This window comes from Pseudomonas sp. zfem001, from assembly GCF_032621725.1.
GTDB classification, from domain to species: domain Bacteria; phylum Pseudomonadota; class Gammaproteobacteria; order Pseudomonadales; family Pseudomonadaceae; genus Aquipseudomonas; species Aquipseudomonas sediminis.
The window spans coordinates 1-54322 of the sequence record NZ_JAVYJI010000006.1; the positions used below are offsets into that span (position 1 = coordinate 1).

59 protein-coding genes (1 of these 59 cut by a window edge) are annotated in these 54322 nt (G+C 61.8%); 22 read left to right on the forward strand and 37 right to left on the reverse strand.

Annotated elements, in window-relative coordinates:
• Nucleotides 1-257: 257 nt before the first annotated feature.
• Entirely contained in the window at nt 258-1595 is a 1338-nt protein-coding gene (locus RTH74_RS18490) for an imelysin family protein (protein WP_316915606.1), read from the reverse strand.
• Between the two features lie 190 nt (nt 1596-1785).
• Between RTH74_RS18490 and RTH74_RS18495 the strand changes: the two genes are divergently transcribed.
• Nucleotides 1786-2358 carry a LemA family protein gene (locus tag RTH74_RS18495; protein ID WP_316915607.1) on the forward strand — a complete coding sequence of 191 codons (573 nt, stop codon included), beginning with the start codon at nt 1786-1788 and terminating at the stop codon, nt 2356-2358.
• A gap of 10 nt (nt 2359-2368) precedes the next feature.
• Nucleotides 2369-3274 carry a GIDE domain-containing protein gene (locus tag RTH74_RS18500; protein ID WP_316915608.1) on the forward strand — a complete coding sequence of 302 codons (906 nt, stop codon included), beginning with the start codon at nt 2369-2371 and terminating at the stop codon, nt 3272-3274.
• A 63-nt stretch (nt 3275-3337) separates the two neighbouring features.
• On the opposite strand, the gene RTH74_RS18505 is transcribed toward RTH74_RS18500, so the two are convergent.
• Nucleotides 3338-5392, reverse strand: coding sequence for an EAL domain-containing protein (locus RTH74_RS18505; RefSeq protein WP_316915609.1), 2055 nt, complete (start codon nt 5390-5392; stop codon nt 3338-3340).
• 303 nt (nt 5393-5695) lie between these two features.
• Between RTH74_RS18505 and RTH74_RS18510 the strand changes: the two genes are divergently transcribed.
• On the forward strand, nt 5696-6991 hold the full coding sequence (locus tag RTH74_RS18510; RefSeq protein WP_316915610.1) for an ammonium transporter: 1296 nt from the start codon (nt 5696-5698) through the stop codon (nt 6989-6991).
• Between the two features lie 2 nt (nt 6992-6993).
• Nucleotides 6994-7638, forward strand: a complete 645-nt coding sequence (locus RTH74_RS18515) for a hypothetical protein (protein WP_316915611.1) — start codon at nt 6994-6996, stop codon at nt 7636-7638.
• Nucleotides 7639-7704: 66 nt separating this feature from the next.
• Here the strand turns inward: RTH74_RS18515 and RTH74_RS18520 are convergent, their stop codons facing one another.
• From RTH74_RS18520 to RTH74_RS18555, 8 genes are all read right to left on the reverse strand, one after another.
• The gene (locus tag RTH74_RS18520) at nt 7705-8286 is read right to left on the reverse strand and encodes a superoxide dismutase (protein ID WP_003462535.1); all 582 of its coding nucleotides are present in this window, start codon (nt 8284-8286) and stop codon (nt 7705-7707) included.
• 243 nt (nt 8287-8529) lie between these two features.
• The gene (locus tag RTH74_RS18525) at nt 8530-9861 is read right to left on the reverse strand and encodes a DUF58 domain-containing protein (protein ID WP_316915612.1); all 1332 of its coding nucleotides are present in this window, start codon (nt 9859-9861) and stop codon (nt 8530-8532) included.
• On the reverse strand, nt 9858-10892 hold the full coding sequence (locus RTH74_RS18530; protein WP_125880593.1) for an AAA family ATPase: 1035 nt from the start codon (nt 10890-10892) through the stop codon (nt 9858-9860). Before RTH74_RS18530 ends, RTH74_RS18525 begins: the two co-directional genes overlap by 4 nt.
• Nucleotides 10889-12070, reverse strand: coding sequence for a DUF4350 domain-containing protein (locus RTH74_RS18535; protein WP_099525724.1), 1182 nt, complete (start codon nt 12068-12070; stop codon nt 10889-10891). The genes RTH74_RS18530 and RTH74_RS18535 overlap by 4 nt, the downstream gene beginning before the upstream one ends.
• The gene (locus RTH74_RS18540) at nt 12067-13653 is read right to left on the reverse strand and encodes a DUF4129 domain-containing protein (RefSeq protein WP_316915613.1); all 1587 of its coding nucleotides are present in this window, start codon (nt 13651-13653) and stop codon (nt 12067-12069) included. Before RTH74_RS18540 ends, RTH74_RS18535 begins: the two co-directional genes overlap by 4 nt.
• Nucleotides 13640-14620: a stage II sporulation protein M gene (locus RTH74_RS18545; protein WP_316915614.1), complete on the reverse strand. Its 981-nt coding sequence runs from the start codon at nt 14618-14620 to the stop codon at nt 13640-13642. Before RTH74_RS18545 ends, RTH74_RS18540 begins: the two co-directional genes overlap by 14 nt.
• Entirely contained in the window at nt 14617-15342 is a 726-nt protein-coding gene (locus tag RTH74_RS18550; RefSeq protein ID WP_316915615.1) for an RDD family protein, read from the reverse strand. The genes RTH74_RS18545 and RTH74_RS18550 overlap by 4 nt, the downstream gene beginning before the upstream one ends.
• A gap of 90 nt (nt 15343-15432) precedes the next feature.
• Nucleotides 15433-16191 (reverse strand): hypothetical protein, encoded by a 759-nt coding sequence (locus tag RTH74_RS18555; protein WP_316915616.1) that lies wholly within the window; start codon nt 16189-16191, stop codon nt 15433-15435.
• A gap of 181 nt (nt 16192-16372) precedes the next feature.
• On the opposite strand from RTH74_RS18555, the gene sbcB reads away from it, so the two are divergent.
• On the forward strand, nt 16373-17821 hold the full coding sequence (gene sbcB, locus RTH74_RS18560; RefSeq protein WP_316915617.1) for an exodeoxyribonuclease I: 1449 nt from the start codon (nt 16373-16375) through the stop codon (nt 17819-17821).
• 197 nt (nt 17822-18018) lie between these two features.
• On the opposite strand, the gene mvaT is transcribed toward sbcB, so the two are convergent.
• Complete coding sequence (mvaT, locus tag RTH74_RS18565) at nt 18019-18393, reverse strand: histone-like nucleoid-structuring protein MvaT (protein WP_099525718.1); 375 nt, start codon at nt 18391-18393, stop codon at nt 18019-18021.
• A 296-nt stretch (nt 18394-18689) separates the two neighbouring features.
• Between mvaT and purU the strand changes: the two genes are divergently transcribed.
• The 3 genes from purU to RTH74_RS18580 are packed head-to-tail and all read left to right on the forward strand — an operon-like array spanning nt 18690 to nt 20203.
• The gene (gene purU, locus RTH74_RS18570) at nt 18690-19541 is read left to right on the forward strand and encodes a formyltetrahydrofolate deformylase (RefSeq protein ID WP_099525717.1); all 852 of its coding nucleotides are present in this window, start codon (nt 18690-18692) and stop codon (nt 19539-19541) included.
• A gap of 45 nt (nt 19542-19586) precedes the next feature.
• Nucleotides 19587-20012: a CBS domain-containing protein gene (locus RTH74_RS18575; RefSeq protein WP_099525716.1), complete on the forward strand. Its 426-nt coding sequence runs from the start codon at nt 19587-19589 to the stop codon at nt 20010-20012.
• An 11-nt stretch (nt 20013-20023) separates the two neighbouring features.
• Nucleotides 20024-20203: a hypothetical protein gene (locus tag RTH74_RS18580; RefSeq protein ID WP_106734443.1), complete on the forward strand. Its 180-nt coding sequence runs from the start codon at nt 20024-20026 to the stop codon at nt 20201-20203.
• A 42-nt stretch (nt 20204-20245) separates the two neighbouring features.
• On the opposite strand, the gene RTH74_RS18585 is transcribed toward RTH74_RS18580, so the two are convergent.
• Nucleotides 20246-22123 (reverse strand): methyl-accepting chemotaxis protein, encoded by a 1878-nt coding sequence (locus RTH74_RS18585; RefSeq protein ID WP_316915618.1) that lies wholly within the window; start codon nt 22121-22123, stop codon nt 20246-20248.
• A 155-nt stretch (nt 22124-22278) separates the two neighbouring features.
• Here RTH74_RS18585 and RTH74_RS18590 point away from each other — a divergent pair, with 155 nt between their 5' ends.
• Complete coding sequence (locus tag RTH74_RS18590) at nt 22279-23763, forward strand: helicase HerA-like domain-containing protein (protein WP_316915619.1); 1485 nt, start codon at nt 22279-22281, stop codon at nt 23761-23763.
• A gap of 48 nt (nt 23764-23811) precedes the next feature.
• Here RTH74_RS18590 and RTH74_RS18595 read toward each other — a convergent pair whose 3' ends face one another.
• A complete protein-coding gene (locus tag RTH74_RS18595; protein ID WP_099525712.1) occupies nt 23812-24030 on the reverse strand; it encodes a hypothetical protein in 219 nt (72 codons plus the stop codon).
• Nucleotides 24031-24274: 244 nt separating this feature from the next.
• On the reverse strand, nt 24275-25150 hold the full coding sequence (locus RTH74_RS18600) for an aldose 1-epimerase (RefSeq protein WP_316915620.1): 876 nt from the start codon (nt 25148-25150) through the stop codon (nt 24275-24277).
• 107 nt (nt 25151-25257) lie between these two features.
• Between RTH74_RS18600 and RTH74_RS18605 the strand changes: the two genes are divergently transcribed.
• Nucleotides 25258-26013 carry a FadR/GntR family transcriptional regulator gene (locus tag RTH74_RS18605; protein WP_099525710.1) on the forward strand — a complete coding sequence of 252 codons (756 nt, stop codon included), beginning with the start codon at nt 25258-25260 and terminating at the stop codon, nt 26011-26013.
• Between the two features lie 80 nt (nt 26014-26093).
• Here RTH74_RS18605 and RTH74_RS18610 read toward each other — a convergent pair whose 3' ends face one another.
• The 9 genes from RTH74_RS18610 to RTH74_RS18650 all read right to left on the reverse strand — a co-directional run bounded on the left by RTH74_RS18610 (nt 26094) and on the right by RTH74_RS18650 (nt 34982).
• Nucleotides 26094-26999 carry a DMT family transporter gene (locus RTH74_RS18610; RefSeq protein ID WP_316915621.1) on the reverse strand — a complete coding sequence of 302 codons (906 nt, stop codon included), beginning with the start codon at nt 26997-26999 and terminating at the stop codon, nt 26094-26096.
• A gap of 92 nt (nt 27000-27091) precedes the next feature.
• Nucleotides 27092-28372 carry a TRAP transporter large permease gene (locus tag RTH74_RS18615; RefSeq protein ID WP_316915622.1) on the reverse strand — a complete coding sequence of 427 codons (1281 nt, stop codon included), beginning with the start codon at nt 28370-28372 and terminating at the stop codon, nt 27092-27094.
• The gene (locus RTH74_RS18620) at nt 28373-28900 is read right to left on the reverse strand and encodes a TRAP transporter small permease (RefSeq protein ID WP_099525707.1); all 528 of its coding nucleotides are present in this window, start codon (nt 28898-28900) and stop codon (nt 28373-28375) included.
• Nucleotides 28901-28959: 59 nt separating this feature from the next.
• On the reverse strand, nt 28960-29934 hold the full coding sequence (locus RTH74_RS18625) for a TRAP transporter substrate-binding protein (RefSeq protein ID WP_316915623.1): 975 nt from the start codon (nt 29932-29934) through the stop codon (nt 28960-28962).
• 384 nt (nt 29935-30318) lie between these two features.
• Nucleotides 30319-31317 carry an NAD(P)-dependent oxidoreductase gene (locus RTH74_RS18630; RefSeq protein ID WP_316915624.1) on the reverse strand — a complete coding sequence of 333 codons (999 nt, stop codon included), beginning with the start codon at nt 31315-31317 and terminating at the stop codon, nt 30319-30321.
• Nucleotides 31314-32144, reverse strand: a complete 831-nt coding sequence (locus RTH74_RS18635) for an amidohydrolase family protein (protein WP_316915625.1) — start codon at nt 32142-32144, stop codon at nt 31314-31316. Before RTH74_RS18635 ends, RTH74_RS18630 begins: the two co-directional genes overlap by 4 nt.
• A gap of 60 nt (nt 32145-32204) precedes the next feature.
• Nucleotides 32205-33176 (reverse strand): TRAP transporter substrate-binding protein, encoded by a 972-nt coding sequence (locus RTH74_RS18640; RefSeq protein WP_316915626.1) that lies wholly within the window; start codon nt 33174-33176, stop codon nt 32205-32207.
• 41 nt (nt 33177-33217) lie between these two features.
• A complete protein-coding gene (locus RTH74_RS18645) occupies nt 33218-34099 on the reverse strand; it encodes a glucurono-1,5-lactonase (RefSeq protein WP_316915627.1) in 882 nt (293 codons plus the stop codon).
• Nucleotides 34100-34154: 55 nt separating this feature from the next.
• Nucleotides 34155-34982 carry an NAD(P)-dependent oxidoreductase gene (locus RTH74_RS18650; RefSeq protein WP_316915628.1) on the reverse strand — a complete coding sequence of 276 codons (828 nt, stop codon included), beginning with the start codon at nt 34980-34982 and terminating at the stop codon, nt 34155-34157.
• A 372-nt stretch (nt 34983-35354) separates the two neighbouring features.
• Here RTH74_RS18650 and RTH74_RS18655 point away from each other — a divergent pair, with 372 nt between their 5' ends.
• A complete protein-coding gene (locus RTH74_RS18655; protein ID WP_316915629.1) occupies nt 35355-36380 on the forward strand; it encodes a LacI family DNA-binding transcriptional regulator in 1026 nt (341 codons plus the stop codon).
• On the opposite strand, the gene RTH74_RS18660 is transcribed toward RTH74_RS18655, so the two are convergent.
• Genes RTH74_RS18660 through RTH74_RS18670 form a run of 3 tightly spaced genes read right to left on the reverse strand, consistent with a single transcriptional unit; the run spans nt 36381 to nt 39970 of the window.
• The gene (locus RTH74_RS18660) at nt 36381-37484 is read right to left on the reverse strand and encodes a DUF1513 domain-containing protein (RefSeq protein ID WP_316915630.1); all 1104 of its coding nucleotides are present in this window, start codon (nt 37482-37484) and stop codon (nt 36381-36383) included. It lies immediately after the preceding gene.
• A gap of 2 nt (nt 37485-37486) precedes the next feature.
• On the reverse strand, nt 37487-38548 hold the full coding sequence (locus RTH74_RS18665; RefSeq protein WP_316915631.1) for an imelysin family protein: 1062 nt from the start codon (nt 38546-38548) through the stop codon (nt 37487-37489).
• Nucleotides 38549-38557: 9 nt separating this feature from the next.
• Nucleotides 38558-39970 carry a di-heme oxidoredictase family protein gene (locus RTH74_RS18670; RefSeq protein ID WP_316915632.1) on the reverse strand — a complete coding sequence of 471 codons (1413 nt, stop codon included), beginning with the start codon at nt 39968-39970 and terminating at the stop codon, nt 38558-38560.
• Nucleotides 39971-40226: 256 nt separating this feature from the next.
• Between RTH74_RS18670 and RTH74_RS18675 the strand changes: the two genes are divergently transcribed.
• Nucleotides 40227-40937, forward strand: a complete 711-nt coding sequence (locus tag RTH74_RS18675) for an AzlC family ABC transporter permease (RefSeq protein ID WP_316915633.1) — start codon at nt 40227-40229, stop codon at nt 40935-40937.
• The gene (locus tag RTH74_RS18680) at nt 40937-41266 is read left to right on the forward strand and encodes an AzlD domain-containing protein (protein ID WP_003462471.1); all 330 of its coding nucleotides are present in this window, start codon (nt 40937-40939) and stop codon (nt 41264-41266) included. The genes RTH74_RS18675 and RTH74_RS18680 overlap by 1 nt, the downstream gene beginning before the upstream one ends.
• A 120-nt stretch (nt 41267-41386) precedes the next feature.
• Here RTH74_RS18680 and RTH74_RS18685 read toward each other — a convergent pair whose 3' ends face one another.
• From RTH74_RS18685 to RTH74_RS18720, 8 genes are all read right to left on the reverse strand, one after another.
• Nucleotides 41387-41974 (reverse strand): putative glycolipid-binding domain-containing protein, encoded by a 588-nt coding sequence (locus RTH74_RS18685; RefSeq protein ID WP_316915634.1) that lies wholly within the window; start codon nt 41972-41974, stop codon nt 41387-41389.
• 163 nt (nt 41975-42137) lie between these two features.
• Entirely contained in the window at nt 42138-42479 is a 342-nt protein-coding gene (locus RTH74_RS18690) for a HopJ type III effector protein (RefSeq protein ID WP_316915635.1), read from the reverse strand.
• Nucleotides 42476-42769, reverse strand: a complete 294-nt coding sequence (locus RTH74_RS18695) for a DUF1244 domain-containing protein (protein ID WP_099525693.1) — start codon at nt 42767-42769, stop codon at nt 42476-42478. The genes RTH74_RS18690 and RTH74_RS18695 overlap by 4 nt, the downstream gene beginning before the upstream one ends.
• Nucleotides 42770-42843: 74 nt before the next feature.
• Nucleotides 42844-43215, reverse strand: a complete 372-nt coding sequence (gene folX, locus RTH74_RS18700; protein WP_003462464.1) for a dihydroneopterin triphosphate 2'-epimerase — start codon at nt 43213-43215, stop codon at nt 42844-42846.
• Nucleotides 43215-43775 (reverse strand): GTP cyclohydrolase I FolE, encoded by a 561-nt coding sequence (gene folE / locus RTH74_RS18705; protein WP_003462453.1) that lies wholly within the window; start codon nt 43773-43775, stop codon nt 43215-43217. The genes folX and folE overlap by 1 nt, the downstream gene beginning before the upstream one ends.
• A gap of 22 nt (nt 43776-43797) precedes the next feature.
• Nucleotides 43798-44508, reverse strand: a complete 711-nt coding sequence (gene folM, locus RTH74_RS18710) for a dihydromonapterin reductase (protein WP_316915636.1) — start codon at nt 44506-44508, stop codon at nt 43798-43800.
• Between the two features lie 319 nt (nt 44509-44827).
• A complete protein-coding gene (locus RTH74_RS18715; RefSeq protein ID WP_316915637.1) occupies nt 44828-45394 on the reverse strand; it encodes an antibiotic biosynthesis monooxygenase in 567 nt (188 codons plus the stop codon).
• Nucleotides 45395-45507: 113 nt separating this feature from the next.
• Complete coding sequence (locus RTH74_RS18720; protein WP_316915638.1) at nt 45508-45945, reverse strand: DUF393 domain-containing protein; 438 nt, start codon at nt 45943-45945, stop codon at nt 45508-45510.
• An 89-nt stretch (nt 45946-46034) separates the two neighbouring features.
• Here RTH74_RS18720 and RTH74_RS18725 point away from each other — a divergent pair, with 89 nt between their 5' ends.
• Nucleotides 46035-46988 (forward strand): MerR family transcriptional regulator, encoded by a 954-nt coding sequence (locus RTH74_RS18725; RefSeq protein ID WP_316915639.1) that lies wholly within the window; start codon nt 46035-46037, stop codon nt 46986-46988.
• Between the two features lie 21 nt (nt 46989-47009).
• Here RTH74_RS18725 and RTH74_RS18730 read toward each other — a convergent pair whose 3' ends face one another.
• Nucleotides 47010-47618 (reverse strand): hypothetical protein, encoded by a 609-nt coding sequence (locus tag RTH74_RS18730; protein ID WP_099525690.1) that lies wholly within the window; start codon nt 47616-47618, stop codon nt 47010-47012.
• Between the two features lie 66 nt (nt 47619-47684).
• Entirely contained in the window at nt 47685-48131 is a 447-nt protein-coding gene (locus tag RTH74_RS18735; protein WP_099525689.1) for a PAS domain-containing protein, read from the reverse strand.
• A 102-nt stretch (nt 48132-48233) separates the two neighbouring features.
• On the opposite strand from RTH74_RS18735, the gene RTH74_RS18740 reads away from it, so the two are divergent.
• The 8 genes from RTH74_RS18740 (at nt 48234) to RTH74_RS18775 (ending at nt 53645) form a co-directional block, all read left to right on the forward strand.
• Nucleotides 48234-48683 (forward strand): flavodoxin, encoded by a 450-nt coding sequence (locus tag RTH74_RS18740; RefSeq protein ID WP_316915640.1) that lies wholly within the window; start codon nt 48234-48236, stop codon nt 48681-48683.
• 189 nt (nt 48684-48872) lie between these two features.
• A complete protein-coding gene (locus tag RTH74_RS18745) occupies nt 48873-49649 on the forward strand; it encodes a class II aldolase/adducin family protein (protein WP_371916964.1) in 777 nt (258 codons plus the stop codon).
• On the forward strand, nt 49646-50539 hold the full coding sequence (locus RTH74_RS18750; RefSeq protein WP_316915641.1) for an alpha/beta hydrolase: 894 nt from the start codon (nt 49646-49648) through the stop codon (nt 50537-50539). Before RTH74_RS18745 ends, RTH74_RS18750 begins: the two co-directional genes overlap by 4 nt.
• A complete protein-coding gene (locus RTH74_RS18755; protein ID WP_316915642.1) occupies nt 50532-51062 on the forward strand; it encodes a DUF1569 domain-containing protein in 531 nt (176 codons plus the stop codon). The genes RTH74_RS18750 and RTH74_RS18755 overlap by 8 nt, the downstream gene beginning before the upstream one ends.
• A 106-nt stretch (nt 51063-51168) precedes the next feature.
• Nucleotides 51169-51444, forward strand: a complete 276-nt coding sequence (locus RTH74_RS18760) for a hypothetical protein (RefSeq protein ID WP_099525684.1) — start codon at nt 51169-51171, stop codon at nt 51442-51444.
• Nucleotides 51445-51556: 112 nt separating this feature from the next.
• A complete protein-coding gene (locus RTH74_RS18765; protein WP_106734469.1) occupies nt 51557-52468 on the forward strand; it encodes an SDR family oxidoreductase in 912 nt (303 codons plus the stop codon).
• 199 nt (nt 52469-52667) lie between these two features.
• Nucleotides 52668-53252, forward strand: coding sequence for a DJ-1/PfpI family protein (locus tag RTH74_RS18770; protein WP_316915871.1), 585 nt, complete (start codon nt 52668-52670; stop codon nt 53250-53252).
• A 90-nt stretch (nt 53253-53342) separates the two neighbouring features.
• Nucleotides 53343-53645 carry a ribbon-helix-helix domain-containing protein gene (locus RTH74_RS18775; protein WP_017675012.1) on the forward strand — a complete coding sequence of 101 codons (303 nt, stop codon included), beginning with the start codon at nt 53343-53345 and terminating at the stop codon, nt 53643-53645.
• Nucleotides 53646-53880: 235 nt separating this feature from the next.
• Here the strand turns inward: RTH74_RS18775 and RTH74_RS18780 are convergent, their stop codons facing one another.
• Nucleotides 53881-54322 carry the 3' end of an ATP-binding protein gene (locus tag RTH74_RS18780; protein ID WP_316915643.1) on the reverse strand. The gene runs 1046 nt beyond the window's last position, so the window shows 442 of its 1488 coding nt (coding positions 1047-1488); the start codon falls outside the window, past its right edge; it ends in the stop codon at nt 53881-53883.

The following is a 54322-nucleotide window of genomic DNA, read 5'->3' on the forward strand; positions in this document are numbered from 1 at the left end:
CTTACCATCCTCAATGCGATGCTCCGTGATCAGGCTCATTTCAGGCCTCAAGTGGCTTGACGCTGAACACGGTTGCTCGCCCGTAAGGGGCGAAACCCTTCAGATCAGACGACGCGCTAACGGATAGTGCCAGCACCGGCAGCTAACACGTAATTGCCAGTACGGTGTCAATCCGTACCCTCACCAAACTATGCGAAGAGCCAAAAAAAGCCGGCGCTCCTTACGGAGGCGCCGGCTTTTTAAGCCCGCAATGTCGATCAGAATTCGTGATCGGCGGTGTCCGGGTTAAGGTCGCTGATGCCCAGCTTGCCCGCGGCCTGCTCGATGGCGCCGGTCTGCTTGACCAGTGCGGCGATGGCGTCACGTACCAGTTGCTGACCTTCGGCGTTGCCTTCCGCGATCAACTGATCGAAGTGCACGTTGTTCTTCTCGGCACTGTCGACCAGCGCCTGCAGCTTGGCTTCGGTTTCCTGCAGGTCGGCCTTGAGCGTGGCGTCGGCCTCGGCGTCAGCCTTGGCCACCAGCTCGGACAGGCTCGGGCCGGTCAGGGTGCTGCCGTCGACCTTCTTGTACTCGCCCAGGTAAACGTTGCGAATGCCTTTGCCGTTGTAGAAGTGCGAGTTGTGGGTGTTGTCGCTGAAGCAGTCATGCTCGTCTTCGGTGGAGTTGGCCTCCAGCGCGACCTTCATGCGCTCGCCGGCCAGTTCGCCGAGCGACAGGCTGCCCATGCCGAACAGCATCTTGCGCAGACCGTTGTCTGCCGAATCGGCGACCAGTTCGCTACGATAGTTGCCTTCTACGCCGTCCTTCCACTGCTCGACCATGTCGTTCAGGTCGCTGACCAGCAGGTCGGTGGCGGCCTTGAGGAAGTCGCGGCGGCGTTCGTTGTGGCCACCGGTGGCGCCTTCGCCAACCAGATAGTCGGTATAGGGACGCTCGCCGGCGCCTGGCTCGGTGCCATTGAGGTCCTGGCCCCAGAGCAGGAATTCGATGGCGTGGTAGCCGGTGGCGACGTTGGCCTCGGAGCCACCCAGTTCGTTCAGGCTGGCCAGCAGCTCGCCGTTGATTTCGCTGACGTCGATCTTGTCTTCACCGACCTGGATTTCGGTGTTGGCGATGATATTGGCTTGTGCGCCAGGGTTGCCCAGGGCGTGCTGGTAATCCTCGGCCACGTAGTCGATCAGGCCTTCGTCCAGCGGCCAGGCGTTGAGCTGACCTTCCCATTCGTCGACCACCGGGTTACCGAAACGGAACACTTCGGTCTGCATGTACGGCACGCGTGCGGCCAACCAGGCTTCGCGCGCAGCTTTCAGAGTCGCTTCGCTTGGGTCGGCGAGCAGGGCGTCTACCGCGTTCTGCAGGGCCTTGCCGGTGCTCGCTGCGTCGCTGAACACGGCCAGGGCGAGATCGGCGTAATGATTGACCACGGCCTTCGCCGCTGCTTCGTCGACCTTCGCCGCAGTGGCTGGCGCTGCGCTCTCGGTGGCGGCGGCAGGCGCTGCAGCCTGGGGGGCGGGGGCTTTGTCTTCGCCACAGCCAGCGAGGGAAATGGCGATGGCCAGCAGGCTGGCGGAGGCCAGAGGCATACGAATCATGGCGGGGTCCTTTGCATGTACGAAATGTGGACGGTACTCAGTAGTACCTGAAAAACTGCGACATAATGCAAATGTTTCGCATTATGTGTAAAGGCCATTATTTGTCGTTGTGCGGGATATCGCTATCGAGCCACCTCGTTGCCGTTAGAATGCCAGCACCCGATTCGCAGTTCTGCATGGAGAAAACTGCATGAGCCTGACCGCTGTGATCATCATCGTTGTCCTCGTCCTGCTCGGCGCCTACGCGGTGTCGTTGTACAACGGGCTGGTACGCCTCAAGCATGGCGTGAGCAAGGCTTGGTCGAACATCGATGTGCTGCTCAAGCAACGGCATGACGAACTGCCCAAGCTGGTGGAAACCTGCAAGCAGTACATGCAGTACGAAGGCTCGACCCTGGAGCGGGTGATTGCAGCGCGTAGCGCCGTTGCCAGTGCTCGCGAACAACATGATGTCGGCGCTCTGGGCAAGGCCGAGAGTGGTTTGCGCGCGGGCCTCGGCCAGCTATTCGCGCTTGCCGAGAACTATCCCGAGCTGAAGGCCAACGACAGCTTCCAGCACCTGCAGCAGCGCATCAGCGGCCTGGAAAATGGTATCGCCGACCGCCGCGAGCTGTACAACGAGGCGGCCAACCTCAACAACGTGCGCATTGAGCAGTTTCCCGATGTACTCATCGCGCGCATGTTCAACTTCCAGGCTGCCGAGTTGCTGGTGTTCAGTGAGGCGGAGAAAGCCGATGTGGACATGAAATCATTGTTCAACTGAGAACCTGCCGATGATGCAGGTCGATCCCTTCGGCTTCTTCTTCACCCTCACGTTCACCCTTGGCGCCTGCCTGGGCGGCGCCTGGTGGTGCCTGCGGGGTTGGTCGCAGGCGCGCCATCTGCTCGACACGCCGACCTCGAAGATTCGCTCGGCGGCGCAGGGTTACGTCGAACTCTATGGGGTGCTCGAAGCGTTGCCGGACATGCAGTTGCGCGGGCCGCTGACTGGCAAGCCCTGCCTGTGGTGGCGCTTTCGCATCGAGGAATATCGTTCCAGCGGCAAGAAGCGCAGCTGGCGGGTAATCGAGAGTGGCGCCAGCGATGCCTGGTTACGCCTGGTCGATGGCACCGGCGAATGCCTGATCGACCCACGTGGTGCCGAGATTCATGCGGCGGTGCGTGACGTCTGGGAGGGCAACCTGCGGCACCCGCTGGGCCCGGCCAAGAGCGGATTGTTCGGTTTTCTCACCAGCGGTCAGCGTTATCGCTACTGCGAGGAACGCTTTCACGTTGGCCAGCCGCTGTATGCCATCGGCGATTTTCGCACCCGTGGCGCTGCGCAGCAGGGATTCGACAGGCAGGCCGCTCAGGGCGAAGTGATCCGTGAGTGGAAGGGCGATTACGTCGGCCTGCTGCGGCGTTTCGACAGCGACGGCAACGGCGAGCTCGACGAGCAGGAATGGAATCGCGTGCGACTGGCGGCGCAGCTGGAGGCAGAGGATCGCCATCGGCAACAGGCATCCGAGCCGGCGCGGCATCACATGGCCAAGCCTGGCGAACGGCAGCCGTTCATCCTCTCCAATAGCGGTGAGGACGAACTGGCTCGCAGATTCTATTGGCAAGCCGCCGGTGGCGCCGTGATGTGCCTAGCCGGTGCGTTGGCCACGGCCTGGTTGTTGGGTGTGCAGAACTGGTAAGCCGGGGTGGCGGGCTAGAACAAAAACGCCGCGACGAATCGCGGCGTTTTTTGTGGCTGACGTTTAGAGCGTCGCGGCTGAGCTCAGGCGTCGTGACTGCTTGAGGAACAGCGTCAAATCGCGCGCTAGCAGCGGCTTGCTGTACAGGTAGCCCTGACCTTCATGGCAACCCTGGGCGATGATGTAGGCCTCCTGCTCGGCGGTTTCCACGCCTTCGGCGATGACTTGCATGCCGAGGCTCTTGCCCAGCTGAATGATGGCGCGAACGATGGTGGCGTCGTCTTCGTCTTCGAGCAGATCCTGCACGAAGCTCTTGTCGATCTTGATCTTGTCCAGCGGCAGGCTCTTCAGATAGCTCAGCGAGGAGTAGCCGGTACCGAAGTCGTCGATGGCGATCAGCGCGCCGGAGCGGCGCAGGCTGAGCAGGTGCTGGGCGGCAGTACTGATGTCTTCCATCAGGCCGGTCTCGGTGACTTCCAGCTCCAGGCTTTTGGGCGGCAGACGGTAGACCTGCATCAGATTGTTGACCACGCGCGGCAGCTCGGCGTGGTGCAACTGCACGGTGGACAGATTGATGGCCATGCGCAGATCGCTGAAGCCCTGGTCATGCCATTCGCGCAGTTGGCGGCAGGTCTGGTCGAGAATCCATTCGCCAATGGGAATGATGGTGCCGTTCTGTTCGGCCAGTGGGATGAACAGGTCCGGTGCGACGAAGCCATGCTGCGGGTGCTGCCAGCGCAGCAGTGCTTCGACGCCGACCACACGGTGGTCGCGGTAGTCTATCTGGGGCTGGTAGACCAGGTGCAACTGGTTCTGCGCCAGAGCATCGCGCAGATCCTTTTCCAGCTCACGACGACGACGCATCTCGCTGTCGACGCTGGCGATGTAGAACTGGTAGCGATTGCGCGAACGGCTCTTGGCCAGGGTCATGGTCTGTTCGGCTTTCTGCAGCAGCTTCTCGGTACTGTCGCCGTCTTCCGGGAACAGGGTGATGCCGATGGTGGCGCGCAGGCGCACTTCGTGCTGATCGAGGAGGAAGGGCAGCTCCAGGTCGTCGAGTACGCTCTGCGCCAGCTCGGCAGCTTCGTAGGGTTGTTCTATATCGGCTTGAACCAGGGCGAACTGGTCGCCGCCCAGGCGAGCCAGGGCACCGAGGCGGCCGCTATGGCTGCGCAGGCGGTCGGACAATGCGAGCAGCAACTGGTCGCCGCTCTGGTAACTGAATTGTTCGTTGATGCCCTTGAAATCATCCAGGCCGACGCAGAGTACGGCTACGCGGCGCTGCAGGCGGCCGGCGTCTTCGAGAATCTGGTCGAGTTGCTGTTGCAGTTGCTGGCGATTGGGCAGACCGGTGAGGAAGTCGTATTGAGCCATGCGCAGCAGGCTGTTCTCGGCTTCACGGCGCAGGTGGGTATTGCGTTCGATGGAGGAGAGCAACTGGTTGGCGGTGTTGATCCACAAGCCCAGCTCGTTCTTCTCGTTGCCCTTGAGCATGGGCAGCTTGTGTTCGCTAGGGCGGTCGGGATTGATGTTGGTGAGGTGCTCGATGATTTTCGACAGCGGTTTTGTCAGCAGCCAGTGATAAACCAGATAGAGCACCAGGCCCATCGCCATGGCGCGCAGCACACCTGAGATGAAGATGATCACCGAGTTGGTGACGAAACTTTCACCGTAAGGCGCCGTATCGAGGGTGATGTTGAGGTCACCGTAATACTCGCTGTAGGGGCCACGGCCGACCAGTTTGGTGGCGAACTGCTGCTCCTGCCCGAGGATCGGGTCGGTCAGCCAGCGAGTCGGCATCTGTGCCAGATCACGAGTGCGCTCGGCGAGCATGGGTTCGTTGGGGTGGCCAATGGAGGCGTGACGCACCGATTCGTGCTGGAACAGCCCCTCGATCACCTGCATACCCATCTCGCGGTCCAGGCTGTATACCGCTTGAGTGGAGGGGTCACGGAACATGCCGAGGATGCGATGGGCATCGTTGGCCACCGCCTGACGTGTCTTGTAGGCGTCGAAGACAATCTGCGCACAACTCAATACCACCCCGACTACGAGTGCTGATAACAGCACCACGCGGAGCAACTTGAGTGACAAGCTGTTCTTCAATTCCAGCTTCAAAGGCAATTCCTTATGTCGATGCTTACAGCGTCAGTCAGACGAGAGTATTGGCAATCTAGGCCTGGCCGTCAAAGGGCCATCATGCCTGGTGGCACTATTTATTCACAAGGAACGCTCTTGGTGCGCATCGCGGCCTCTAGGTCGGCTCCTTGCTCTGTGTCGGTGCGATCGTTACGGACTTGAGTACCCTTGGTCGTATTGATCCCCTGTTGCTGTTACGCCTTGTTTTGCGCCGTTCGTCGCTTGTTTCGCGGCTGGCACAAGAGTTGCGGAGGTCGGGCATCGACCAGGAGGGGACTCGTGATGAAAACGCTCATGCTGTTGCTCGTCGCTGTCAGCTTTGCCCCACAGGCTCATGCCGCCAGCGAGGAGGCCGTCAATACGGCCTGGCTGGTGTTGGCCAGCGTGCTGGTGTTCTTCATGCAGGCGGGCTTCGCCTTGTTGGAGAGCGGTATGTCGCGGGCCAAGAATGCAGTCAACGTGATGATGAAGAACTACATGGACTGCTGCGTGGGTGGCATCGTGTTCTGGTTGTTCGGCTTCGGTTTGATGTTTGGCGCCAATGTCACCGGCTGGTTCGGCATGAGTCATTTCGCACCGAATGACGGCGAGCCCTGGGACTACACCTTCCTGCTGTTCCAGATGATGTTCGCCGCCACCGCTGCGACCATCGCCAGTGGTGCCATGGCCGAGCGCACGCGGTATGGCGCCTATTTGATCGGGGCGGTGCTGATCAGCGGTGTGATCTACCCGATATTCGGCAGCTGGGTGTGGGGTGGTTTGTACGGCGGCCAGGGCTGGCTGGCCAAGCTCGGCTTCATCGATTTTGCCGGCTCGACCGTGGTGCACAGCATCGGTGCCTGGTGTGCTCTGGCTGGGATTCTGGTACTGGGCCCGCGCCTCGGGCGTTTCTCACCTGATGGCAGGGCGCGTTTGATTCCCGGGCACAACCTCGGGCTGGTGGCATTGGGCGGTTTCATCCTCTGGGTAGGCTGGTTCGGCTTCAACGCCGGCAGCAACCTGGAGGTCAGCAGCAGTCTCGGGTTGATCGCCCTGAATACGCATCTGGCAGCGGTCGCTGGCGCGCTCGGCGCTCTGTTGGCGCAGCGCAGCACGGCCAGCCCGGTACTGTTGACCACTACGGTGAATGGCTCGATTGGCGGGCTGGTCGGTATCACCGCCGGCTGCGCCAGCATGGCACCGGATTTCGCTTTGCTCAGTGGTCTGATCGCCGGGTTTGTCGTGGTCTACGGCATGCGTTTGCTCGATCGCCTGCAGCTCGACGATGTGGTCGGTGCGATTCCAGTCCACGGGTTCGCCGGCATCTGGGGCACCCTGGCGGCAGGTCTGTTCTATCAGGGCGACCTGTTCAACTGGGAGCGTGTCGCGGTGCAGGCATTGGGCGCTGCGGCTGCCTTTCTCTGGGCCTTTCCGGTTGCCCTGGTGTTCTACTTCCTTTTGGCCAAAACCATGGGGCTGCGGGTTTCGACCCAGCATGAGCAGCGTGGGCTGGATTTTGCCGAGCATGCCGAGGTCGGTTATCCGGAGTTCAACCTGACGCAGACCTTCGACAGCGAGCAATGGTCGAGGAGGGGCTGAGTATGAGATTGAGCCTGCGCCGTCGCGCGATCTACACCGGCCTGGCCGGACACTTCTCGGATGAAGAGGTCTGGCCATTGCTGGCGCTGTGGGAGAACAAGTACGCGGAGCAGCCGCCGTTCGCTCTCAATGAGTTCCTCGCCGAGGTGGTGCTACGCACCGAGCGCAAGCTCGAACGCGCGCGCCTGTATCGTGAGTTGGTCGGCGCCCTGACAGGGCCACCCTCGCAACTGTTGCCTGACCCGGAGGAACAACTGGCCGCCTGGCGCCAGGGACGCAATGAAGCCGTAAGGCAAGTGGCGACGCCGGATAGCGCCGCGCAAGCGACTTTTCTGGCCCTTAACCAGGCGCTGCTGGAGCAACTCGATGGCACGCAGCAGGCGGCGCTAAGGCGCTTTGCCGCCGGCAACCTGTCCGGTATGGGCGTGAGCTCCGAGCTGTCGACGCGTTTGCGTATCTGGTTGGAACAGGGTGGTGGCGACGGCATCGCCAATCTGGGGCTGGAGCAGCTGCGCAAGCTGTTGAACCTGCTCTATATCGGGCTTTGCGAGTTTCTCGGGCCGGTACGTGCCGATCGCGTACTGAGTCAGGCGGTCAACCGCGTGGAGGGGCAGGGGGTGGAGTTCTCACCACGTCGACTGCTCTAGATAGCCAGTGTCAGAAACGAAAAACCCGGCCATCAAGGCCGGGTTTTCGCATTACGGGGCTGAGATTCAGGCCGCGTAGTTCTGGGCGACGAAGTCCCAGTTCACCAGGTTCCAGAACGCCTCGACGTACTTCGGACGCAGGTTGCGGTAGTCGATGTAGTAGGCGTGTTCCCAGACGTCGCAGGTCAGCAGCGGGGTGTCGCCGCTGGTCAGCGGGCAGCCAGCGCCGATGGTGCTGGCCAGGGCCAGGGAGCCGTCAGCTTTCTTCACCAGCCAGCCCCAGCCGGAACCGAAGGTGCCGATGGAAACCTTGCTGAACTCTTCCTTGAACTTGTCGAAGGAACCGAAGGCAGCGTTGATGGCGTCAGCCAGTGCGCCGGTCGGCTGGCCACCGCCGTTCGGCGACAGGCAGTTCCAGTAGAAGGTGTGGTTCCACACCTGAGCGGCGTTGTTGAAGATGCCGCCCGAGGAGGTCTTGACGATTTCTTCCAGGCTCTTGCCTTCGAACTCGGTGCCCGGCACCAGGTTGTTCAGGTTCACGACGTAGGTGTTGTGGTGCTTGTCGTGGTGGAACTCGAGGGTCTCGGCGGAAATGTGCGGCTCGAGGGCATTCTTTTCGTAAGGCAGCGGCGGCAATTCAAAAGCCATGGTCTATCTCCTACTCAGGTCGTGTGCGGTATGCGCAAGGCCGATCACGGGCGGCCTATAGGCGGCGTCGAGTTTGTACTCTTTGCGCCGCAGACTCGGGATCATAGCACCCAGCCACGGCCATAACCACGCAACATCTGTGTGGGAAAGCCGGTGCCAGGGCCTCTGCAGCATTGGGTTCGACAGCCAGGGACGCCAGCAGTTGCCTCTTTCTGCGCGGTGGTGCCGAAACACCAACAGACCTTAAAGCGCGCCGGCTTTTTTCCAGGCCAGATAGCTGCTCACCAGTTCCGGGCCGAGTTCGCCTGGGCGGGCATCGAGCACCGGTACGTCGTGGGCGGCCAGGCGCTCGTGCAGGTCGGCGCGGGCGTTGAGGTAGTCCAGCGTGCCGCAGTAGGCCAGGGCCTGATCGAATTGCTCTACGGGCGTCTGGCGCAGGCGATCCAGCGCTTCCTCACGCAGGCTGGTGATCAGCACGCGATGCTGGCGTGACAGGCGACGCACGGCGGCGAGCAGGTCCTGATCGTCTTCATCGCGCAGGTTGGTCACCAGTACCACCAGCGAGCGACGCCGCTGACGCGCCAGCAGCAGATCGGCGGCGGCGCTGAAGTCGGCAGGTTGCTGGCTGGTGTCGAGGTCGTAAACGGCATTGAGCAGCACGTTCAGCTGAGCCGGGCCTTTGACCGGCGCCAGGTAACGCGACTGGTTGCCGGCGAAGGTCGCCAGGCCGACGGCATCGCCCTGGCGCAGGGCGACGTAGCTGAGCAGCAGGCAGGCGTTGAGCGCATGGTCGAAGTGCGACAGTTCGTCGTCCTCGCTGCGCATACGGCGGCCGCAATCGAGTAGGAAGACGATCTGCTGGTCGCGCTCGTCCTGATACTCGCGAGCGATGGGTGTGCGCTTGCGAGCAGTGGCCTTCCAGTCGATCTGGCGCAAGGTGTCGCCGTCACGAAATTCGCGTAGCTGGTGAAATTCCAGACCCAGACCGCGACGCGGGCGTTGGCGCACGCCCAACTGACTCAGCCAGTCATCCACGGCCTTGAGCTGCGCGCCGTAGAGGCGGGCGAAGTCCGGGTAAACGCGACTCTCGTCAGCCAGCGGCAGCAGACGCTTGGCTTGCCACAGACGTAGTGGGCTGGGCAGTTTCAGTTCGCACTGGGCAAAGTGGAAATGCCCGCGGATCAGCGGTTTCAGGCGATAGCTGGCCTGGGTTTGCTGGCCCGGGTGCAGGGTGATGCGTTGCGGCAGGAAGTCGAAGGCCATGCCTTCCGGTACATGGTCGAAGACCTCGATTTCCTGGGTTTGGGCAAAGTCATGGTGAACGATCAGTTGCACCTCGCTCCAGCGCCCGAGCGGCAGATTACCCGGCAACACGCGCTCCAGGCGCGGTGATGGCTGACGACGCAGCCACAGGGCGTCGACAGCGGCGATCAGCAGCAACGCCAGCAACAGCCCCCAGGCCACTGGCATCAGGCTATCTGCCAGGCGAATGCCGAGCAGGGGCAAGGCACCGAGCAATACGGCGGCGGCGAACAGGCCGCCGAGCAGCCCGAGGAGCAGGCGCGAAGGTTTCATAGGCGCGGTGCCGGCACCTGATCGAGCAACTGTTGCAGAACCTGATCCACCGACAGGCCTTCGATATCCAGCTCTGGCGCCAGACGTACGCGATGACGCAGCACGGCCAGCGCGCAGCTCTTGATGTCATCCGGCAGGACGAAGTCGCCGCCGCGCAGCAGCGCGCGCGCCCGGGCGCCGCGTACCAGGGCGATCGACGCACGCGGCCCGGCGCCCATGGCCAGGCCTGGCCAACTGCGGGTGGCGCGGGCCAGGCGCACGGCGTAATCGAGCACCTGATCATCCAGGGCCAAATCGCTGGCGATCTTTTGCAGCGCCAGCACGTCCTTGGCTTGTAGCAGGGTGCGCAGCGGGCTGACTTCGAGCATGTCGGCCTTGGCCGAGCGGGTCACCTGGCGCACCATGTTCAGCTCTTCGTCCTGCTGCGGATAATCCATACGCAGTTTGAGCATGAAGCGGTCCAGCTCGGCTTCCGGCAGCGGGTAGGTGCCTTCCTGCTCGATCGGGTTCATGGTCGCCAGCACCATGAACGGCAGCTGCACGGGCAGGGCGCGACCTTCCAGGGTTACCTGGCGTTCCTGCATCACTTCCAGCAGGGCGGCCTGGGTCTTGGCTGGTGCGCGGTTGATTTCGTCGGCCAGCAGCAGGTTGGTGAACACCGGGCCCTTGCGCAGCTTGAACTGCTCGCTCTGCATGTCGTACACGGCATGGCCAGTGACATCGCTGGGCATCAGGTCCGGGGTGAACTGGATGCGCGCGAACTCGCCGCCGAAGCAGCGCGCCAGGGCGCGTACCAGCAGGGTCTTGCCCAGCCCCGGCACACCTTCGACCAGCACATGGCCACCGGCGATGAGCGCGGTGAGCACATCGTCGATCACCGCGCTCTGGCCGATCACGGCCTTGCGCAGCTCGGCGCGCAGGGCCTGGGCCAACTGGCTGGCACGCTGGCGCTGTTGCGCTTGCGGGTTGCTTGGCGCGGCGGTCGGGGTTTCCTGCACCGGCAGGTTGTCGTTCTCGGGGATCTCGCTCATAGGGCATTCCTGAGGGTTTGCAGGTGGGCGACCTGGCGGGTGAAGTCACTGGCGGACAGGCGCTGCGGCGGCAATGGGCGCATGGCCTGGCTGATGTTCTTGGCGGGCAGGCGGGTCAGGCGACCGAGCACTTGCCATTGTTCGGCGACGGCGAGTTTCTCGAAACCGGGGTGGCGGCGGCGCGCGCGGCGATTGATGTCCTGCTGCAGGCCTTTGAGCAGGCTGTGCTGACCACTGCGACGGAGGAGGAAGTCGGCACTGCCGCGCAGGTGTTCTTCGAGCTGGCGACGGGCTCTGCTGGCCGGTGCCTGCAGTGGGCCATGGCGCACGCCGACGTGCCACAGGGTGGCGATGATCAACAGCGCCAGCACCAGCAGCGCCAACGGGAAATGGCGCAGCAGCAGGCGGGCCAGGCCGTCACTGTCGGCGTGATAGAGCAGGGTCACGGCGCTGTCCTGGCTCAGGTACCAGAGCAGCCAGGCGTGGTCGTATTCGTTGATGTTGCGGTTCTGCCAGATCCACGGATCGCTCAGTACGGTGATCAGGCCATCGCCGTGGTAAAGCTGCAGCAAGTGCGTGGCAGAGTCGCTGTTGGCCCAGGCGTGCGCCCGGTTCTGCGCGTCGTACAGATGAAAGTCGGTGTCGAAGGCGATGTAGGCCGGGGCCTGTTCGTTCTCCAGGTAGAGCTTGGTGAGCTGCGGGTAGGCCTCGTGCTCTTCGTTGTCCGGCTCGGGCTCACTGGCATCTTCGTCATCCAGGTCGTCACTCATGTATTGCTGGATGCCGAGCAGATCGAGTAGCAGGTCGCCGCTCTTGCCTTCCTCTTCGTCCCACAGGCGTTCGGCGATGAACAGCAGGTGACCGCCATTGGCCGTCCATTGCAGCACGCGCTCGACCTGGCGTGGCGTCATGTTGCCGCGGTCGGCCAGTAGCATCAGGGTCTGACCTTCGCTGGGCAGGCCGTCCAGCACGTCCAGGCCTTCGGCGCGGCGAGCGGCGATGCCCTGTTTGCGCAGGAAGTGCTCGGCCGCCAGGTAAGGGCTGCTGGCAACCTCGGGAGAAGGGCCGTGTTCGACCACGTCCTCATAAGGTTCGAGCTTGCCCAGCACATAACTGGCGAGCAGTCCCAGGCCCAGCAGCAGGGCCATGGCGAGGATGAAACCGGCGCGCCGACTCATGCTGCACGCTCCTGACCGAAGAGGCTACGCCAGCCCTGGCACAGGCCCTGGCGCAATGACTCGTCAGGCAGGCGATGACCATAGGCCAGGACCTGCCAATGCAGGGTGAGCTGGTGACTGTAGTCTTCCAGATTCTGCTGCCCAAGACCTGCGACCAGATGCAGCACTTCGCCTTCGGTGTGCGACTGTTTCAGGGGCAGGCGGTGCTCGTGCAAAAGCCGGCTGAGCAAGGCGCGGTAGAGCAAACCGAGTGCTGCACGCGGCTCTTCGGCCCAGAGCCGTTCGGCTTCGCTGGCGACGTCATCGGGCAGTGTCTCCGGCGCCAGTTCCAGACCGAACAGCTGTTGCGGCGCGACCTGCCGGCGTCGTGTCGGCAGGCCGATATGTTCGCCAAAGGCCTGCAGCCACTCGCGGTAGCGCCACAGAACGAAGGTCAGCAGCGCGGCCAGCGCCGTCCACAGCAGCACTTCGAAGATCTGCGCGACGACATCCAGGCTTTTCCACCATTCGCCGAGTTTGAGCAGGTTCTTGAGCATATCGAGGAAGGCTTCGACGTCTTCCGGTTTGGGCTCCTCAGCGGGCTTTTCTTCGCCCAGGCGCCAGCGCGTGACGGTTTCGCGGTGCTGGAAGGGCGGTTCGTCGAGCAGCGCTTCGATGCTTTCACGCGCGGCCTGGCTGCTCAGCGGCTGCTGGAGCAGGCGTGGTGCCTCGGGGCCTTGCGGGTCGGCCTGCTCAACGTCTTCGCTGACGATTGGTTGCGTGTCGGCCCAAGCGTCGCCTGGCAGCTGCGTCAGCAATACGGCGCAACCGAGCAACAGGGCGTAGGCGCTGCCGGTCAGGCGTTGGCGCAGGCGGCGGAAGGTCAGCTCGATATCCCAGGCTTCCAGGGCGGTGCGGCGGTTGAGGTAGAGCGTGAAGCCGCAGGCGACGTAGACCGGCTCCCAGATGATCAGCAGTAGCACGTAAAGCAGGTTGGACAGGTGCTCCAGCCACAGCCATTGGCCACTGCTGGCGGCGATCATGCTTTCCCAGGTCCAGTTCAGCTCCACCTGTTGTGGCAGCATCAGATAGAACAGGGCGACCAGGCCCATCCACAGAGCGACTTCCAGGTGCATGCCCACCAGCGTCAGCCAGGTAGCGGCGGCACTGTCGCGCTGGCCGAGCACTACCAGGCGCTGGCTGCGCGCCTGCCCGGCCAGGCCCTCCAATTGCAACACGGGTAGATCGAAGCTGCGTGTCGGGCTCAGTCGGCGCCAGGTCAGGCTGGCCAGCAATTGTGGCCGCAGTAGTTTCGGTAGGGCCCGCAAGGCCTGTTTCAACGAGGGCGTGTTGCCGAACAGGGCTTGCGAAAGGATGTACAGCGGCAGCCGTTCATAGGCGGGTTTGAGCCACCAGAACAGGAAGATGGCCCAGCCTGGATACTGCCAGAGCAAGGCGCAGAGCAGGGCGAAAAGGGGCAGTGTGACCAGTGCCCAACCGGCCATCAGCAAACCAGCATGACGGCGGGCAAGCAGCACGCCGAGGTCAATGGCTTCCCAGGCGCTGCGCGGGCGGATGGCGACGCTGGCTTCAGTCAGGCGCATGCTGCCTCCGCCCGGCCAGCAACAGATAACTCAGCACCAGCGCCCAGAGCCCCGCGCCGACGGCGTACTTGATATTCGGGCTGGCGAAGGTGGTGGATGACCAGAACGCCTCGATGAAGGCGGCCAGCAGCAGGAACAGAATCACCCCGGCCACAAGCTGTATCGCCTTGCCAGCTGCCTGGCGCAAGGCCTCGCCACGGGGCAGGCGGCCGGGGGCGAGCAGCGCCCAGCCGAGCTTGAAACCGGCTGCGCCAGCCAGGGCGATGGCGGTCAGCTCGAAGGCACCATGGCCGATGACGAAGGACCAGAACGGCTCGCCGTAGCCGATGCGCGTCAGATGGCCGGCCACTGCGCCTATCATCAGGCCGTTGAACAGCAGGAAGAACAGGCTGCCGAGGCCCAGCAGCAGACCGCTGGCGAAGGTCTGAAAGGCGATGCCGATGTTGTTCATGATGTAGAAGCCGAACATCACCCAGTCGTCGCCCGAACCGCGTTCGCTGAAGCGGCCGAGGCGTCGCGCGTCTGGGTCGTACATGCCTTCCATTTCGCTGACCTGATCGGGACTGACCAGGCTGAAAATCAGCTCGGGATAGAGATAGGTCAGCAGCCCCATCAATGCCAGGCTGCCGAAGAACAGCAGGCTGGCCACGCACACGCTGCGCCACTCGCTGCGTACCAGGCGCGGGAAGCCGCCGAACAGAAAGCGGATCATCTGCGCGCCAAGGTGGCTGCGATGACGGTAGAACTGCTGGTGGCCGCGCATCGCCAGTTGCTGCAACTGATCGATCAGATGGCTGCTGTAGCCGCGCGCCTGAGCCAGCGCCAGATGTTGGCAAAGCTGCCGGTAGCTGGCGGCGAAGCCATGGTAGGCCTGCGTTTTGGACTTGCCGCGTTCAAGCGCCTCGAGTTGGCTGTTGAAGGCATCCCAATCCGGCTGATGGCGACTTTCGAACAGGCTCTGTTTCACGGTGCACTTCCCAGAAGGCCGCGCGCGATGCCGTTGAGGCGCGGTTCGGCCTGTTCGGCAGGCACTTGCAGTGGCTCGGCCAGCAGCGCCGCCAGTTCGGCGCGGCGCGCTGCGGAGAGTTGCCCGCTACGTTCGGCAAAACCGAGGACGGCGCGCTGCTCGTCAAGGTTGAGCGTGAAGGGCGCTGGCAGCGGCTCTGCGTCGGCGAGTAGCGGTTTGCTCAGTGGCGCATCGCGATAGACCACCAGCGTGCCGGCAGCGATATCGCCAAGGCGCTTGAAGGCCGGGTGGTTAAGGCAACTGATGATGCCCAGGGTGTAGCCAAACGGCAAAATATCGACGAAGCGCAGCAGGTTGCGCGTCAGCGATGCGGCCCAGCCGATGGGCGTACCGTCATCGTGCACCACGCGTAGGCCAAGCATCTGCTTGCCGGGAGAGCGGCCCTGGTTGAGCACCTCGAACAGCACCATGTACCACCAGGTCACGAGAAACAGCAGGATGGTGCCCAGGCCCATGCCGAACTGACCAAGCAGGCCGAGCACAATGAACGTCGCGCTCAGGATCAGGCCGCGAATGGCCAGGTCGATGGCGAACGCCAGGGCGCGCGGGACCAGCCCGGCTGGTCGCAGATGCAGATCGATACCTTCCGGCGTTTCGACCTGATAGCGAGTATCCAGGGGCGGCAGTGGGGATGAAAGGCTGGCGCTTGAGCGTGAGGGCATCGGCGGACTGCATCAAGGAAAGCCCGATGCTAGCGAGCAGCGGGCCACGAACGCAACCGGGCCAGTGAACTGGCCCGAGTCACGTCGGCTTTACTGGGCGGCCGGCAGCACGCCGAAGATGGTGCGATACAGCACGCCCATGGCCACTACCATCAGCGGGATGCTCCACACCAGGCCGATACCCAGCGGGATGGCGCTGACCATGACGATCAGGCCGAGCACGATGAACAGACCGAAGACCTTGAACCAGTGCTGGGTGATGGCCTTGCGCGAGGCTTCCAGCGCCTGCCAGGGCGACAGGCCGCGCTCGACTACCAGCGGTACAGCCAGCAGGTAGGCGACGCCCATATAGATGCCGGGGATCAGCAGCAGGATCATGCCGAGGTAGATCAGCAGCATCATCACCACGGCGGTGATGATCAGCGGCACGGTGCGGCCGAAGTGGCTGAAGATTTCGTTGAAGTTCAGCGGTTGGTCGGCGGCGCGGCGAATGCCGACCATGTTGATGCCGGCCATGAAGGGGTAGGCCAGGGCCGATGCCAGCAACGAAATCAGGATCTCGCCGATGAACATCAGGGCGATGCTATCGCTCAGCGCGCCGAAGATACCCACTACGCCGCCGAGGATGAACGTGGCGGCCAGCAGTACCACGTAGAACACCAGGAAACCGCCGATGATGATGCCTTTGGTGCCTTTGACCTTGCTCCAGGACTCGCTCAGCAGGTCGCCGATGTTGAAGTCATAGCCGCGTGCCAGGGCTTCTTCGATGCTCGGTACCTGGTTGGACGGCACTTGTTGCAGGTTGCTGGTGGGGGCGGCATAGGGATTGGGGGTGATTGCGTCACTCATGGCTGCGTCCTTGTACAGAGTGCTAGAGAAATGCCAATGCTAATGGTTACAGCATTTTTCTCAAGTGCAGCGCATCCGCTCATACGGCACCTGTGCGCTGGTTCATGCTTTTGCCGGCGGCGGCGAGGCCGGAGGTGAATGATAGACTGGCGGCAATTTTGCCTTGGGTACGGAGCCGCCAATGACTTCCAGCATCTTCTGGTACGACTACGAGACCACCGGTATCAATCCGCGGTGTGACCGCCCGCTGCAGGTGGCAGGTATCCGTACCGATGAGGCGCTGAACGAGATCGGCGAGCCACTGAACATCTACTGCCGCCCCAGTGACGATATCTTGCCGCATCCGGCTGCCTGCCTGGTGACTGGTATCGATCCGCAGCGCCTGCAACAGTTGGGGCTCGACGAAGGCGAGTTCATGACTCGCGTGCATTACGCGCTCTCGTTACCGGGCACCTGTGGCGCCGGATACAACAGCTTGCGTTTCGATGACGAGGTGACGCGCTACAGCCTCTATCGCAACTTCTTCGACCCCTATGCGCGCGAGTGGCAGGGCGGCAACAGCCGCTGGGACCTGATCGATCTGGTGCGCACGGCCTATGCGCTGCGTCCCGAAGGCATCGAGTGGCCTGAGGAAGAGGGCCGGGTCTCGCTCAAGCTGGAGCGGCTGACCCAGGCCAATGACATCGATCATGGCCAGGCGCATGACGCGCTGTCCGACGTGCGCGCCACCATTGGCCTGGCACGGCTACTGCGTGACCGCCAGCCAAAGCTGTACGACTTTCTCTACCAACTGCGCAGCAAGCAGCGAGTGCTGGATCAGATTCGTCTGTTGCAGCCGCTGCTGCACATTTCCGGACGCTTCTCTGCGGCACGTCATTATCTGGCGCCCGTGCTGCCCTTGGCTTGGCATCCGCGCAATCGCAATGCGCTGATCGTCTGTGATCTGCAGGCCGATCCGTCACCCTTGCTGAGTCTGGATGCCGACACGCTGCGTAGTCGTCTCTACACGCGCCGTGAGGATCTCGCCGAGGGCGAGTTGCCGGTGCCGCTGAAGCTGCTGCACATCAATCGCTGTCCGGTCGTGGCGCCGCTTTCGGTGCTGCGCGAGGCGGATCGACAGCGTTTGCAGCTGGACTGGCCGAGTTGTGAGCGCAATGTCGAAGTGTTGAAAAATGAACAGCCGCTTTGGCAGGACAAGTTAGCGGTCATTTACCGTGAAGAGGCTTTCGCGGGCAGTAACGACCCCGAGCAACAGCTGTACGATGGGTTTATCGGTGACCGTGACCGTCGTTTGTGTGAGCAGGTGCGTAACGCTCAACCCGATGCATTGGCCAACGACAAAAAGTGGCCATTCGATGATGCCCGGCTGCCAGAGTTGTTGTTTCGTTATCGCGCGCGCAATTTTCCCGCCAGTCTGTCAGCAGCTGAATCTCAGCGCTGGGCAGAGTTCTGCCGGCAGCGTCTGAACGATCCGCAGTTCGGTGCCCCCAATACACTGACGCAATTTCACGCAGCGTTGGAGCAGTTGCGCGCTGACTGCAGCCCAAGCCAATTGCAACTTTTGCAGCAGTGGCAGACGTATGCACAGGCGCTGCAGGCGCGTCTTGCTATCAATCCCGCTGGCGTTTAAAGCGGACAACAGGACGCCGGGGCAATGCGCGGAGGCGATGGCCGTTTCTGTGCGTTGTAAGAAAAATTGGGATACGGGAACTTTTCGTTCGTTCAGCATTGATGCTAACGCAAGCAATTACCTGGAGCGGCTACTTCTGAAAAACATCGGCAATAAAAAACGCCAGCATGGCTGGCGTTTTGGGTGTCGCTCTGGAGTTAGCCCAGCAGAGTGGCCCAGCCTTCGACGACGTCGGCGCCCCACTTGGCTTTCCACTCTTTCAGCGTCTTGTGGTTGCCGCCTTTGGTTTCGATCACTTCGCCGCTGTGCGGGTTCTTGTACTGCTTGACCTTGCGCGCGCGCTTGGCAGCAGCAGGCTTGCTGGCGCGTACGCCTTTAGCGCTTTTGGCTTCAGGATCGAGCAGGGCGATGACGTCGCGCAGCGACTTCTGGTATTCGCCCATCAGGGTGCGCAGCTTGCCTTCGAATTCCAGCTCTTTCTTCAGCTTGTCGTCTTGCGACATGTTCTTCAGACGCTCTTGGAGCTCTTTGATGCTTTCTTCGATGTTGCGGTATTCGTTGATCAGCGACATGGGCATTACCTTGGCGTGAATAAATCTGTGGTAGTCAACAGTGATCCAATAATAGTCACGCACTTATAACAAGTAAACAGCAGGCCACAAAATTACCGAAATGCAATGCAACCCTATGTGTCGTTCAGGCTTAAGTTAAATCGGCTACAGCAACTAGGTCATGAAGTTTTCCGTGCGCTCAAATAGTGCGCTTTCTAGGTGCTCAGTCGCGGGCTGTTGCAGGTGCGTGGCTGCTGCAGTTTTTTCGCCATATCGTTAGAATGGTCGACTTTTGCGCCGCCATTGGGGTTTTAGTTATGCGCACGTTCAGATTAGTCATCTCCTGCCCTGACCGCGTCGGTATCGTTGCCAAAGTCAGTAATTTCCTTGCCACCTATAACGGCTGGATTACCGAAGCCAGTCACCACTCCGATACACAGAGTGGCTGGTTCTTCATGCGCCACGAAATCCGTGCCGACTCGCTGCCGTTCGATCTGGATGGTTTCAAGCAGGCGTTCTCGCCGATTGCCCGTGAGTTCTCCATGGAGTGGCGCGTCACCGATTCGGCGCAGAAAAAGCGCGTGGTGCTGATGGCCAGTCGCGAGTCGCACTGCCTGGCCGATCTGCTGCATCGTTGGCACAGCAATGAACTCGACTGCGAGATTCCCTGTGTGATCGCGAACCATGACGATCTGCGCAGCATGGTCGAGTGGCACGGCATTCCGTACTTCCATGTTCCGGTCGACCCCAAGGACAAGGCACCGGCCTTCGCCGAGGTGGAGCGGCTGGTCAAAGAGCATCAGGCCGATGTCATCGTCCTGGCGCGTTACATGCAGATCTTGCCGCCGGCGCTGTGTGCCGAGTTCTCTCAGCGTGTAATCAATATCCACCACAGCTTCCTGCCCTCGTTCGTCGGCGCCAAGCCCTATCACCAGGCCTCGCTGCGTGGCGTGAAGCTGATCGGTGCAACATCTCATTACGTTACCGAAGAACTGGATGCCGGCCCGATCATCGAACAGGATGTAGTCCGCGTTACGCATCGCGACGATATCGAGGAAATGGTGCGCCTGGGCAAGGACGTGGAGAAGATGGTGCTGGCGCGTGGGCTACGCTATCACTTGGAAGACCGAGTGCTGGTGCACGACAACAAGACGGTGGTGTTCGACTGATCTTGCTGCGTGGGCCGGCCCGATGCACGTCAGAGGAGAACGCCCATGCTCAAGTCCATCAAGGTGCGCGACTACATGACTCGCCATCTGGTGACCTTCAGGTCGGATACCGATCTGTTCACCGCCATCAATCGATTGCTGGAACACCGTATTTCCGGGGCTCCGGTGGTCGATTCCCAGGGCCACCTGATTGGCTTGCTGTCGGAGGGTGACTGTTTGCGTGGCATTCTCTCCGGCGCCTACTACGAAGCGGTTGGCGGTACCGTCAGCACCTACATGACCACCGAAGTCGAGACGGTGAGCCCGGAGGCGGACATCATCGAGCTGTCAGAGCGCTTTCTGCGGGGGCGGCGTCGGCGCATGCCGGTGATCGAGAGCGGTCGTCTGATCGGCCAGATCAGTCGTCATGACGTGCTTCGTGCCGTCAAGGAGTTCGCCCAACATGAGCAGGGTGAACTGAGCGTCGGTTGAGGAGAGGTGCAATGAGTGATCCGCTGGACAAGGCGACCTCCAAGGCGCCCCCGACTCTGGGGGAAGGCTGCGTGCGGCGTTACGACCCTGATGCATTGAGCGAAGAGGATGGTACCGAGTTCGCCGATGCGGCAGAGCTGTGGCGCCAGTTGCAGGAAGATACCCAGGACAAGCCTGAGCACGAGCGGTAAACAGGAAGGGCGCCATCGGCGCCCTTCTTGTTGTCGACAGATTCAGATGCGGAAGCTGTCGACCAGGTGCTTGAGGCGCACGGCTTGTTGCTCAAGGTCGCCGCAGGCACGCAGGGTGGCCTGCAGGTTCTCCACACCTTCCTGGTTGAGGGTGTTGATCTCGATGATGTCCATGTTCAGTGATTCGATCACCGAGGTCTGTTCCTCGGTGGCAGTGGCCACCGACTGGTTCATCCCATCGATCTCGCCGATGCGGGCCGTCACCGTGCCCAATCGTTCGCCGGCCTGGTTGGCGATGTCCACGCTTTCTTCGCTGTAGCGTTGGCTCTCTGTCATGGTGGTGACCGATTCTCGCGATCCGACCTGCAGCTCCTCGATCATCTTCTCGATTTCCTGCGCCGACTCCTGAGTACGGTGCGCCAGGTTGCGCACCTCGTCGGCCACCACGGCAAAGCCGCGTCCCGCTTCGCCGGCACGAGCCGCCTCGATGGCGGCGTTGAGCGCGAGCAGGTTGGTCTGTTGGGAAATGCTCTTGATCACTTCGAGAATCTGGCCGATGTCCACGGTCTTGCTGTTGAGCATCTCGATCTTGGCGCAGGCGTCGCTGATCTTGTTCGATAGCTCGCTCATCGAACGGATCGCCTGCTGCACCACCTTGCCGCCGTCTTCTGCCTGATGACGGGCATCCGATGCCTGATTCGAAGCATCGGCGGCGTTGCGCGCGATTTCCTGTGCGGCCGCGCCGAGCTGGTTGATCGCCGCTGCCACGCTGTTGGTGCGGCTGGCCTGTTCGTCGGAGTTGGCCATCGACGAGTTGGAGGCATTGACCACCAGCTTGGCCACTTCATTGACCTGTGTGGTAGCCGATGACACTTCACGGATGGAGCTGTGGATGCGCTCGACGAAACGATTGAAGGAGCTGGCGAGAGCGCCGAATTCGTCGTTGGAGTGAATCGCCAGGCGCTTGGTCAGGTCACCTTCACCCTGAGCAATATCCTCCATGGCTTTGCCCATGGTGTTCAGCGGCTGCATCAACACGCGGATCAGCAGGCCGAGCAGGACAATGATCAGCACCACGGCAATCACCGTGACGATGATGGCCGAGGCGCGGAATTCACTGAGCATGGAATAGGCCTTGGCCTTGTCGACCGACAAACCGATATGCCAGTTGACCGAAGGCAGGCCCTTGATCGGCGTGAAGGTCAGGATGCGGGTGTTGCCATCGAGCTGAGCCTCGCTGAACTCGTTGCTGATACGTGGTGTGTTCTGCGGGTAGATGTCCTTGAGATTCTTCATCACCAGGCTCTTGTCCGGGTGGACCAGAATCTTGCCATCGGCGCTGACCAGAAATGCATAGCCGATCCCGTCGAAGTCCAGCGCGTTGATGATGTTGACCAGGGTTTGCAGGCTCAGGTCACCACCCACCACCCCGGCTGGACGCGCCGGTGTGGCGATGGTGATGATCAGCTCGCCAGTGGCGGCATCGACGTAAGGCTCGGTAAGGGTGGTGCCGCCGGCGGCCAGGGCGTCCTTGTACCAGGGGCGGGTGCGTGGGTCATAGTCGGCGGGCATCTGCTCGTCCGGGCGCATGGTGAAACCGCCGCTTTCGGTGCCCAGATAGGTAAAGGCGAAGGAAGAGGTTAGCGCCTTCTGCTCCAGCAGTTTGATCACGCGATCCGGCTCGCTATCGTTGCTGATCGACTGCGCAGCGCTTTCCACCAGCAGGATGCGTCCGGACAGCCAGTTCTGGATATTGCTGGCAGTCACATTGCCCATTTCACGCAGATAGCTTTCCAGGTCCTCGCGGATGGCATTGCGTTGCAGGTAATCGTTGTAAAGGGTGAACAGCGAGAAGGCGGCGATCACCACCAGTGAGGCTGCGAGCAGAATCTTGTGGCTGAACTGCAGGTTTTTGCTCATGTTGTCTTGCGTCCGGATGGCTCTGGAACCAGTCTTGTATTCCACGGCGCGCTTGCAAGGGCGCTTCGTGGGCTGTTGTGGCAGAGGGAATGGGTGTTTGTTCTGCCTTTTTGTCGGTATATCTGCAGTAAAGCTTTAACCCGAGGGATGGCAAGATGCCTTTGAATTCACAGTTCGTATTGGGTGCTGGCAGTGATGGTCAGGCGGTTGGTCAGCCTTTGCGCCTGGCCAACCGTCACGGCCTTATTGCGGGTGCTACCGGCACCGGCAAGACGGTAACCCTGCAACGGTTGATCGAGACGTTCAGCGACGCCGGGGTGGCGGTGTTCGCCGCTGACGTCAAAGGGGATCTGTGTGGTCTGGGCGCTGCCGGTGCGCCGCAAGGCAAGGTCGCCGAGCGTATCGCCAGCATGCCCTGGCTAAATCATCAACCACAGGCCTACCCGGTGACGCTGTGGGATGTGCATGGCCAGAGTGGCCACCCACTGCGTACCACCCTCAGCGAGATGGGGCCGCTGCTGCTTGGCGCCTTGCTCGAGCTGACCGACAGCCAGCAGGCGGCGCTCTACGCGGCGTTCAAGGTGGCTGACCGCGAAGGTCTACTGCTGCTCGACCTGAAAGACCTTAAGGCGCTGCTCGGCTACCTGAAGGACAGTCCGCAGGTGTTGGGCGAGGACAGCGCGCTGTTCACCAGCACCTCGGCACAAGCGTTGTTGCGTCGCCTGGCAGGGCTGGAGCAGCAGGGCGCCGAAGCCTTGTTCGGTGAGCCTGCATTGCAGCTCGAGGATCTGTTGCACCCTGACCGCGATGGCCGCGGTCGTGTGCACCTGCTCGATGCCTCCCGCCTGGTTCATGAGGCGCCCAAGGTTTATGCGACCTTCCTGCTGTGGCTGTTGGCGGAACTGTTCGAGCAACTGCCGGAGCGTGGCGACGCCGATAAACCGGTACTGGCGTTGTTCTTCGACGAGGCGCACCTGCTCTTTCAGGGTACTCCAAAGGCCCTGCAAGAGCGTCTGGAACAAGTGGTGCGGCTGATTCGCTCCAAGGGCGTCGGGGTGTATTTCGTCACTCAGTCACCGAGCGATCTGCCGGACGATGTCCTGGCCCAGCTGGGGTTGCGCATCCAGCACGGCCTACGCGCCTTCACCGCCAAGGAGCAGAAATCCCTGCGGGCAGTGGCTGACGGTTTTCGCCCGAACCCGGCGTTCAGCACGCTCAGCGTGCTCACCGAGTTGGGGATTGGCGAGGCGTTGGTCGGTACGCTGGAGGAGAAGGGCACGCCGGCCATGGTTCAGCGAGTGGCTATCGCTCCGCCGCAATCGCGCATCGGCCCGCTGAATGAATCCGAGCGTGCGGCGTTGGTGCGTCAGTCACCCTTGGCTGGGCGTTACGACAAACCCATCGACCGCGAGTCGGCCTATGAGCTGCTGACTGCTCGTGCTGCGCAGGCATCCGCTGAGGTATCCGTGCAATCGACTACCAAGGGCAAGCCCGCAGCGCAGGAGCAAGGGCTTGGACAGATGGCGGGCGAGTTGCTTGGCGGTGCGATGAAGAGCGCCCTGCGGCAAGCGGCCAATCAACTCGGTCGGCAACTGGTGCGGGGGCTGATGGGGTCGCTTATGGGGGGCAAGAAGCGCTGAAGTCACTTGCAGCCGCGTTTCGCGCGGCTGCAATGCGCCCTCGGGGCATCAGTCGTATTCGCTGGCGGCTTCTTTCTTTTCCAGGCGTTCTTTCTCGATTTTCTCGATTTCTTTATCGAAGGCCTGGTCGAGCAGGCTGGGTTTCTTGCGCCAGGGTTTGCGATCGGGGTCCGGTTGAGCGGCGTAGGTAATGACCTCTCCGCCGTATACATCCTTGTAACGCTGCGCCTGGCGCTCGAGTTCGGCGCGCAGTTCGTCTTTCGTCACTGTTTTTACCTGTAGGTTGTGATCGGCCCACACGACAGCTGAAACGCCAGGTTTCATTGTTGCGCTGAGGGATCAATCTAAAGTGCTTCGCCTTGGTAGGCCGGGAGAAAAATTTGCAAAGTTTCACGCTTTGCATCTTTCTCTTTTCTCTTCAGTTACTTATCTATTTGTAAGTTTTTTTCGAGAAAAGTTGCATGGAGCAACTGGCGGGTATTATCACCAACGCCTTTTGAATGTCCAGTAATCAGCCCACAAGCGCCTGATAGTGCAGGCTGAAACTAATCTGGCAGCTTTCCTTCGCTGCCAGTAGCTTTAGCCCAGGCTGCCCCGGTAAATGATGGGCGTTGACCGGATGGGTGACGGGTTCGAAACAGAAGAAATTCTGTGCCTCTGGGCAGAACAATAGAAACACATCGCAGCCCTCCGCCTCGCAGACTAGCTGATAACCGGCGTCTGCTTGAATGATGAGAGCCTTGCCGGGCCAGTGGGTAAAGGCATTATCGACAAGTTGCTGTGGCAACAAGGTGGGTTTGGTGAAGTTCCAGGCCTGCGGTAATTCGGCCCACTGACTGGACAGTTTGTCTTCACCGCATAACCAGACGCCGCCTGCTTGCGCTTGCACGCGTGTATGCGCAGTGCGCGGCAGATAAGGATGCAGGCCGAGTCCGTACCAGGTGGGCTGCTCGCCAAGATGGGTGGCTTGTAACGTCAGTCGCAGGCAGCCGTCAGTTAGTTGTATGTGGAAATTGGCGCGATAGGGAAAAGGCGATTGGCTCTGCAGTTCCAGACTGGCGCTGTCGGACGTCACATCGACTACCTGCCAGGGTTGTTGCCAGGCACTGCCGTGTATCGGCAGTGCTTCGTGTTCGGTGTTGGCACTTAGTGCTTGCCAACCGGTAGGCGTAGCGAAGCCGCCCCCGCCAATGCGGTTGGACCAGGGCAGCAACGGGTAGCAGGCCAGGCGCCGGGGATTGGAGGTGGCCAGCCCCAGTTCGTCACTGTGGCGCAACAGCGGCTGACCATCGCTTAGGCGCACCCAGTTGACCAGGCTTGCACCCAGTTCCGGGGCGAGAGTCAACTGTGTCAAGTTATCGCTCAGAGTCAGCAGGGTCGTTGGCATTTGACGCTCCTAGGGCTTTAATTGTCGGGAATTCATAGTGTCATCGTACAACTGCTAGGCTATCATTACGGCAAAGCCTCAAGTCTTAATTCGAGAACCCGTCCGCCATGGAAATGCAAAACGCTCAACCTCGTGCTCGTCGCAAGCACCGCAGTCTGGCTCAGGAACTGGTAGCCGATCTGTCGCAGCGCATTCGCGATGGGTTGATCAAGCGCGGTGAGAAGCTGCCGACAGAGTCGGCGATCATGGAAGAGCAGGGCGTCAGTCGCACCGTGGTGCGCGAGGCGCTGTCGCGTTTGCAGGCCGCTGGCCTGGTTGAAACTCGTCACGGCATCGGCACCTTCGTGCTGGATACGCCGAGTGCCAGTGGTTTTCGCATCGACCCGGCGACCATCGTCACCTTGCGCGACGTTCTGGCCATTCTTGAGCTGCGTATCAGCCTTGAGGTGGAGTCTGCCGGGATGGCTGCTCAGCGTCGTAATGACGTCCAGCTGAAGGCCATTCGCGAGGCGCTGGATGCCATCAACGAGAGTGCTATGCATGCCAGCGATGCAGTTTCCTCGGACTTCCATTTTCATCTGCGCATTGCCGAGGCCACCGGCAACCGCTACTTCACCGATATTCTCAGTCACCTGGGCACCAGCATCATCCCGCGTACCCGGGTCAATTCCGCCAGCTTGGCGCGTGACGATCAGACCCACTACATGGCGCGCCTGGAGCGCGAGCACGAGCAGATCTTCGAAGCTATCGCGCGCCAGGATGCCGAGGCGGCGCGGGCAGCGATGCGCCTGCACCTGACCAACAGCCGCGAGCGTCTGCGTCAGGCGCACGAAGCGGCCGAGGCGGAAGCGCTGCACGGCTGAAACTTGTTGAATGCACTCGGCGGCCTTGAGCCGCCGAGTGCGTTTTAGCGATAGGGAAAACTGGATGCGCGTGCCGCCCTCTAGCGGCGGTAGGCCAGGGCGACGATGCCGCCGACCACGATCAGACCACCGATGACCTGCAACGCCCCCAGTACCTGACCCAGAACCAGCCAGCCCAGGATCATGCCGGCCACCGGCTCCATGTTCATCACGGGGGCATTGCGCGCGATGTTCAGGCGCGGCATGCAGATGAACAGGGTGGAGAAAGCTGTGCCATAAAGCAGTACCAGGCAAGCCAGAGCGATCCAGCCTGCATTGGCAGTAGGCAGGCTCAAACCGCCGGGGATCATGCCGCTGGCGCCGAGCAGGGTAGAGGCGCTAAACACCACGGCCAAGGTCAGCATGCTGCGCACCGAGCCGGCGATTTTCGACAGGCGATTTTCGGTGACCCATAGCGCCACGGCGAACACGGCTGCAGCGGTCAGACTGAACAGGATGCCGGCGACCCACTCACCATCCGGCGCATCGGCGCTGGTCAGGCGACCCGGAACATCGAGCACCAGCACCAGACCGAAGAGAATCACGCCCATGATGCCCAGCGCCTGGCGGGTTGGCGCCGCACCGCCGAGCGCCCAGGTGAGCAAAGCCAGCAGGATCGGCGAAAGGTTGACCACCAGCAGTGCCAGTGCCACTGGAATACGCGCTACTGCCGAGTAGATGCAGAAGCTCTGTATGGCGATCAGCAGGCCCAGCAGGATTTGCCAGCCCCAGGTAGCGCTACCCAGTTTCAGCGATTCACGTCGCCACAGTACCAAGGCGGCCAGCGCGACCAGCGTCACGCCGGCACGCGCGAGCATGGCCAGCAGCAGTCCGGTGTCGTGGTCGAAGGTGATCCGCGCAGCGATGTGGTTGCCCGCGAACGAGCAAGCCAGTGTGGCGAGGATCAGGACGGCGATGTGACGCGGAAACGGGGTGGAACCTTGCATGACGAAATCCTGTTGTCATGGCCTTGAAATCAGGCCCTGAAGCAAAACGCCGCCCGATTGGGCGGCGTTGTCGTTCAATACCCGGGTTGCTGTCAGAGTACGACGCTCGGCAGCCACAGGGAGATAGCCGGGATGTAGGTCACCAACATCAGCACCATGAACAGTGCCACGTAGAACGGCAGCAGTGCCTTCACGGTATTTTCGATGGTGACCTTGCCGATTGCGGCGCCGACGAAGAGCACAGCCCCTACCGGTGGCGTGATCAGGCCGATACCCAGGTTGACCAGCATGATCATGCCGAAGTGTACCGGGTCTACACCGAAAGAGGTGACAACAGGCAGCAGAATCGGGGTGAGGATCAGGATCAGCGGCGCCATGTCCATCAGCGTGCCCAGCACCAGCAACATGAAGTTCACGCACATCAGGATCACGTAGCGGTTGTCCGAGAAGGCCAGGAACGCAGTGGTGATCTTCGACGGAATCTGCATCAGGGTCATGATGTAGCCGAACGCGGCGGCGAAGGCGATGAGGATCATCACGATCGACAGTGTACGCACGGTGCGGTGCAGCATCTTCGGCAGTTCATGCCACTTGTAGTCGCGGTAGATGAACATGGTCACGAAGAAGGCCCAGATCACGGCCACGGCAGCGGACTCGGTGGCGGTGAAGATGCCGGAGAGAATGCCGCCGAGGATGATGAACATGGTCATCAGGCCCCACAGCGCTTCCACGCAGATCTTGATCGCCTGGCGCAGCGGAATGACTTCGCCTTTCGGGTAGTTACGTTTCTTCGCGAACCACAGGCAAAGCGTGGCCAGGGTTGCACTCATCAACAGACCCGGGCCGATACCGGCCACGAATAGTGCGGCGATGGACACTGTGCCGCCAGCGGCCAGTGAATAGATCACCGAGTTGTGGCTGGGCGGAGTGAGCAGCGCTTGCACCGAACCGGACACGGTGACCGCAGTGGAAAACTCGCGCGGGTAGCCTTTCTTTTCCATTTCCGGGATCAGCACCGAACCGACCGAGGCGGTATCGGCTAGGGAGGAGCCGGAGATTGCACCGAAGAAGGTAGAAGCGGTGATGTTGACCAGTGACAAGCCGCCACGGACAAAGCCGACCAGCACCCCGGCGAACGCCACCAGGCGGCGAGCCATGCCACCTTCGGCCATGATCGCGCCGGCCAGGACGAAGAACGGAATGGCCAGCAGGGAGAATTTGTTCACACCGCCGGAGATCTGGATCATCACGGCATGCAGGGGAATATCGATCCACCAGGCGCCGATCAGCGCGGAAACGCCGAGCGAATAAGCAACCGGAACGCGCAGGAGGATAAGGACAATAAAACTGCCCAGGAGAATGGCGGCATCCATTTACACTGCCTCCTTGGAATCTTCAGTGTGTTCGAAGTCGACGGCACGGCGCTTGTGTTGATCGCCGTACAGCAGTTGTTCGATGACGAACAGGAGGGTGATGAAACCGCCCAGCGGAATAGGCATGTAGCTGATGCCGACGCGTACCGAAGGCAGTGTGCTGAGGTACTGGTTCCAGGTCGCTGCGCAGAGCTTGTAACCCCAGATCAGCATGAACAGCGCGATGCCGCCCATGACCAGGCGCACGAACAGCGTGATCAGCGGCTCCAGTGTTTGAGGCAGGCGATCGGTCAGTGAGGTCACGGCCATGTGGGCACTCGCGCGGTAGCCGGCAGCGGCACCGACGAAGGTGAACAGCACCATCAATAGCACTGAAATGGGCTCGGGCCAGCCCAGCCCTTGACCCAGCACATAACGGCTGAAGACGCCCCAGGGGATGATCGTGGCCATGATCACGATCGCCAGGCCGGCGGTCGCGATACAGGCACGGTAGATGGCGTCATTGACGCCCAGAACCAGGTTTTTCATGAGACTTCACCGGTTGCGCGGCGCAGGCGAGATGCCGGCGCCGCGCGCTTGCGCGTGGATTACTGAACGGCTTCGATGCGCTTGATCAGATCGGCGAACTGAGCACCGTACTTCTCACGTACCGGGGCGGTAGCGTCGTAGAACGGCTTGGTGTCGACTTCGATGAACTCGACGCCTTCAGCCTTGAGCTTCTCGTCGCTGGCCTTTTCCTTGGCAACCCACAGGTCGCGCTCTTCCAGCTGGGCTTCTTTGGCCAGCTTCTTGACCAGTGCTTGCTGATCCGCAGTCAGCTTGTTCCAGGTGGTCTTGGACATCAGCAGCGGCTCGGGCAGGATCAGGTGATGCGTCTGGGTGTAATACTTGGCCGCGCGGAAGTGGTTGTGCTCGAGCAGGGTCGGCGAGTTGTTCTCGGCACCGTCGATCACGCCGCTCTGCAGGGCGCTGAAGATTTCACCGGTGTCCATGGCGATGCCGTTGCCGCCCATGGCGTTGAGGGTGTCGATGAACAGCGGGTTGCCGATCACGCGGATCTTCATGCCCTTGAGGTCTTCGATCTTGCGTACCGGCTTCTTGGTGTAGAGGCTGCGGCTACCGGCTTCCATCCATGCCAGGCCGACCATGTTGAAGTCGGAGTTGGTGATGGCGTCGAGGATGTCCTGGCCGATGTCGCCGTCGATCACCTTGCGCATGTGGTCGATGTCGCGGAACACGAACGGCATGTTGAACACGTTGGTGGCTGGCACTACCGAACCGACCGAACCGAGGCTGACGCGGGTCAGCTGGACGGCGCCGATCTGGGTCTGTTCGATCACTTCCTTCTCGGAACCCAGCACACCGCCTGCGAACATGCGGTATTTGATTTCACCGTTGGTGGCCGCTTCCAGTTTCTTGCCGAGGCTCTCCATGGCGACCACGGTCGGGTAGCCGGCCGGGTGGATTTCGGCAATTTTCAGGGTCGTCTCGGCCTGTACGAAGGAGGACAGACCGAGCGCTAGAGGAAGTGTGGCGAGAAGCAACTTACGTTTCAGGTTCATGCGGAAAACTCCGTCTTGTTGTTGTTGGTAGGTGTTGCGAAATCGCTGTCGGGGGCGGGCTGAGTTGAGGCTCCAGACCGCCCGGCTAGATTGGGAAACACCCAATCAGGCCATCGCAGATGCAAGAACAACCAGGTGAACATGCGGATGGGGTGCCATAGCGCAGGTAGTTCTTGGGTTATTCCTCTTTATTCAATGTCGTATGTTGTCATACGACATTGAAGATTATTCACGCGCCTTTTTTGACTGTCAACGCAGTTTTTTGCAGATTTTAAGCGCGTATTGGCACGATTTTTTCGGTTTTTATTGCCTGCAATAAATTCTCTGTGAGAGTTATTCAGAATAGGTAGTCGTTATATGCAGTGCTGGTTGTATGACAACATATCATGAGGCCCTTGATCTGCCCTGCATTCGTAGGGGGGGCGAGGGGTTGACAGCACCGTCGGGAATCCGTCCCGCCAGAATCGTGCGCGCCTGGTCGATGGTCTGCTGTACCTGGTAGCTGATGGCCTCGGGCACCATGCCGCCGATATGAGGGGTGGCGAGCAGATCATCACGCCGTGCCAGCAAGGTGGTCGGGTGATCGTCATGACCTCGCCCGACATCGATGGCGGCGCCTGCGAGGTGGCCTGCGCCGAGCGCATCGTTGAGAGCCTGTTCATCGACCAGCCTGCCGCGTGAGGCATTGATGAAGAAGGCGCCCTTTTTCATGCGCGAGAAGAAGGTGGCACCGGCCAGGTTTTCGGTTTCGGCGTTATGGCTGGCCAGGCAGATCACATAGTCGGAGCGGGTGAGCAACTCGTCGAGGCTCAGGCGCTCGACGCCTGCCGGTTCCCTGCCTAGGTAAGGATCGTAGGTGACGACTTTCTGCCCCATGGCCTGCAAGACCGGCGTAAGGGTCGCGGCAATCTGACCGAAGCCGATGATGCCGGCGGTGCTGCCGGCCACTTGGCGTCCCATGCGCTGCGCTGGCACGAGGCCGTTCTGGTAGACGGCGTAGTACTGCGGCAGGCCCCGTGCGAGGTTGATCATCTGGGCGACGATCCATTCGCTGACGGCATTGATGAAGCCGGGGCCGGCATGGGTCACCAGTACGCCATGACGGGAAGCTGCTTCCACGTCGATGCCGCGCAGGTCCATGGCGCAACGCAGGAAAGCCTGCAACTGTGGCTGTGCCTTGAACAGTCGCTCGCTGGCGCCTGTCGGTTTGTCGGAGATGATCAGGTCGCAGCCATCGGCCAACTCGATCAGGTCATCCTCGTGGATGACGCCATCGTCTTCGCGCAGGACCAGTTCGCCCAGCTCGCGTAGCGCCTGTTGCGCTTGCGGGCCATACCAGGCGTGCAGGTCGGAGCGAGGATAGGTGAGGAGGATTCTGCTCATGCTGCGTCCTCTTCCAGCTGGTAGAGGGCCGCTGGATTGTTGACGGTGATCTTCCGCAGTACAGCGTTATCCCTTATCCAGCCGGTAATCGTTGAATACAGCTGCTCGGCATCGATCGGCACATCTCGCCTTGCGGTGTGTGGCCAGTCCGTGCCCCACAGCAGCCGCTCCGGCATCAGTTCGATGGCGCGTTCGCTGAAGCGACGATAGCCATCGAGTGCCTGCGGTGAACAATCACTGAACAGGTAAGGCGCCGAGAGCTTGATCCACAGGTTGTCTTTACGTTGGGCCAGGGCGAACAGGGCATCGATCTCCTGGTCGCTGGTTTCCGGGGTGTAGGAGGCGAAGTGATCCAGTACCAGCGGTGCCGAGACTTTCTCCAGTTGCTCGATGGCTCCTGGCATCTGCTGTGGGCGCAGCAGCACTTGCAGGTGCCAGGGCAGCCCGTTGATGCAGCGCTCGAAGGCTGGCAGCTGCTCCAGCGTCGGGCCGTTGTTGGCCAGGGTGTTCAGACGGATGCCGCGAACCCCCTGGCGATGCATGACCTGCAGATCGCTTGTCGGTGTGTCCAAAGCAATCACTGCCACGCCACGTGCGCCTGGGCCTAGCTGGCCCAGCGCGGCGAGCAGGGCACTGTTGTCAGTGCCATAGACACTGGGTTGTACCAGGACGCAGCGCTTTATGCCGAGCTGATCGAGCTGTTGCCGGTAATGCTCGGCAGTGGCGACTGGCGGGGTGTAGTCGGCGCTGGGATCAAGCGGAAACTGGCTCGGGTCCGCGAAAACGTGAGCATGGCAGTCACAGGTATTTTCGATAGGAGTGGGCATGGGGGAGCAGCTCATGGCAAAGCGGCGGAGCCCGCTGCGCACGGCAGCGGGCATTTTCATTTACTCGACAGCTTCGATGCGTTGAATCAGGTCGGCATAGTCTGCGCCGTACTTTTCGCGTACAGAGGCTGTGGCGTCATAGAACGGCTTGCGGTCCACGTCGATGAATTCCACGCCGGCTTGTTTCAGTGCCTGCTCGCTTTCGGCAACCTGCTTGTCCCACAGGGCGCGTTGCTCGAGCTGTGCCTCGCGGGCGAACTTCTTCACCAGTGCCTGCTGCTCCGTGCTCAGGGAGTCCCATGCCTTTTTCGACATGACCAGTGGCTCGGGAATGATCAGGTGGCTGGTGTTGCTGAAGTACTTGGCGACCGTGTTGTGGTTCTGCGCGAGCATTACCGCCGGATTGTTCTCGGCGCCATCGATCACGCCAGCCTGCAGGGCGCTGAAGGTCTCGCCGGTGGACATGGCGATGCCACTACCGCCCAGTGCGTTCATCGTGTCGAGAAACAGCGGGTTTTCCATCATTCGCATCTTCTTGCCCTTGAGGTCTTCGATGCTGCGAATCGGGGTCTTGCTGTAGAAGTTGCGCGAGCCTGCGTCCATCCACGCCAGGCCGACCAGGCCATGGTTGGATTCGCTGATCCTGTCGAGGATCTCCTGGCCGATTTCGCCGTCGATCACTTTGCGCATATGGGCGCTGTCACGAAACACGAATGGCATGTTGAAGACGTTGACGTCGGCGACGATTGGGCCGATGACGCCCAGCGATACGCGGGTCAGTTGAAGGGCGTTGATCTGGACCTGTTCGATGGCTTCTTTTTCACCACCGAGCACGCCGCCGGCGAAGACTCTCATGTTGATATCGCCGGCGGTGGCTTCGTTCAGCTTCTCACCCATGTGCTCGATAGCGGTGATGGCCGGATACCCCTTCGGCTGGGTGTCGGCGACCTGCAGGGTGATCGCTGCGCACAGGGTTGGCGCGCTCAGGGCGATAGGCAGCAGGGTGGTGAGCAAGACCTTTTTCAATTTCATCGTTTTTATCCTTGTTATTGATGGGTGTTGCTGGATCGGCGCTAGGTTCTCGGGGCGTAAGCCGGTTCTTCCAGGCCTGAGGTTCCGGGTTTCAGAGCGAACACACCGCCGGCCAGTGGCTGGTCGGAGAGGTCGCCGCCGGGGCGGATCGAGGTAACGAACAGGGTGTCCAGATTCGCGCCGCCGAAGGCGCACATGGCGGGCTTTTTCACCGGTACGGCGAGCGAGCGGTCGAGGCGGCCATCGGGGGTGAAGCGGTGCACCAGGCCTTCGTCGTTGCCGCAGATCCAGTAGCAGCCGTCGACGTCCATCGCTGCGCCGTCGGGGCGGCCCGGATGCTGCTTCATGTCGATGAACAGGCGGCGGTTGTGCGGCGTGCCGCTGTCGGTGTCGTAATCGAAGGCCCAGACGCTTTGTACGCTCGGGTGCGAATCGGACAGGTACATGGTGCGGCCGTCAGGGCTGAAGGCCAGGCCGTTGGGCACGATGAGGTCGTCAAGCACCTGTTGCAGCTGGCCGTCGTAGCGATACAGCGCGCCGACGCGTGCGCCCTGGGCCATGTCCAGCAGCATGGTGCCGGCCCAGAGGCGGCCTTGGCGGTCGCAGCGACCATCGTTGAAGCGCATTTCCGCGCGGGCATGTTCGACCTGCGCCATGCGCTCGGCTTTTACGCTGCCATCGTCTTGCGGACGCAGGTGGAAGATGCCGCTCTGCATGCCTGCGATCCAGCCACCAGCGGGATGCATGGCGATGCAGGCGAGCATCTCGTCAGCCTGCCAGCTCTGCGTCTGGCCATCAGTCGCGGACCAGCGGTGCAGGCGGGCAGCAGGGATATCGGCCCAGTACAGAGCCTGTTCGGCAGCGTTCCAGACTGGGCTTTCACCCGTGGCGTTGCGCGCATCGACAATCAGTTCGGCTGTCATGGCATTCAGGCGCTCTATTTTGTTGTTATGGCGTAGGGCAGCGGTGGCGCCGTGTTCAGTCGTCGCCGAACGGGCCGGCGGCAACGAAGGCTCCACCCTGGTAAATACGTGCGGGGTCGTCGGCTGCAGGCATTGGCTGTGCTTCCACCTTGTCGCGGAAGATTTCCGAACTTTCCTTGGGCTTGAAGCCCAGGTGCGCGGCCTTGCTGTTGTCCCACCACACGTCGCGGTTGTTAGACATGCCGTAGACCACCGTGTGGCCAACGTTCGGGGCGTACAGGCAGCGTTCGATCAGGTGGGTGAGGTCGTCGTAGCTCAGCCAGGTGCTCATCATGCGGCGGTTGGCTGGCTCGGGGAATGAGGAGCCGATGCGGATGCTGACGGTCTCGATGCCGTAGCGATCGAAGTAGAAACTGGCCATGTCTTCGCCGTAGGACTTGGACAGGCCGTAGTAACCATCCGGGCGACGCAGGCAACTGGCGTCGAGGTGTTCGTCCTGCTTGTAGAAACCGATGACATGGTTGGAGCTGGCGAACACCACGCGTTTCACGCCGTGACGACGGGCCGCTTCGTAGACATGGAATACGCCGCTGATGTTGGCGCCGAGAATTTCCTCGAAGGGACGCTCGACCGATACGCCACCGAAGTGCAGGATGGCGTCGACGCCCTCGATCAGTTGATGCACGGCAGCTTTGTCTGCCAGATCGCAGCGCACCACTTCTTCGTGGGGGCCGGCAGCAGGGGCCATCTCACCGATATCGGAGAGACGCAGGATAGTGGCGTAGGGGCGCAGGCGTTCGCGCAGTACCTTGCCCAGGCCGCCGGCGGCGCCGGTCAGCAGCAGGCGATTGAAGGGGCGCAGTTCGCTGGAGGTCGTGGTCATGGCGGGGCCTGGACTCTTGTTGCTTGTTGTTATTGGTTTGTCATACGTTGTCGTATGACTTGGATCGATTATCAGCACCCACTTCGGCAATGTCAACGCGACAGCGGTGGAAATCGAGGTGTTTCGTTTGCTCGTAACTGAGCCGATTCAGTCTGCTCAGTGAGTCGATCTGGGGAGCGCAAATATAGCTTGGTTGGCTCTATCACGGCAGTTAATCGTGTTGGTACAGTTTGTTCGAGCAGTTCGGGTAGCATCAGGCTGGTGCAGGGTCGGTATGCTCGATGCCTGTTTGACTAAAGTTGTATGACAACATATCTCGATCAGATTGGCGTGCCTCCTTATGCGAGGTGTTCGAGTGACTGGAGGCGTGACATGGGCAGGAAACCTGCTGGCATCCGCAGCAGTGCGGCCCCGACTTTGATCGATGTCGCCAAGGTTGCAGGGGTGTCGCCGATTACCGTATCGCGTGCGCTCGGCCGGCCTGAAGTGGTCACCGATGCGACCCGTAAGCGCGTGCTGGAAGCGGTTCGGGCGACCGGCTATGTCCCCAACCTTGCCGCGGGGGCGCTGGCTTCAAGCCGTAGTCGGCTGGTGGCGATTTTCCTGCCGACCATTGCCAACTCGATCTTTGCTGACACCGTGCAGGCGCTGACCGACCGCCTGGCAGCGGCGGGCTATCAGACCCTGCTGGGCCTGACCGGCTATCGCCCGGAGCAGGAGGAAGCCTTGCTCGAGGCGGTGTTGGGGCGTCGACCGGATGGCATCGTGCTGACCGGTACCGAGCACACCCAGGCCAGCCGCGAGCGCCTGGCGCGGGTCGGTATCCCCCTGGTCGAGGCCTGGGATCTGTGTGAGCACCCGGTGGATATGCTGGTCGGCTTTTCGCACGAGGCCGTTGGCCAGTCGGTGGCGCGCTATCTGATCGGCAAGGGCTATCGTCGCGTGTCGGTGGTGGGCATCGATGACCCACGTGGCATGCGCCGTTATAGAAGCCTGACAGAGGCGCTGCAAGGTCATGTAGATGCGCCGGTGGCTGCACAGATTTTGCCCGCGCCAGCGACTCTGGCTGTCGGCCGCGAGGGGCTGGGCAGACTGCTGCGCGAGGGCGTCGCTGGCGACGTGGTGGTCTGCAGTTCCGACACCGTGGCGCAAGGGGTGATGGCCGAGGCGCTCAGCCGCGGCCTGCGCATTCCCGAGGATCTGGCGGTGATGGGTTTCGGCGACCTGTCCAGCGCCGCCCATACCCATCCGCCACTTTCCACCGTGCGAGTGGACGGGCCGCGTATCGGCTGTGCCATCGCCGATGCGCTGCTGGCGCGTATTGCCGAGCCGGCCGCTGCGCGTCAGCCGTTGCGCATGGATGTCGGTTTCGAGTTGATCGAACGCGGCAGCGCCTGATCAGGCCAGACGCAGGTGGTTGTCCCACAACCCGGCGGGTAGCTGCAAAGCCTGGGTGGCGATGCGTTCGCCGCGGCAATCGTACAGGCGACAACGGCCCTGGCCCGAGGTCACCACGAAACCATCGGCCACCGCACCGACACCTGCGCAGTCCGGCAGCGGCACGTCCAGGCGCACCTGTGCACTGTCCAGATCCCAGATGAAGAAGCGGTTGCCGCGCGGTGCGGTCATCGCCAGCAGGCGCAGCTCGTCATGGATCGCGACGCTGGCGGTGTACTGGTTCATCGCCGCACGCTGAGGCTCGCCCAGCGCGAACGGCTGGAAGGTCTGACCGGGGCGTTTGATCGCCAGTAGCGGCACTTGATCGTGCAGGTCGCCCATGTACTGCTGGCCGCTGACCACCGTGCCGTCGCGCGCGACAGCGAGGTGGCGGATGCTGTTCTGCTGGTCGGCCAGATACTCCTGGCTGACCAGGCTGCCGTCGCGCTGCATCAGCACCAGGCTGGCCTGCATGGCATCGAGGTTCATGTCGACGCGGCTTTCCGCTTCGGTGCGGATGCCGCCGTTGGCCACCACCAAGGTTTCGCCATCCGGCATCCACAGCAGTTGGTGCGGGCCTACGCCGTGGCTGCTGTGTTCAGCTGCGCGCAGCAACTGCTCACCCTGCAGGCTATAGGCGCCAATCACGCCACGGCCAGGCTCGGTGGTGTCGTTCTCGGTGGCGTACAGCCACTCGCCGCCCTTGTGGAATACCGCGTGGCCGTTGAAATGACGCCCGGCCGGCGAGGCCAGCGTTTGCAGCAGGCGACCGTCGCGGGTGTCGATCAGGTAGCTCTCGGTGCTGGGGCGGCGACCGACGAACAGGGCCATGGGCAGGCTGGGGTGCGGCACCACGTCATGACAGCGTTCGTTCACCGGAGTGGCGAAGGCTCGTCCACCGTCGAGGCGATAGCCGACCGCGTAGTGGTTGCCGTCGCCATCGTCACGGGCTGACAGCAGCAGCGGTTGTCCTGATGGGCCGAACAGCGTCCAGCCGCCAAAGGCACCCGCGGCCGCCAGGCTGGCGGCGGCTGCACTGAGGCCGAGGAAGGCTCTGCGTTGCATGCTCAGTCTCCGTCGTGGGCGTTGAAGCCGATCTGCACGCCGAGCGCTTTGGCCAGTTCGCTTTCCTGCAGGCGGTGCAGACGATTGAGGCTGTCGTACAGCTCGTTCAGGGCGGTGCGACCGGCTTCGTCGGCGAGCAGTTCGACCAGTGAGCTGTCGAGTGCAGCCAGGCGCTGGCGGGTGTCCTGGTAGGCGGCGTCGATGCGTTTGGCCAGGTCGGCCTGATCCTCGCCCAGTAGCGATTGAATGCCATCACGGTTGCTGCCGTGCCACAGCAGTTCGGCGTTGGCCAGCGCCGCACCCTGGTTGGCCAGGCTGGCGGCACTGCGCCAGGCTTCGGCCTGGTAAGGCTGGGCGATGCCCTTGCTCTGCCGGCCCATCGGGGCACCGAGCTTCTTCTTCAGGCCGTCCAGGGCGCTGACCTGCACCCGCAACAGTTCGGCGATGGCCTCGTTGGCGTCGGCGTAGCGCTCGTTGGGAAACTGCTTCAGCTGTTCGGCCATGCCAGATTTGGCTTGCCACTCGCCGACGATCTCCGCAGCCAGGGCTTGCTGGTGCTTGCCGATGGCCTGCAACAGCGGGCAGTAACGAGCCTTCTGCTCGGCCTGGGCGAGGTCCAGATTGGGGTCGAAGAGAATGTATTCGTAGGCGGTCAGGCCCTGCACCACCACGCTGGCATTGGACAGGTCATCCGCGCTCAGCTGCGGCTTGTTCTTCAGCAGGGCTTCGACCTGGCGCTGGACCAGGTTCTTCTTGTCCGGCCAGAACTGAATCTGCCAGGCGCGGTTGCCTTCGGCCAGCGGCCCGACCAGCAACGGCTGCAAGCCGGCCCAGGCACTCTGGGCGCCGAGAAAGGCCTGGCGGGCGGTGCTCAGATCGGCGTTACCGGCGCAGAAGGCTTCGGCATTCACGGCCAACTGGCGGTCGGCCTCCTGCCAACTGCTGTAGGCCGGCAGCAGCACGCCATCGGTCAGCGCCGCGCTGACCTTGGCTTTCGGGTCCTGCTGGCCGCAGCCGACCAGGGCTAGGCCGAGCAGAGAGGCGATCAGGGTTTTGTGCAACATCGAGGCTCCTTAAAGAGAATTCAGGAAGGCGAGCAGCGCTGCTCGCTCATCGCTATCGAAACGCAGCACCTGTTGCTTGGCCGCTTCGGCCTCGCCACCGTGCCAGAGAATGGCTTCCAACAGGTTACGGGCACGGCCGTCATGCAGGAACTGAGTATGGCCATTGACCGTTTGCGTCAAACCAATGCCCCACAGCGGCGCCGTGCGCCATTCACGACCGTTGGCGAGAAACTCCTCGCGGCCATCGGCCAGCCCCTCGCCCATGTCGTGCAGCAGCAGGTCCGTATAAGGCCGGATCAATTGGTTGGCCAGTTCTGGCTCGGCGGCATCGGCCGACGTGGTGAAACTGGGAGTGTGGCACTTCTGGCAACCGGCCTGGTGGAACAGGCTCTTGCCCTTGAGCACGTCAGGCGAGTCGACGTCACGCCGTGCCGGCACGCCCAGGTTACGACTGTAGAACAGCACGCTGGCGAGGATGTTGTCGCTGACTTCCGGTTCGCCGCCATGGGGCGCGGCCAGGCAATCGGTTTGCGCCGTGGTGCAGTTGTCATGAGGGATCAGCGAGCTGGTCAGGCCCATGTCATTGGCGAAGGCTTCGGCATTTTGCTGATTGAGGTTGGGTTGGCCAGCCTTCCAGCCGAAACGGCCAAGTGCGCTGCGCTGCTGCTGGCGGTCCCAGACCCAATTGGGACGACCGGAAATACCATCGCCATCGGCGTCGTCCGGGTCGGCACCGGCCAGGATGTCTTCTTCGGCGATGGCTTCGAGCAGGCCGAGGCCGATCATCGGCGGGGCGATGCGTGCCGAGAACCGGGTATCGGGGTGCATGTCGCCGTAACCGAGCTGGCTGATGACCAACTCTGGCTTGCGCAGTTCCACCACGGTGCCGTCGGCGAAGCGCACCGGCGCGCTGCTGTAGGTCACGCGTACCTTGCCTTCTGGAGTGACGCCCGGGTTGGCCATGTCCTGCAGTTGCGCACCATATGTCGGTTCGGCGACCACGCCCTGGTGGATCAGCACCTCGGCATGCTCCGGGCCGGCCGGTATAGATAGGCGCACCAGCATCGAGACGGCACTGACCGCATCAGGTCCCGGTGGATGGCCGCGACCGTCCTTGATATGGCAGTTCTGGCAGGCATTGGTATTGAACAGCGGGCCCAGGCCATCGCGCGCGGTGGTGGTGGCTGGCGCCGTGACCCAGGGGTTGCGGAAGAAGCTGTTGCCCACCGCGAAATCCAGGCGACGGCTGGGTGCGAGGTTCGCCGAAGGCAGGGAGAAGGCGTTTTGATCGAACTTGCGTACCGTCGCCGCACCGGCCGAGAGGTGTTCACCAGGCTCTGCCTGGGTGAATTCAGGCTGCTGTTCGCAAGCGATCAAAGACAGTGCCAGAAAGGGCAGCAGGCAGCGCTGGAGCGGCGACATCGAGGAACAATCCGAACTGGCAGGGAAGCGGGGCGCCAAGATTAGCAGGCTAACGGAATTTAAATAAGATGGATTAGCGTTATCTGGACGCGGCCAGAGGTCGCGGGGGCATGACGGCATCATTCCTTCCCTGCCATCAGCTTCTTCGATTATCCATGCAGTGGCTGCGGCTTCAGAGAATGGTGCTGATTGAGAGCAAGAACGTTCAAGACCTGCCTGGGGCGTTTGGCTAAGCTCGCCTGCCCAAGGAGGTTCCATGTCCCGTCAACACGAATTCACCCAGGGCGCCCGCGACATGCTGCCCATGCTGCTCGGCGCAATTCCATTCGGCATCATCTTCGGCAGCCTGGCAGGCGCAGCCGGGCTCGATCCCTGGCAGACTCAGGGCATGTCCTTGCTGGTTTTCGCCGGCTCGGCGCAGTTCATCGCCATCAGCCTGTTGAGCGGTGGCGCCGGTATCGCCGTGGTCCTGCTGACCACTCTGGTGGTCAATCTGCGCCATGCCCTGTACAGCGCCAGCATGCAGCCCCACGTCCGCCATCTGCCCAAGCGCTGGCGCGTGCCGTTGGCCTTCGGCCTGACCGATGAGGCCTATGCAGTGGTGGTGCAGCGCTATGCGCGGGGTGACCAGGGCACCTACCGCCATTGGTACTTTCTCGGCGCGGCCCTGGCCATGTACTGCAACTGGCAGCTGTGCACGCTGGTCGGCGTGCTGTTCGGCCAGGCGGTGCCAAATATCGGTGAGTGGGGGCTGGATTTCGCCATGCTGGCGACCTTTATCGGCATCGTCGTGCCGATGTTGCGTAACCAACCACAAGTGGCGGCCGCCCTGGTGGCGGGCGCCGTGGCGCTGGCGTGTCATGCCTTGCCCTACAAGCTCGGGCTGATGGCTGCTGCGGCCAGTGGCATCGTCGTCGGCGTGTGGTTGGAACGGCGCAACCCGGTGCTGCAGGAGGAATTGCTCTAATGGATATCTGGTTGCTGATTCTGGGCATGCTGGCGATCACTTTCATCACCCGCTATAGCCTGTTTGCCTTCCCTGATCTACGTTTTCCGCCGCTGATCAGGCAGGGGCTGCATTACGTGCCGACTGCGGTGCTGACGGCCATCGTGGTGCCCGGCATGCTGATGCCGGACGGACAGTCCTGGATGCTCAGCTGGAACAACGCTTACCTGCTGGCAGGCGTGGCGGCCATTGCCATCGCGGCGTTCACGCGGCACTTGCTGGCGACCATCGGTGGCGGGTTGCTGGTGTTCTTTCTGCTGCGCTGGGCGTTCGGACAGTTACCGATCTGAACGGCGCCTGCCCTAGCTTTGCGTAGGGTGCGCTGTGCGCACCAGACCGGTACTGCCGTATTCGCGGTGCTCGTGGCGCACCCTAGCGGTGTGGATTGCTGAGGCTTGCCGTACAACTCTCTACACCAGCGCGCTGACCTTCAGATCGCGTTGGCTCAGGCGCAGGTATTGCTCGTCTGCCTTGAGCAGCAGCGCCTGGTCGTCGACGCTCAGCTCCTCGTGCGCACGCCCTTCGGCCTGGCTGCGGTAGAGACTTTCGCCCGTGCGGCGACGCAGGCAGTGATAACGCTGCTGGCGCGGTTCCACCTTGAGGCTGAGCATGTCGATATAGGCGACCTGCATCTCATCACTCTGCCCGGTTTCCAGGGCGCTGCGTTGCAGGGCTGGGGTGTGGGTGAAGGGCGAGGCCGAGAGCATGACGTGCTGGCATTGCTGCAGATCGGGACGTGGTACGCCATTGAGCAGCCAGTTACCGCGCAGATCACGCTGCAGGCAGAGGTTGCGCTGGCCATGGTTGTCGACTTTCAGCCAGAGACGACGGAAGCGCCAGCGCGGATCGCAATCGATCATATAGTTGGCAGCGATACTGTCGCCCTTGATGACTTGCATGAGATGGCTGGTCGCGTGGATGCCATTGGCATCCTGACTCAGGCGCAGGGTTTCCACGCCGGGGGTATACCAGGGTTTCCATACCAGGGTTTGCTGCATCGGTCGACTCCATGCCGAGCGCGAAACAGGAGGGAAGGGCGCCACTGCGCGCAGAACACGTTCCCTCGTGTTCCATGTTTGTTGTGGCGCGCAGGATAAAGCGATAGCGATGTGATGTCTGTCAGCTTTTGCCGACAGTTGCGCAGGTTTTTGCGCTATGGATTCAGGCTTTCGGTTTGAGTGGTTGCTGTTCGAACTTCACGCCGTCCAGGCCATGCACCATCAGCGCGCGGATGTTGCCGTGGTCGCTGCCCTGCGGCGTGGCCAGCACGCTGCGGTAGTGCTCGCCGAAAGCACGCAGCGCCTCGTGGTTGCTGAACCCTTCCAGCAGGGCCAGGCCCAGGGTCTTGCAGGAGCCTTCGTTCTGCCCGGCTGCGTTCTCCACGTCACCGTTGCGGAAGGCACTGGGCTGATAGTCGTAGTGCTCGGCGACGAACGCCAGGGTTTCACTGAAGGCGTAGTCATCCTGTTGCAGGCGCTTACGCAGCTCGTTGAGAGCGGTCATTCATGCTTTCCTTTTGCAAATGCAGCGTTCTGCTCGGCCGAGGCTTCTTTCTGATACTTGGCCTTCCAGTCGGCATAGGGCATGCCGTAGACGGTCTCGCGGGCCTGGTCGGCGCTGACCTCGACACCGAAGTCGTCGGCGGCGGCCTTGTACCACTTGGACAGGCAGTTGCGGCAGAAACCGGCCAGGTTCATCAGGTCGATGTTCTGCACGTCAGGACGGCTGCGCAGGTGCTGCACCAGTGCGCGAAAGGCTGCAGCTTCCAGTTCGAGGCGTTCTTGCTCGGTCATGGTGGGCTCTCCGGATTGGGTGGCGGCGATGATAAGAGCCGCGCAGGGAGGCGACAAGCCGCCGAAGGCGGCTGTCAGCGATGGCCTGCCAGAGTAATGGATACCGACTCGGCGAAACGCAGGGCATGCGGTTTATCTACTTCCACTTCCGCATAACGCACGGCCTGATGGGTCATCACCAGGTCGAGGATTTCCTGGGTCAGGCGCTCGAGCAGGGCGAAGCGATTGCCTTCGACGTGGGCGATGATCGCCTTGGTGATGGTGCGGTAGTTCAGCGCATGTTCGATATCGTTGACCTCTACCGCATCGACGGCGGGGTAGAGGATGGTCAGGTTGATCAACACGTCCTGCTTGTTGTTGATCTCTTCTTCCTTGATGCCGATGTAGGTGCGCAGGCGCAGGTCCTTGACGCGGATTCGCGCCATTCCGGGTTCCAGTCGCGGCATTAGTTGTTCCGTCCGATCAGTTGCAGGAATTCGTGGCGAGTGTTGCAGGACTCGCGGAAAGCGCCAAGCATCACCGAGCTGCTCATCACCGAGTTCTGCTTCTCCACGCCACGCATCATCATGCACATGTGCTTGGCCTCGATCACCACCGCGACGCCAGCGGCATTTGTCACCTGCTGGATGGCATCGGCGATCTGCTTGGTGAGGTTTTCCTGGATCTGCAGGCGCCGTGCGTACATGTCGACGATGCGCGCCACCTTGGACAGCCCGAGCACCTTGCCGGTGGGTATGTAGGCGACATGTGCCTTGCCGATGAAGGGCAGCAGGTGGTGTTCGCACAGCGAGTACAGCTCGATGTCCTTGACGATCACCATCTCGTCATTGTCGGACTCAAACAGCGCGCCGTTGACGATCTCGTCCAGCGACTGCTGGTAACCATGACACAGATACTGCATGGCCTTGGCCGCGCGTTTGGGCGTATCGAGCAGACCTTCGCGCTCCGGGTTTTCACCGAGGCCTACGAGAATCTCGCGGTATTGCTGGGAAAGAGGTTGGCTCATGGCAGTGTCCTGAGCAGCCGCGTCACTTGAGGTGGCGGCCGCCGTTGAGGGTAAAGGTGGTTCCGGTTACGTAGGAGTTGTCCAGCAGGTAGCGCAAAGTCTGGTAGAAGGCCTGCGGGCCGGGTTCTATGCCCAGCGCCGATTTGGCCAGCGTCTTGGTACGGTAGGTGTCGTCATCGTCAGTGTTGAACATCAGCAAGGCCGGGGCGATGGTATTGACCTTGATGCGCGGCGCCAGACGTGCGGCGAACGATAGCGTCAGGCTTTCCAGCCCCGCCTTGCTGGCGCAGTAGGCCGGACGGTTGGCACTGCCCTTGCGCACCACGTCATCGCTGACGTGAACGATATCGGCCTGTTCCGACTGCAGCAGCAGGTCGCTGCAATGCAGGTTGATCAGGTAGGGCGCGAGCATGTGCACGCTGAACAGTTGGCGGAAGGCTTTGGCTTCCTCGCCAGGTGTCTCGGCGAGCCATTGCGAGGCGTTGTGCACGATGGCGCGCAAGCCGCTGCATTGCGCCTTTAGCTGGTCGACGAAGGCCAGGATGCCGGCCTCGTCACCGAAGTCTGCCTGCAGGGCGATGGCGCCGCGCTCACGCAGGCGCACGATGCTGTCGCGCTCCTGGCGGTAGCTGACGATCACCGACTGACCTTCGTCGAGCAGGCGCTCGGCGCAGTACAGGCCGACCCGTTGGCCGGCGCCGGTAATCAGAATGGGAAAGCTGGCAGCGCTCATGTGCGACTCGTGCAGGAAAGATGAAGGCCTGGCTGTACCGCCTCGGGATACCTGACCAGTGGCAGGCGTTACTCACCAGGCCGAGAACAAAGTTATACCAGAGTCCTATGTTGTACAACCCTGCGTGATATGTGGTTTTGCGGCTGGCAGTGCGGAAGAGGCCTATTTTATTGAGACAAAAGGCTTTTTGTTCGAAAAGTGGCGGCCTGTCATTTTGTACTTATCCTGTACTTGGTGATTTTTTTGTACAGGTATGAGCCTTCGGCGTCAGAACGAAATCGGCCAGCATCAAGCCGGCCGAGGAGGTGTTGCATGGCGATCAGGATTTACCGATGCTGGCTGCCTGACGAGTAGGGCGGTGGCTGCTCGGGGCGTGTAACCAGGGTTCCAGCAGGCGTGTCGACAGCGGGATGAACAGGTAGGTCATCAATGGCGTCAGCGCCAGGGTTGAGAGCAGGATGCGCGTGACCAGCGAGAGCTCGCCGAGCCAGGTGCCGAACAGCAGGTTGAACGCCAGCGATACCGGAAAAAACGCCAGCCAGATGGCCACGCTCTGCTTCCAGCGCGGGGGCTGGCGATGGGCGCTACCGAACCAGGCATCGAGGCCGACTGCACGTTTTTCCTGCGGTTGGGCGAACAGGCCGCTGCCGCGTGTGAGCCAGGCCTGGCGCGAGGCTGAATGCTCCCAGGCCGCCATGGTCTGCTCATCGCTGAAACGGAATACGATCTGGAATTCATCATCGCCCGGCGGAGGTGCCAGCACGCCGGAGCCCAGGTAGCCCGGAAAGTCGGTGGCCAGATGCTCGCCTTCGCGCAGCCAGGTGATGAAGTCGTGATAACGGCCATCGGCGACGCGGCGCGCCACCATCAGGGTAACGGGGGACATTGTGTATCTCCTCGAGTGTTGCCGTCAGCCGGGGTAGGGCGTTGGGCGTGGTCGAGCACGGGGTGATGTGCTCGACGAACAATGCAGCAAGGATTATTCCCGTTTTGCGAAAATTAGCCAGCGCCCGATGAAGGTGGCCGTTGGGTTGAGCAGGCGCCGCCTTTTCGGCAGCGCGCTGCACCGTCAGGGTGCGGTAACCGCGCCAGGTGAGGGCGCAGGCGGCAGAACAGTCGATAGCCCCACTCCAGCAGGGGGCGCAGCGGTCGCCAGCGCAACGGCGCAACCCAGGCTCCGAGGCCCGCGGCTTCCCAGCTCCAGAGGCTGGCATCGAGGCCCAGCAACCAGGTGCCATCGGCCCAGCGGGCGTGCAGGCGATCCTGCATCGTCGTCAGAGATAGTCCCAATGGCAGTGGATCGAAGTCTGGGGCAGAAATGTCCACGAGAAGCAGCCGCTGGGGCGACGCATGCCGGTTGAGCATGCGGATTTCACGCGCGCAGAGCGGGCAGTCACCGTCGAAATAAAGGGTCAATGGCCAGGCAGGGTTGTGCATGAGGTTGCCTTGTATAATTCTTGCACAATGTAAGCCTGGCCAAGCTAGGTTACAATCCCTCTACATTCGTTGCCGTGATGCCCGAAGCCATGCCCGAACTCGCCTCCGTCACATCGCTCGCGTCCAGCGCTTTGAAACAGGAAGAGCTGTTCCCCATTCGCGAGGTTTCCCGCCTTACCGGTGTCAATCCGGTCACCCTGCGTGCCTGGGAACGGCGTTACGGCCTGATTCAGCCGACGCGGACCGATAGCGGCCATCGCCTGTATTCGCAGGCCGACATCGACGCGGTGCGCAGCATCCTCGCCTGGATCGAGCGTGGCGTCGCGGTCAGCAAGGTCGGTTCGATCCTGGCCAAGAGCGCCAGCAGTCGCAGCGTCGCCACGCCCGCCTACAACGACGTCGTCAGTGACGACTGGAGTCAGTGGCAGGATCAACTGCGCAGCGCGCTGCAGAACTTCGATGAGTCTCGTCTTGAGCGTGTGTACGGGCAGATTTTCTCCTGCTATCCGCTGCAGGTGGTATTTCAGAGCATCTTCATGCCGGTCTGGCAGGAGCTTCTGCTGCGTCAGGACGAAGTCGGTCAGCGCGGCGAGTGGCTGATGCTCGACGGCTTCCTGCGTGGGCGTTGCTGGCAACGGCTGCAGCTGGGACGCGATGATTCGCGCGAGCGCGTGCTACTGGTGGCGCTACCTGGTCACTGCCGAGAGCTTGAGCTGCTGGTTGCAGCGTTGCTGTTGGGCAATCAGGACGTCGACGTAGCGGTGATGGGGCCCGGTGTTCCGATGGCCGATCTGGCCCTGGTTTGCCAACGCATGCAGCCGCAGGCGCTGGTGGTTTTCAGCAATCAGCCGCCGGGTGATGAATTTCCGCGGCAACTGGCGCGTCTGGCGCTTGGTCTGGAATGTCCGGTGCTGCTGGCCGGAGACAGTGCCGATCTGGCGGAGGAGAGCTTGGCCGGCTCGCCCATCGCGTGCCTGGGTAACGAAGGGCGTCTGATGCAACGTCGTCTTCAGCAATTCCTGGCTGGCCATCTCGATACTTGAGATGGCCCGGGCTGCTGAGTCTCAGTTGGCTGCTACGGTCTGCGGTTGTTGTTCGTTGTGCTGTTCGAACAGGTACTGACGCAGGGTCTGTTCATCTTCTTCATGTAGCGTCTGCAGGCTGTAGGCGTAACACGTCTGGCTGACACGTCTTGCCAGCTGCGCGCGCAGTTGAACGCGACGCTCCTGAGGCAAGATCAGTTGCAGCAACTGATCCTTGGCCGGCATGCCTGCTTTGCTGTATTCCACCAGGATTCCATTGTTCGATAGCTCCAGCGCCTTCAGGCCGCTTGGCTGGTCGCTGCTGTCCAGTAGCGTCAGCGCAGTGGGTAGAACGAGGCGCCATGGGCGTTCGTTCACCCCTTGTTCGAAGATCAGCGGGGCCCCCAGTTCCAGGCGCGACTGGCTGTGGTCGTCCTGAATCAGGTGCAGGGGAAAGCTCAGATGCTGATTGTCGCTATGAGTGTCCAGGCTTAGCTGCTCTTCGTTGCCCAGGCGAGCCAGAAGCTCACTGAGTCGATCGCCCAGAGCCAACTGCGGCGCTGCGGTAGAGCGCCGCTTTTGCGGAGGTTTGAAGAGGATCTTCTGGAGGAAATCCAGTTCGTCCTGAGTCAGCAGCGGGTCGCTTTGCATGGAGTAAATACTGCAAGGGGGCAAACCCTTCTGACTGCCGCGCCAGACGATAGTTTTATCCGTTCGTCAGCTTTTCAGACGCGCCAGTTCGGCCTTCAGCTCCGCCACTTCCACCTCCAGCTCGCGTACGCGCTGCTTGGCTTCGACCTGTTCGGTGACATCCTTCTGGATACCGATGTAGTAGGTCAGTTGGTCGCTTTCATTGAGCACTGGAGTGATCGACAGCTCGTTCCAGAAAGCGCTGCCGTCCTTGCGGTAGTTGCGGATGATCTGTCGGCAGGGTTTGCTGGCCTTGACGGCTTCGCGAATGGCCTGCAAGCCGAACTGGGCCCGGTCACTGCCCTGTAGGAAGCGGCAGTCCTGGTAGAGGATGTCATCGCTGGGGTAGCCAGTCAGGCGTTCGAATGCCGCGTTGGCGTAGATCAGGATATTGTCTTCGCCCTCCTGCTCGGCCACCACGATTCCATCGTTGGAGGCGTCGACTACCAGTTGCAGCAGTTTGGCATTGATCATGAGTCCGGTTCCGCGATGGATATGCGCTGCATTCTAAAACATCGGGTCGGGCTGTCCACTTGCGGCATAATGCGCGGCGTTTTTCCTGTTTCCGGAGTTGTCATGAAAGTCGCCATTGTCTCGGGTTCGGTCTACGGTACGGCCGAAGAAGTTGCACGCCACGCCGAGCGCCAGCTCAAGGCCGCCGGGTTGGATGCCTGGCACAAAGCGAATATGAGCCTCGAGGAGTTGCAGGCCTTCGCGCCCGACGCTTTCCTCACCGTGACGTCCACCACCGGCATGGGCGAACTGCCTGACAACCTGCTGCCGTTGTACAGCGAAATCCGCGATCGTCTGCCGGCCTGGAGCGGCAAACCGGCTGCGGTGCTGGCGCTGGGCGACTCCAGCTACGACACCTTCTGCGGCGGCGGCGAGCTGATTCGTGAGCTGTATGCCGAGCTGGGTCTGCGCGAAGTGGTAGAGATGCTGCGCCTGGACTCCAGTGAGACGGTGACCCCGGAAACCGATGCCGAGCCCTGGCTGCAAGCATTCGCTGCTGCGCTGAAGGCCTGACATGCACCCAATGCCCTGAGCGGGTTTGAGCGGCCGATAAAAGCGGCGAATACCACACCATCGAACCGCGGCGCGTCAGCGCCGTGACCTGTAAAGCCATCAAGATGGCTGCCAGGGCAACTACCGCCAGCGGCGCGCCTGGCTAGACTGCGGACACCACCGATCAACAAGAATATCGAGGTGACCGCCGTGAATGCTCCGCTGAAACTCCCTGCTGTGAAGAATCTGGTTTCCGAGGCCGAATGGCGCGCGCGCGTCGATCTTGCCGCCTGCTACCGACTGATCGCCCTCTATGGCTGGGACGACCTGATCTTCACCCACATCTCCGCCAAGATTCCGGGCACCGAGGATTTCCTCATCAACCCCTATGGCCTGATGTTTCACGAAATCACCGCGTCGAGCCTGATCAAGGTCGACCTGGCGGGCAACAAGTTGATGGACAGCCCGTTCGACATCAACCCGGCCGGCTACACCATCCACAGCGCCGTGCACGAGGTGCGCCACGACGTCGGCTGCGTACTGCACATCCATACGCCTGCCGGTATCGCCGTATCGGCGCAGAAGCAGGGCTTGCTGCCGCTGTCGCAGCAGTCGCTGTTCGTCCTCGCTAGCCTGGCCTACCACGGCTATGAAGGGGTGGCGCTGAATCATGACGAGAAGGCGCGACTGCAGGCGGACCTGGGCGACAAAAATTTCATGATCCTGCCCAACCATGGGTTGCTTACTGCTTTCGGCGGCATCGCCGACGCTTTCCTGGGTATGTTCATCCTGCAGCGTGCCTGCGAGATCCAGATCATGGCGCAGAGCGGTGGTACCGAACTGATCCATATTCCGCAGCAGATTCTCGACGGTGCACGGGCGATGATCGCCGGTGTGATGAAAACGCCACAGGGCATGGGTGGCTCGTTGCCCTGGCCGGCGCTGCTGCGCAAGCTCGACCAGCAAATGCCGGGCTACGACCAGTGAGCGACTTGCCAGGCATCGCCCTGGACGACTGGTGCGCCCAGAGCCGGACACTGGATTTTCGCGGCCATGCCATTCGTTACTGGGTGGCCGGTGACGCTGATGCCGAGCCGCTACTGCTGATTCACGGCTTTCCCAGCGCCAGTTGGGATTGGCATCGTCTGTGGGCGCCGCTGGCCGAGCGTTACCGGGTTATCGCCTGCGACATGCTCGGTTTCGGTTATTCGGCCAAGCCGCGTGGGCATGCCTATAGCCTGCTGGAGCAGGCCGACCTGCAGCAGGCACTATTGGCCCATATCGACGAGCAGCGCGCGATGCATGTGCTGGCCCATGATTACGGCGACAGCGTCGCGCAGGAGCTGATCGCGCGGCATCAGGATGGGCGGATACAACTGGCGAGTTGTGTGTTCCTCAACGGCGGCCTGTTCCCCGAAACGCATCATCCGGTGCGGGTGCAGAAGTTGCTGCTCGGGCCGCTGGGCCCGCTGATAGGGCGTCTGTTTTCGCGGCGCAAGCTGGCGCAGAGTTTCGCCCGCATCTTCGGCCCGCACACCCAGGCCAGTGAGGCCGAACTGGATGCGCTGTGGCAACTGGTGGCCTACAACAACGGCCCGGCGGTGATGCATCGTCTGATTCGCTACATGCCCGAGCGCCGCCAGCAGCGGCAACGCTGGGTGGCCGCGATGCAGGCGACGACCCTACCGATGCGGGTGATCGATGGCGCCTTCGATCCCATTTCAGGAGCGCACATGGTGACGCGTTACCGTGAGTTGATCGCGGACGCCGACACGGTGCTGCTCGACGGCATCGGCCACTATCCGCAGCTGGAAGCGCCGGCTGCGGTGCTCGATCATTACCTGCAATTTCGCGACGCGAGGAGCTTGCATGCGTAGACGTACCCTGTTGAAAGGCGCTGCGCTGGGTGGCGTCGCAGCGCTCGGAGTCGGTTACTGGGCGTTGCCTGCGGGGCCGCGACCGGCGGCTGTCAGCCTGGAGGGCGCTCGCCAGGTGTTGGCGGACCTACACGGTAAGACACTGCAAAGCCTGCGTGGCTGGAGTCCGACCGAGGTGTTCAATCACTGTGCGCAGAGCATCGACTATTCCATCGACGGTTATCCCGAGCTGAAGCCGGCCTGGTTTCGCCACAGCGTCGGGCCAGCCGCATTCGCCGTGTTCAGCGCCCGTGGCGCCATGCGTCATCCGCTGGATGAAGCGATCCCCGGCGCCGCCACGCTTAATGAGCCGGCCAGTCAGGCGTTGGCGTTGCAGCGCTTGCAGGCGGCGTTCGAACGCTTTGCCGGTCACGCGGGCGAGTTACAACCGCACTTTGCCTACGGTGCGCTCGATCATGCCGAGTATGCCGAGGCTCACGTGCTGCACCTGTACAACCACCTGAGCTTGATCCGCATTGCTTGAGCACGCGTGAATTTGAACCAGTTGGCGCTGAAACAATTTTTGTCGAACCTCTGCCGCCGAGAGTGACTCAGTAACTCTGTCACTCACAGGAAAGTAGAGGTTAACCATGAACAAGAAGTTATCTGCACTGCTGCTGAGCGGGATTCTGGGCGCGATGGCTGCTTTGCCTGCCTTCGCTAGCAGCGACACCAATGCTCCGGGCACTCCGGGGACTACTACGCCGACCACTCCGGGCGACACCAATCCGATGAACCCGGGCGATGACGGTGAGGGTATCCCTCCTGTTCAGGGGCCCAAAACCGATGGCAATCCCGGTGGTGATCGGGGTGGTTCGGGTGATGGCAGTGGCGGCGACGGCTCGGGTTCCGGCGCCGGTAACTGATCCGCATAAGGTCGCATTATCGGCCGTCATTCAGCAGCCCCGCGCGCCTTGTGAAGCGCGTGGGGCTGTTTGACACTCGGCGCATTAACAACCTGCCCCGAGGACGCTGTCGATGAGCGATGCCATCCGTTTCGAAGATCAAGTAGTCATAGTCACCGGTGCCGGCGGTGGCCTGGGCCGTGCCCACGCGCTGTTGTTCGCCCGCCACGGTGCCAGGGTGGTGGTCAACGACCTCGGTGGTAGCACCCACGGTGAAGGAGCCAACGCCTCTGCTGCCGACAAGGTAGTGGAAGAGATTCGCGCCTTCGGTGGGACCGCGGTGGCCAACCATGATTCGGTGACTGACGGCGACAAGATCGTGCAGACCGCGCTGGATCATTTCGGTCGTATCGATGTGCTGGTCAACAACGCCGGTATCTTGCGCGACAAGAGCTTCCACAAGATGGAAGATGCCGACTGGGACTTGGTTTATAAAGTCCATGTCGAAGGCGCCTACAAGACCACTCACGCTGCCTGGCCTCACTTGCGCGAGCAGAACTTCGGCCGCGTTATCTTCACCTCGTCTACATCCGGTATCTACGGCAACTTCGGTCAGAGCAACTACGGTATGGCCAAGCTCGGCCTGTACGGGCTGACGCGCACCCTGGCCATCGAAGGCCGCAAGAACAACATCCTGGTCAATGCCATCGCCCCCACCGGTGCCACGCGCATGACCGAAGGATTGATCCCGCCGCAGGTGTTCGAACAGCTCAAGCCCGAGCTGGTCAGCCCGTTGGTGGTGTATCTCGGTAGCGCCGCCTGCCAGGATACCGGTGGCCTGTTCGAGGTCGGCGGTGGTTGGGTTGGCAAGGTGCGCTGGGAGCGCAGCCTCGGCGCAGGTTTCGACCCCAAGGCCGGTTTCAGCCCGGACGACGTGGCGGCGCAGTGGCAACGCATCTGTGATTTCGAGGGCGCTGCGCACCCGGCGGACAACGTCGAAGCGCTCAAGGAAATGATGGCGAACCTGCAGAAGTACGCGCTCTAGATCGCAAGCGATCACCGTAAGGCCGGTAGCGGTCAGGCAACGCGGTGTTTCGTGGTCCGGCTCTGGTTTGCGGCGGGGGGCCGCCCCTCCACAGTCGCTGTATCGGCGCTTGACCGTTTGCGGAGTAGTACTCGGCTGTTACCTGTCGGAAGAAATAGGGGCGAATAATGGCGTTCGTTCCACCTACCTTCAGGAGACGATCATGGCTGCCAAGAAGATTCTCATGCTGGTCGGCGACTACGCCGAGGACTACGAAACCATGGTGCCGTTCCAGGCGCTGCAGATGGTTGGCCATACCGTGCATGCGGTCTGCCCGGACAAGGTGACCGGGCAGACGGTACGCACTGCCATTCACGATTTCGAGGGCGACCAGACCTACAGCGAAAAGCCCGGCCACAACTTCGCCCTCAACTATGACTTCGCCAAGGTGCGTGCCGACGATTACGACGCGCTGCTGGTACCCGGTGGCCGTGCGCCCGAGTACCTGCGCCTGAACGCCGATGTCATTGCCTTGGTCAAGGCGTTCGCGGCGGCTGACAAGCCCATCGCTGCCGTTTGCCACGGTGCCCAGCTGCTGGCGGCAGCAGGGGTGCTGGAGGGACGTGAATGCAGCGCCTATCCTGCTTGTGCGCCAGAAGTGGCGCTGGCCGGTGGCAAGTACGTGGAAATACCGGTGGACCAGGCGCACGTACAGGGCAAGCTGGTCAGCGCGCCGGCCTGGCCCGCGCATCCGGCATGGCTGGCAGCGTTTCTCAAGGTGCTCGGCACGGAAGTTCGTCTGTAACCTCCGTAGCCGGATGTTATCCGGGGCGGCGCCATTGTCGGCATCCCTGGATTGCATCCGGGCTACGCCGCTACTGAGGAGATAAAGCCGATGTGCGAGCTGTATGTAAAGGCCGACCCCATCCTCTACGAATCGCGCTCACGCTCATTGCGCATCCGCGGTGTGGTCACCACGTTGCGTCTGGAAAACCAGTTCTGGGACATCCTGCGCGAAATCGCCGAAGTCGATGGCATGACCACCAACCAGCTGATCGCCAAGCTGCATGACGAAGTCATGGATTTTCGCGGCGAAGTGGTCAATTTCGCCTCGTTCCTGCGTGTCAGCTGCACCCGCTACCTGGCACAGAAGGCCGGGCGTCAGGTGCCGCTGAGAGTGGTTGGGGCCAGCGGCTGAGTCACTGGTACATCCAGAAGTTCGGATGTTCCTGCGCGTTCGGGGTGTTCGGTTGCTGGCTAGGCTGGGAGGGTTGGAAGAAGCGTTTGATCAGGCTCATGCGACGTTACTCCTGTAGGGGTTGTTGAACAGGTGTGCATGATCGGAGATGCGCTTCGATTGATAAAACGGATTGTCTCTATCTTGATGATTGGGTATGGCTATACCTGATCTTGATGCGTGCCATCGCGATCACTCAAGCATGGTTGCCGGGACGCCGGGGCAGGCGCACGCTGACGCGCAGGCCGCCAAGCGGTGACTCGTCCAGGGCGATGCCGCCCTGATGCAGTTCCACCACGCGGCGCACGATGGACAGCCCCAGGCCGGCGCCCTGGCCTTCACCAACGCGGAAGAATCGCTCGAACAAGCGCTCGCGTAGTTCCACCGGCACACCTGGGCCACTGTCGAGCACTTGCAGCACCAGCTCTTGCGGCGTGGCTTGCAGTTGCACCTGAATGCAGCCGCCTGCCGGGGTGTACTGTACGGCATTGCTCACCAGATTCTGCAGCAGGATACCCAGGCTGGGGCCGTCAGCCGGCAGCTGATAGTCGCCCGGCTCCTGGGCCTCGAGGATCAGCTCCTGGCCGCGGTTGAGGGCCAACGGGGTCAGCTCGGCCAGTTCGCTGCGCAGGAAGGCC

Bases quoted from the DNA above. Each gene is read 5' to 3' on its own strand.
- RTH74_RS18605 (WP_099525710.1), top strand. From the start codon at position 25,258: ATGGAAATGCAAAACGCTCAACCTCGTGCTCGTCGCAAGCACCGCAGT.
- RTH74_RS18655 (WP_316915629.1), top strand. From the start codon at position 35,355: ATGGGCAGGAAACCTGCTGGCATCCGCAGCAGTGCGGCCCCGACTTTG.
- folX (WP_003462464.1), bottom strand. From the start codon at position 43,215: ATGCCGCGACTGGAACCCGGAATGGCGCGAATCCGCGTCAAGGACCTG.
- RTH74_RS18500 (WP_316915608.1), top strand. From the start codon at position 2,369: ATGATGCAGGTCGATCCCTTCGGCTTCTTCTTCACCCTCACGTTCACC.
- RTH74_RS18615 (WP_316915622.1), bottom strand. From the start codon at position 28,372: ATGGATGCCGCCATTCTCCTGGGCAGTTTTATTGTCCTTATCCTCCTG.
- RTH74_RS18695 (WP_099525693.1), bottom strand. From the start codon at position 42,769: ATGACCGAGCAAGAACGCCTCGAACTGGAAGCTGCAGCCTTTCGCGCA.
- RTH74_RS18685 (WP_316915634.1), bottom strand. From the start codon at position 41,974: ATGCAGCAAACCCTGGTATGGAAACCCTGGTATACCCCCGGCGTGGAA.
- RTH74_RS18575 (WP_099525716.1), top strand. From the start codon at position 19,587: ATGCTCAAGTCCATCAAGGTGCGCGACTACATGACTCGCCATCTGGTG.
- RTH74_RS18555 (WP_316915616.1), bottom strand. From the start codon at position 16,191: ATGAGTGACGCAATCACCCCCAATCCCTATGCCGCCCCCACCAGCAAC.
- RTH74_RS18535 (WP_099525724.1), bottom strand. From the start codon at position 12,070: ATGAGTCGGCGCGCCGGTTTCATCCTCGCCATGGCCCTGCTGCTGGGC.
- RTH74_RS18525 (WP_316915612.1), bottom strand. From the start codon at position 9,861: ATGAAACCTTCGCGCCTGCTCCTCGGGCTGCTCGGCGGCCTGTTCGCC.
- RTH74_RS18590 (WP_316915619.1), top strand. From the start codon at position 22,279: ATGCCTTTGAATTCACAGTTCGTATTGGGTGCTGGCAGTGATGGTCAG.
- RTH74_RS18765 (WP_106734469.1), top strand. From the start codon at position 51,557: ATGAGCGATGCCATCCGTTTCGAAGATCAAGTAGTCATAGTCACCGGT.
- RTH74_RS18740 (WP_316915640.1), top strand. From the start codon at position 48,234: ATGAAAGTCGCCATTGTCTCGGGTTCGGTCTACGGTACGGCCGAAGAA.
- RTH74_RS18720 (WP_316915638.1), bottom strand. From the start codon at position 45,945: ATGCACAACCCTGCCTGGCCATTGACCCTTTATTTCGACGGTGACTGC.
- RTH74_RS18550 (WP_316915615.1), bottom strand. From the start codon at position 15,342: ATGCCCTCACGCTCAAGCGCCAGCCTTTCATCCCCACTGCCGCCCCTG.
- RTH74_RS18665 (WP_316915631.1), bottom strand. From the start codon at position 38,548: ATGTTGCACAAAACCCTGATCGCCTCTCTGCTCGGCCTAGCCCTGGTC.
- RTH74_RS18775 (WP_017675012.1), top strand. From the start codon at position 53,343: ATGTGCGAGCTGTATGTAAAGGCCGACCCCATCCTCTACGAATCGCGC.
- folM (WP_316915636.1), bottom strand. From the start codon at position 44,508: ATGAGCGCTGCCAGCTTTCCCATTCTGATTACCGGCGCCGGCCAACGG.
- folE (WP_003462453.1), bottom strand. From the start codon at position 43,775: ATGAGCCAACCTCTTTCCCAGCAATACCGCGAGATTCTCGTAGGCCTC.
- RTH74_RS18735 (WP_099525689.1), bottom strand. From the start codon at position 48,131: ATGATCAATGCCAAACTGCTGCAACTGGTAGTCGACGCCTCCAACGAT.
- RTH74_RS18625 (WP_316915623.1), bottom strand. From the start codon at position 29,934: ATGAACCTGAAACGTAAGTTGCTTCTCGCCACACTTCCTCTAGCGCTC.
- RTH74_RS18540 (WP_316915613.1), bottom strand. From the start codon at position 13,653: ATGCGCCTGACTGAAGCCAGCGTCGCCATCCGCCCGCGCAGCGCCTGG.
- RTH74_RS18520 (WP_003462535.1), bottom strand. From the start codon at position 8,286: ATGGCTTTTGAATTGCCGCCGCTGCCTTACGAAAAGAATGCCCTCGAG.
- purU (WP_099525717.1), top strand. From the start codon at position 18,690: ATGCGCACGTTCAGATTAGTCATCTCCTGCCCTGACCGCGTCGGTATC.
- RTH74_RS18760 (WP_099525684.1), top strand. From the start codon at position 51,169: ATGAACAAGAAGTTATCTGCACTGCTGCTGAGCGGGATTCTGGGCGCG.
- RTH74_RS18585 (WP_316915618.1), bottom strand. From the start codon at position 22,123: ATGAGCAAAAACCTGCAGTTCAGCCACAAGATTCTGCTCGCAGCCTCA.
- RTH74_RS18610 (WP_316915621.1), bottom strand. From the start codon at position 26,999: ATGCAAGGTTCCACCCCGTTTCCGCGTCACATCGCCGTCCTGATCCTC.
- RTH74_RS18660 (WP_316915630.1), bottom strand. From the start codon at position 37,484: ATGCAACGCAGAGCCTTCCTCGGCCTCAGTGCAGCCGCCGCCAGCCTG.
- RTH74_RS18680 (WP_003462471.1), top strand. From the start codon at position 40,937: ATGGATATCTGGTTGCTGATTCTGGGCATGCTGGCGATCACTTTCATC.
- RTH74_RS18675 (WP_316915633.1), top strand. From the start codon at position 40,227: ATGTCCCGTCAACACGAATTCACCCAGGGCGCCCGCGACATGCTGCCC.
- RTH74_RS18620 (WP_099525707.1), bottom strand. From the start codon at position 28,900: ATGAAAAACCTGGTTCTGGGCGTCAATGACGCCATCTACCGTGCCTGT.
- RTH74_RS18495 (WP_316915607.1), top strand. From the start codon at position 1,786: ATGAGCCTGACCGCTGTGATCATCATCGTTGTCCTCGTCCTGCTCGGC.
- RTH74_RS18530 (WP_125880593.1), bottom strand. From the start codon at position 10,892: ATGAGCGAGATCCCCGAGAACGACAACCTGCCGGTGCAGGAAACCCCG.
- RTH74_RS18715 (WP_316915637.1), bottom strand. From the start codon at position 45,394: ATGTCCCCCGTTACCCTGATGGTGGCGCGCCGCGTCGCCGATGGCCGT.
- RTH74_RS18490 (WP_316915606.1), bottom strand. From the start codon at position 1,595: ATGATTCGTATGCCTCTGGCCTCCGCCAGCCTGCTGGCCATCGCCATT.
- RTH74_RS18650 (WP_316915628.1), bottom strand. From the start codon at position 34,982: ATGACCACGACCTCCAGCGAACTGCGCCCCTTCAATCGCCTGCTGCTG.
- RTH74_RS18645 (WP_316915627.1), bottom strand. From the start codon at position 34,099: ATGACAGCCGAACTGATTGTCGATGCGCGCAACGCCACGGGTGAAAGC.
- RTH74_RS18725 (WP_316915639.1), top strand. From the start codon at position 46,035: ATGCCCGAACTCGCCTCCGTCACATCGCTCGCGTCCAGCGCTTTGAAA.
- RTH74_RS18640 (WP_316915626.1), bottom strand. From the start codon at position 33,176: ATGAAATTGAAAAAGGTCTTGCTCACCACCCTGCTGCCTATCGCCCTG.
- sbcB (WP_316915617.1), top strand. From the start codon at position 16,373: ATGACTTCCAGCATCTTCTGGTACGACTACGAGACCACCGGTATCAAT.
- RTH74_RS18510 (WP_316915610.1), top strand. From the start codon at position 5,696: ATGAAAACGCTCATGCTGTTGCTCGTCGCTGTCAGCTTTGCCCCACAG.
- RTH74_RS18580 (WP_106734443.1), top strand. From the start codon at position 20,024: ATGAGTGATCCGCTGGACAAGGCGACCTCCAAGGCGCCCCCGACTCTG.
- RTH74_RS18630 (WP_316915624.1), bottom strand. From the start codon at position 31,317: ATGAGCAGAATCCTCCTCACCTATCCTCGCTCCGACCTGCACGCCTGG.
- RTH74_RS18515 (WP_316915611.1), top strand. From the start codon at position 6,994: ATGAGATTGAGCCTGCGCCGTCGCGCGATCTACACCGGCCTGGCCGGA.
- RTH74_RS18730 (WP_099525690.1), bottom strand. From the start codon at position 47,618: ATGCAAAGCGACCCGCTGCTGACTCAGGACGAACTGGATTTCCTCCAG.
- RTH74_RS18670 (WP_316915632.1), bottom strand. From the start codon at position 39,970: ATGTCGCCGCTCCAGCGCTGCCTGCTGCCCTTTCTGGCACTGTCTTTG.
- mvaT (WP_099525718.1), bottom strand. From the start codon at position 18,393: ATGTCGCTGATCAACGAATACCGCAACATCGAAGAAAGCATCAAAGAG.
- RTH74_RS18690 (WP_316915635.1), bottom strand. From the start codon at position 42,479: ATGACCGCTCTCAACGAGCTGCGTAAGCGCCTGCAACAGGATGACTAC.
- RTH74_RS18755 (WP_316915642.1), top strand. From the start codon at position 50,532: ATGCGTAGACGTACCCTGTTGAAAGGCGCTGCGCTGGGTGGCGTCGCA.
- RTH74_RS18635 (WP_316915625.1), bottom strand. From the start codon at position 32,144: ATGCCCACTCCTATCGAAAATACCTGTGACTGCCATGCTCACGTTTTC.
- RTH74_RS18600 (WP_316915620.1), bottom strand. From the start codon at position 25,150: ATGCCAACGACCCTGCTGACTCTGAGCGATAACTTGACACAGTTGACT.